The organism is Massilia orientalis (assembly GCF_030411975.2).
Lineage (GTDB): Bacteria > Pseudomonadota > Gammaproteobacteria > Burkholderiales > Burkholderiaceae_D > Telluria > Telluria orientalis.
Genome location: NZ_JASNRB020000015.1, coordinates 114,953 through 172,623, shown reverse-complemented (window position 1 = coordinate 172,623; position 57,671 = coordinate 114,953). Strand labels below are relative to the sequence as shown.

At 67.2% G+C, this 57,671-nt stretch carries 43 protein-coding genes (2 of these 43 running past the window's edge); 12 read left to right on the top strand and 31 right to left on the bottom strand.

Features of this window, described 5'->3' with window-relative positions; all coding sequences use genetic code 11:
• From QPK29_RS23115 to QPK29_RS23075, 9 genes are all read right to left on the bottom strand, one after another.
• On the bottom strand, window positions 1-997 hold the 5' portion of the coding sequence (locus tag QPK29_RS23115; protein ID WP_371771262.1) for a sigma-54-dependent Fis family transcriptional regulator. Its footprint begins 956 nt before the window's first position; 997 of the gene's 1,953 nt are visible here — the first part of the coding sequence; its start codon is at window positions 995-997; its stop codon lies off the left edge, out of view.
• Window positions 998-1,080: 83 nt separating this feature from the next.
• Window positions 1,081-2,094, bottom strand: coding sequence for a lipoyl synthase (gene lipA / locus QPK29_RS23110; protein WP_371771261.1), 1,014 nt, complete (start codon window positions 2,092-2,094; stop codon window positions 1,081-1,083).
• Between the two features lie 8 nt (window positions 2,095-2,102).
• Window positions 2,103-3,680: a GMC family oxidoreductase gene (locus tag QPK29_RS23105; RefSeq protein WP_371771260.1), complete on the bottom strand. Its 1,578-nt coding sequence runs from the start codon at window positions 3,678-3,680 to the stop codon at window positions 2,103-2,105.
• A gap of 34 nt (window positions 3,681-3,714) precedes the next feature.
• Window positions 3,715-4,290, bottom strand: a complete 576-nt coding sequence (locus QPK29_RS23100) for a gluconate 2-dehydrogenase subunit 3 family protein (protein WP_160408995.1) — start codon at window positions 4,288-4,290, stop codon at window positions 3,715-3,717.
• Between the two features lie 11 nt (window positions 4,291-4,301).
• Complete coding sequence (locus QPK29_RS23095; RefSeq protein ID WP_056125899.1) at window positions 4,302-5,075, bottom strand: lipoate--protein ligase family protein; 774 nt, start codon at window positions 5,073-5,075, stop codon at window positions 4,302-4,304.
• Window positions 5,075-5,752, bottom strand: a complete 678-nt coding sequence (locus QPK29_RS23090) for a dihydrolipoamide acetyltransferase family protein (protein ID WP_056125897.1) — start codon at window positions 5,750-5,752, stop codon at window positions 5,075-5,077. Before QPK29_RS23090 ends, QPK29_RS23095 begins: the two co-directional genes overlap by 1 nt.
• A 3-nt stretch (window positions 5,753-5,755) precedes the next feature.
• Complete coding sequence (locus QPK29_RS23085; RefSeq protein ID WP_036239559.1) at window positions 5,756-6,001, bottom strand: acetyl-CoA carboxylase biotin carboxyl carrier protein subunit; 246 nt, start codon at window positions 5,999-6,001, stop codon at window positions 5,756-5,758.
• Window positions 5,998-7,065 carry an alpha-ketoacid dehydrogenase subunit beta gene (locus tag QPK29_RS23080; protein ID WP_371771259.1) on the bottom strand — a complete coding sequence of 356 codons (1,068 nt, stop codon included), beginning with the start codon at window positions 7,063-7,065 and terminating at the stop codon, window positions 5,998-6,000. Before QPK29_RS23080 ends, QPK29_RS23085 begins: the two co-directional genes overlap by 4 nt.
• Before the next feature lie 15 nt (window positions 7,066-7,080).
• Window positions 7,081-8,091, bottom strand: coding sequence for a thiamine pyrophosphate-dependent dehydrogenase E1 component subunit alpha (locus tag QPK29_RS23075; RefSeq protein WP_371771258.1), 1,011 nt, complete (start codon window positions 8,089-8,091; stop codon window positions 7,081-7,083).
• A gap of 264 nt (window positions 8,092-8,355) precedes the next feature.
• On the opposite strand from QPK29_RS23075, the gene QPK29_RS23070 reads away from it, so the two are divergent.
• From QPK29_RS23070 to QPK29_RS23055, 4 genes are all read left to right on the top strand, one after another.
• Window positions 8,356-9,558 (top strand): hypothetical protein, encoded by a 1,203-nt coding sequence (locus tag QPK29_RS23070; protein WP_371771257.1) that lies wholly within the window; start codon window positions 8,356-8,358, stop codon window positions 9,556-9,558.
• Window positions 9,559-9,587: 29 nt separating this feature from the next.
• Complete coding sequence (locus tag QPK29_RS23065; RefSeq protein ID WP_371771256.1) at window positions 9,588-11,252, top strand: pyrroloquinoline quinone-dependent dehydrogenase; 1,665 nt, start codon at window positions 9,588-9,590, stop codon at window positions 11,250-11,252.
• 90 nt (window positions 11,253-11,342) lie between these two features.
• Window positions 11,343-11,702 (top strand): c-type cytochrome, encoded by a 360-nt coding sequence (locus QPK29_RS23060; protein ID WP_371771255.1) that lies wholly within the window; start codon window positions 11,343-11,345, stop codon window positions 11,700-11,702.
• Between the two features lie 9 nt (window positions 11,703-11,711).
• Window positions 11,712-12,491 (top strand): substrate-binding periplasmic protein, encoded by a 780-nt coding sequence (locus QPK29_RS23055; protein WP_371771254.1) that lies wholly within the window; start codon window positions 11,712-11,714, stop codon window positions 12,489-12,491.
• Between the two features lies 1 nt (window position 12,492).
• Here the strand turns inward: QPK29_RS23055 and QPK29_RS23050 are convergent, their stop codons facing one another.
• On the bottom strand, window positions 12,493-13,275 hold the full coding sequence (locus QPK29_RS23050; protein WP_056125879.1) for a hypothetical protein: 783 nt from the start codon (window positions 13,273-13,275) through the stop codon (window positions 12,493-12,495).
• Between the two features lie 199 nt (window positions 13,276-13,474).
• Between QPK29_RS23050 and QPK29_RS23045 the strand changes: the two genes are divergently transcribed.
• The 5 genes from QPK29_RS23045 to tssA are packed head-to-tail and all read left to right on the top strand — an operon-like array spanning window position 13,475 to window position 20,922.
• Window positions 13,475-14,314 carry a M15 family metallopeptidase gene (locus QPK29_RS23045; protein ID WP_371771253.1) on the top strand — a complete coding sequence of 280 codons (840 nt, stop codon included), beginning with the start codon at window positions 13,475-13,477 and terminating at the stop codon, window positions 14,312-14,314.
• 16 nt (window positions 14,315-14,330) lie between these two features.
• Window positions 14,331-18,089, top strand: coding sequence for a type VI secretion system membrane subunit TssM (tssM, locus tag QPK29_RS23040; RefSeq protein ID WP_371771252.1), 3,759 nt, complete (start codon window positions 14,331-14,333; stop codon window positions 18,087-18,089).
• Window positions 18,086-19,072 carry a type VI secretion system-associated protein TagF gene (gene tagF / locus QPK29_RS23035; RefSeq protein ID WP_371771251.1) on the top strand — a complete coding sequence of 329 codons (987 nt, stop codon included), beginning with the start codon at window positions 18,086-18,088 and terminating at the stop codon, window positions 19,070-19,072. Before tssM ends, tagF begins: the two co-directional genes overlap by 4 nt.
• Before the next feature lies 1 nt (window position 19,073).
• A complete protein-coding gene (locus tag QPK29_RS23030; RefSeq protein WP_371771250.1) occupies window positions 19,074-19,868 on the top strand; it encodes an OmpA family protein in 795 nt (264 codons plus the stop codon).
• 19 nt (window positions 19,869-19,887) lie between these two features.
• The gene (gene tssA, locus QPK29_RS23025) at window positions 19,888-20,922 is read left to right on the top strand and encodes a type VI secretion system protein TssA (RefSeq protein ID WP_371771249.1); all 1,035 of its coding nucleotides are present in this window, start codon (window positions 19,888-19,890) and stop codon (window positions 20,920-20,922) included.
• 3 nt (window positions 20,923-20,925) lie between these two features.
• Here tssA and QPK29_RS23020 read toward each other — a convergent pair whose 3' ends face one another.
• From QPK29_RS23020 to QPK29_RS22965, 12 genes are all read right to left on the bottom strand, one after another.
• Entirely contained in the window at window positions 20,926-21,963 is a 1,038-nt protein-coding gene (locus QPK29_RS23020) for a LacI family DNA-binding transcriptional regulator (protein ID WP_400189835.1), read from the bottom strand.
• A complete protein-coding gene (locus QPK29_RS23015; RefSeq protein ID WP_371771248.1) occupies window positions 21,960-23,066 on the bottom strand; it encodes a glycoside hydrolase family 43 protein in 1,107 nt (368 codons plus the stop codon). The genes QPK29_RS23020 and QPK29_RS23015 overlap by 4 nt, the downstream gene beginning before the upstream one ends.
• Before the next feature lie 14 nt (window positions 23,067-23,080).
• Window positions 23,081-25,432 (bottom strand): beta-galactosidase, encoded by a 2,352-nt coding sequence (locus QPK29_RS23010; protein WP_371771247.1) that lies wholly within the window; start codon window positions 25,430-25,432, stop codon window positions 23,081-23,083.
• Between the two features lie 74 nt (window positions 25,433-25,506).
• Window positions 25,507-28,491 (bottom strand): TonB-dependent receptor, encoded by a 2,985-nt coding sequence (locus tag QPK29_RS23005; RefSeq protein ID WP_371771246.1) that lies wholly within the window; start codon window positions 28,489-28,491, stop codon window positions 25,507-25,509.
• Window positions 28,492-28,784: 293 nt separating this feature from the next.
• On the bottom strand, window positions 28,785-31,394 hold the full coding sequence (gene tssH, locus QPK29_RS23000) for a type VI secretion system ATPase TssH (protein WP_371771245.1): 2,610 nt from the start codon (window positions 31,392-31,394) through the stop codon (window positions 28,785-28,787).
• 27 nt (window positions 31,395-31,421) lie between these two features.
• The gene (gene tssG, locus QPK29_RS22995; protein ID WP_371771244.1) at window positions 31,422-32,504 is read right to left on the bottom strand and encodes a type VI secretion system baseplate subunit TssG; all 1,083 of its coding nucleotides are present in this window, start codon (window positions 32,502-32,504) and stop codon (window positions 31,422-31,424) included.
• Window positions 32,468-34,309, bottom strand: a complete 1,842-nt coding sequence (gene tssF / locus QPK29_RS22990) for a type VI secretion system baseplate subunit TssF (RefSeq protein ID WP_371771243.1) — start codon at window positions 34,307-34,309, stop codon at window positions 32,468-32,470. Before tssF ends, tssG begins: the two co-directional genes overlap by 37 nt.
• 1 nt (window position 34,310) lies before the next feature.
• Window positions 34,311-34,805 (bottom strand): type VI secretion system baseplate subunit TssE, encoded by a 495-nt coding sequence (gene tssE / locus QPK29_RS22985; RefSeq protein ID WP_056125849.1) that lies wholly within the window; start codon window positions 34,803-34,805, stop codon window positions 34,311-34,313.
• A gap of 15 nt (window positions 34,806-34,820) precedes the next feature.
• The gene (locus QPK29_RS22980) at window positions 34,821-35,315 is read right to left on the bottom strand and encodes an Hcp family type VI secretion system effector (protein WP_056125847.1); all 495 of its coding nucleotides are present in this window, start codon (window positions 35,313-35,315) and stop codon (window positions 34,821-34,823) included.
• 50 nt (window positions 35,316-35,365) lie between these two features.
• A complete protein-coding gene (tssC, locus tag QPK29_RS22975) occupies window positions 35,366-36,853 on the bottom strand; it encodes a type VI secretion system contractile sheath large subunit (RefSeq protein WP_056125845.1) in 1,488 nt (495 codons plus the stop codon).
• 2 nt (window positions 36,854-36,855) lie between these two features.
• The gene (gene tssB, locus QPK29_RS22970; RefSeq protein WP_056125843.1) at window positions 36,856-37,359 is read right to left on the bottom strand and encodes a type VI secretion system contractile sheath small subunit; all 504 of its coding nucleotides are present in this window, start codon (window positions 37,357-37,359) and stop codon (window positions 36,856-36,858) included.
• A 27-nt stretch (window positions 37,360-37,386) separates the two neighbouring features.
• Entirely contained in the window at window positions 37,387-37,968 is a 582-nt protein-coding gene (locus tag QPK29_RS22965; RefSeq protein ID WP_400189834.1) for an outer membrane protein assembly factor BamD, read from the bottom strand.
• Between the two features lie 348 nt (window positions 37,969-38,316).
• On the opposite strand from QPK29_RS22965, the gene tssK reads away from it, so the two are divergent.
• Together tssK and icmH are read left to right on the top strand one after the other, a co-directional pair.
• A complete protein-coding gene (gene tssK, locus QPK29_RS22960) occupies window positions 38,317-39,666 on the top strand; it encodes a type VI secretion system baseplate subunit TssK (protein WP_371771241.1) in 1,350 nt (449 codons plus the stop codon).
• Window positions 39,667-39,682: 16 nt separating this feature from the next.
• Window positions 39,683-40,447, top strand: coding sequence for a type IVB secretion system protein IcmH/DotU (gene icmH, locus QPK29_RS22955; protein WP_056125835.1), 765 nt, complete (start codon window positions 39,683-39,685; stop codon window positions 40,445-40,447).
• Window positions 40,448-40,484: 37 nt separating this feature from the next.
• Here icmH and QPK29_RS22950 read toward each other — a convergent pair whose 3' ends face one another.
• The 3 genes from QPK29_RS22950 to QPK29_RS22940 form a co-directional block, all read right to left on the bottom strand.
• Window positions 40,485-41,351, bottom strand: a complete 867-nt coding sequence (locus QPK29_RS22950) for an aldose epimerase family protein (RefSeq protein WP_371771240.1) — start codon at window positions 41,349-41,351, stop codon at window positions 40,485-40,487.
• 103 nt (window positions 41,352-41,454) lie between these two features.
• Window positions 41,455-42,645 (bottom strand): XylR family transcriptional regulator, encoded by a 1,191-nt coding sequence (locus QPK29_RS22945; RefSeq protein ID WP_371771239.1) that lies wholly within the window; start codon window positions 42,643-42,645, stop codon window positions 41,455-41,457.
• 387 nt (window positions 42,646-43,032) lie between these two features.
• The gene (locus tag QPK29_RS22940) at window positions 43,033-44,235 is read right to left on the bottom strand and encodes a helix-turn-helix domain-containing protein (protein ID WP_371771238.1); all 1,203 of its coding nucleotides are present in this window, start codon (window positions 44,233-44,235) and stop codon (window positions 43,033-43,035) included.
• A gap of 315 nt (window positions 44,236-44,550) precedes the next feature.
• Between QPK29_RS22940 and QPK29_RS22935 the strand changes: the two genes are divergently transcribed.
• Window positions 44,551-46,665, top strand: a complete 2,115-nt coding sequence (locus QPK29_RS22935) for a beta-galactosidase (RefSeq protein WP_371771237.1) — start codon at window positions 44,551-44,553, stop codon at window positions 46,663-46,665.
• Between the two features lie 122 nt (window positions 46,666-46,787).
• Here the strand turns inward: QPK29_RS22935 and QPK29_RS22930 are convergent, their stop codons facing one another.
• The 6 genes from QPK29_RS22930 to QPK29_RS22905 form a co-directional block, all read right to left on the bottom strand.
• Window positions 46,788-47,711, bottom strand: a complete 924-nt coding sequence (locus tag QPK29_RS22930) for an alpha/beta hydrolase (RefSeq protein ID WP_371771236.1) — start codon at window positions 47,709-47,711, stop codon at window positions 46,788-46,790.
• 19 nt (window positions 47,712-47,730) lie between these two features.
• Entirely contained in the window at window positions 47,731-50,211 is a 2,481-nt protein-coding gene (locus QPK29_RS22925) for a glycoside hydrolase family 31 protein (RefSeq protein WP_371771235.1), read from the bottom strand.
• The gene (locus QPK29_RS22920; RefSeq protein WP_371771234.1) at window positions 50,208-52,202 is read right to left on the bottom strand and encodes a glycoside hydrolase family 97 protein; all 1,995 of its coding nucleotides are present in this window, start codon (window positions 52,200-52,202) and stop codon (window positions 50,208-50,210) included. The genes QPK29_RS22925 and QPK29_RS22920 overlap by 4 nt, the downstream gene beginning before the upstream one ends.
• A gap of 2 nt (window positions 52,203-52,204) precedes the next feature.
• On the bottom strand, window positions 52,205-53,836 hold the full coding sequence (locus QPK29_RS22915; protein WP_371771233.1) for an alpha-L-fucosidase: 1,632 nt from the start codon (window positions 53,834-53,836) through the stop codon (window positions 52,205-52,207).
• Between the two features lie 111 nt (window positions 53,837-53,947).
• Window positions 53,948-55,465 (bottom strand): tryptophan halogenase family protein, encoded by a 1,518-nt coding sequence (locus QPK29_RS22910; protein WP_371771232.1) that lies wholly within the window; start codon window positions 55,463-55,465, stop codon window positions 53,948-53,950.
• 169 nt (window positions 55,466-55,634) lie between these two features.
• Window positions 55,635-57,671, bottom strand: the 3' portion of a protein-coding gene (locus QPK29_RS22905) for a TonB-dependent receptor (protein WP_156403763.1). 1,014 nt of this gene lie beyond the right edge of the window; the window shows 2,037 of its 3,051 coding nt (coding positions 1,015-3,051); its start codon lies beyond the right edge, outside the window — the gene reads right to left on this strand; it ends in the stop codon at window positions 55,635-55,637.

Here is a 57,671-nt window from a genome sequence, read left to right as displayed (position 1 = left end):
GATGGTGGGCGGGCGCGGCGCTGTCCGCCGCCTCGACGACGACGCTGCCGCGCGCGGCCGGACGCGGGCGCGGCGCCTTCACGCTCGCGTAGAACATCTGGTTCGAGCCGCGCGTGACGATCGAGCGCTCGCCCATCGTACCGGCGCGCGCGAGCCGCAGCAGGTCGTCCGGCGCGAGGTCGAACAGCGCCGTGAGCGGCTGCCCGACGACGTCGCCGGCCGCGCGGCCGAACAGCCGGCGCGCGCCCGTGTTGGCGCCGACCACGACGCCGTCGTCGTCATAGGCCAGCATGATCTCGCCGCTCACCTCGACGAGCGCCCACGCCGTGCCGAGGCGCAGGATCCAGCGGTCGTGGAAATGGCGCAGGAAGTTCGCGTCCTCGATCATTTCCGCATACATCATCGTCAGGTGCAGCGCGAGGTGCTGGCTTTCCTTGTACGTCGGCGACGTCAGCGCGGACAGGTCGAGCACCGCGAGGAACTTGCCCTCGGGGTCGAACAGCGGCGCCGCGGAACAGGTCAGCGGGATGTGGGTGGGATCGAAATGGTCGTCCCGGTGGCACGTCAGCGCCGTCTGCTCGGCCACGCAGGTGCCCACGCCGCAGGTGCCGGCCGACCGCTCGCTCCATTCGGCGCCCAGGTACAGGCCCGCTTTCTTGAGGTCCGGCGCGCGCGCGTCGTTGCCGATGTAGTCGACGGTGACGCCCTGCGCATCCGTCAGCAGCAGCACGTAGCCGAGGCCGGACACGCGCTTGTACATCTGCTCCATGCCCACGCGGGCCACCTGCATGAATTCCTCGATCTGCTCCTGGTGCGCGCGCAGCGTGGCGGACGTCACGATGTGCGGCGCCTTCGGGCGCGCCGGATCGAGCCCGTAGTCGTTCACGCAGCGGCGCCACGAGTTGTGGATCAACTCGTTGGCGCCGTTCGCGGCGGTACCGTGCATGGCCACCGACATCACGTTGTCGATGTGCCGGCTTTGTGTCTGGTTCGTCATCGTCGTCTCCTGCAGCGCCGGCAACTCGTCGTTTGCCGGTCGTGTACTTACGGTTTATGGTACTCCATTTATGAACTGAAAAGTCATCCCATGTGTTCGGGTGCGGCGCGGAACGGCTGCAGTTCGTCCAGCGGATCGCTGGCGCCGAACAGCCAGCCGCGGTCCAGGTCCGCCGCCGCATGCTGCACGTCCGCGTGGTAGCTCGACCGCACGAGCGGGCCCACGGCCGCATGCGCGAAGCCCAGCGCCTCCGCCGCGTCGCGCAGGCGCGCGAACGCGTCGGGCGTGACGTAGCGGCGCACGGGCAGGTGCGCGCCGGACGGCGCCAGGTACTGCCCGATCGTCACCATGTCCACGCCGTGCGCGCGCAGGTCGTGCAGCACGTCCTCGACTTCGTCGTCGGTCTCGCCCAGGCCCACCATCAGGCCCGACTTGGTCTTCACGTCCGGATGGCGCTCCTTGAACCGTTCCAGCAACGCCAGCGAATGCGCATAGTCGGCACCGGGCCGCACGGGCCCGTACAGCCGCGGCACCGTCTCGATGTTGTGGTTCAGGACATCAGGCGGCGCCGCCTCCAGCGCTTCCAGCGCGGCGTCCAGGCGTCCGCGGAAGTCCGGCACCAGCACTTCGACGCGGGTCGCCGGCGCCGCGGCGCGCACCGCGCGGATGCAGGCGGCGAAGTGGCCGGCGCCGCCGTCGCGCAGGTCGTCGCGGTCGACGGACGTGATCACGACGTAGCGCAGGCCGAGCGCCGCCACCGTGCGCGCGAGCCGGTCCGGTTCCGCGGCATCGAGCGGATCGGGCCGGCCGTGGCCCACGTCGCAGAACGGGCAGCGGCGCGTGCACTTGTCGCCCATGATCATGAACGTGGCCGTGCCCTTGCCGAAGCATTCGCCGATGTTCGGACAGCTCGCCTCCTCGCACACCGTCGTCAGCGCGTTCGCGCGCAGGATGGCCTTGATCTCGAAAAACCGCGAGGACGGCGCCGGCCCCCGCGTGCGGATCCAGTCCGGTTTCGGCAAGCGCTCGGCCGGCACGATCTTGATGGGAATGCGGCTCGTCTTGGCCGCGCCCAGCTGTTTGGAGGTCGGCTTCATCTCTGCTCCTACACCGCGCCGCGTGCCAGCTCGCCCGCGATGTGCTCGGCCTGGCGGATCGCCAGCGCGACGATGGTCAACGTGGGATTCGCGGCGGAACTCGACGCGAACTGGCTGCCGTCCGAGATGTACAGGTTCTTGACGTCGTGGGTGCGGCCCCATTTGTCGACGACGCCGTCGCGCGCATGCTCGCTCATGCGGTTCGTGCCGAGGTTGTGGCTGGCCGGGTACGCGGGCATGTCGATCACGCGCGTGGCGCCCACCGCTTCGGACAGCTTGCGGAACTGGACCAGGCCGTGCGCCGCGATCGCGTCGTCGTTCTTGTGGTATGTCTTGGACACGATCGGGATCGGCAGGCCGTACTGGTCCTTCTCGGTCGGGTGCAGGGTGATGCCGTTCTGTTCGCGCGCCATGTCTTCGCCGCAGACCCAGATCGCCGTCATGTGGTCGTACATGTCCAGCGCCGACGTCACGTCCCGGCCCCAGCCGCCCGGCTTCATGAAGGCCGCCGTGTACGGCAGGCCCAGGGCGAGGCCTTCGAGATAGTAGCCGCCGTTGAAGCCGCGCTGCGTGTTCAGCGCCACCTCGTCGGCGACGACGGCGCCGATGTCGAAGCCGCGGTTCATGTACACGGGCTTCTTGTGGATCGCCACGGCGGCGGCCGTCGAGTGATTCATGTAGTTGCGGCCCACCTGGCCGGACGAATTCGCGAGGCCGTTCGGGAACATCGACGACGCGGAGTTCAGCAGCAGGCGCGGCGACTCGATGGAATTGCCGGCGACGGCGACGAGGCGCGCCTTCTGCAGCACGTGGCGGCCCTGGCTGTCCGCGTACAGCACGCCGTTCACCTTGCCCGTCTTGTCGTGCTGGATCTGCAGCACCATGCTTTCCGGGCGCAGTTCGACACGGCCCGTGTCCAGCGCCTTCGGCACTTCCGTGTACAGGGTCGACCATTTCGCGCCGACCTTGCAGCCCTGCATGCAGAAGCCGATCTGCTGGCAGCCGGGACGCCCGTCGTAAGGCTGCGAATTCGATGCGACGGGGCGGATGATCTTGTTGTAGCCGATCTTGCGCGCGCCGGCCGCCACCACCTTGGTCTGGTTCGATTCCGGCATCGGCGGCAGGCCGCTCGCGCGCGTGCCGGCCACGCCCATCTTCTTTTCCGCCAGTTCGTAGTACGGCTCCAGCTCCGCCAGCGAGATGGGCCAGTCGAGGATGTTGGCGCCGTCGACCTTGCCGTAGATCGTGCGCGTCCTGAAATCGTGCTCCTGGAAGCGCAGCGCGACGCCCGACCAGTGCACGGTCGACCCGCCCACCGCCTTGACGATCCATGCCGGCAGGTTCGGGTAGGTCTTCGTGTGGTGCCAGCCGCCGGCCGATATCCGCTTGTCGAGCCACGACATCTTGTTGAACATGGCCCACTCGTCGTTCTCGAAATCCGCCTGCGTGAAATGCTTGCCCGCTTCGAGGATCACGATCTTGTCCACGCCCCGCTGGGCCAGTTCGTTGGCCAGCGTCGCGCCGCCCGCGCCCGAGCCGATGATGACGATGGCGTCGTCGTCGCCCAGTTCGATTTTCTTGCTCATTGCCGTCTCCTGTCTTTTGTTATGGTGTGGGCGTTTACAGCCAGTCGATGTCGTTGAAACCGCGGTTGATGTAGCCGCCCTGCTCCCACGACGATCCCTCGTAGCCGAGCAGCGGCCACACGGCCTTGTTGTCGTACAGGCTCGTCACCATCTCGCCGCGCACCTTCTGGAAGAACGGCGACGGCTCGATCGCCTTCAGCAGGCTGACGCGCTCCGGCTCGCGCTTGACGGCCGCATAGGGTTTGCCGAAGCGCTTCATCGCGGCCTTGTCCAGGTCGCGCACGCCGTCGCGGAACAGGGCCGCCTGCTTCGGATCCTTCGCGGCCGCGCGCTCGAACGGCTGGATCGCCTCGACGTAGTAGCGGTCCGCCAGTTTGTCGTGCGGGAAGACGTCGCGCGCCATGCGCAGCAAGGTCTGTGCCGTGGCCGCGCCCAGCGTGGGAAAGTCCTGCGCCAGGTGTTTGTCGCTGGAGGCGGCCAGCGCGGCCGGGCCCGCGGCCGCCGCGCCGATGGCCATGGCGCCGCCGCGCAGGAAGCCGCGGCGCGTGACGGTGACGACCTTCGGCAGCACGCGCATGCCCGTGCATGCGTTCGATGGTTGATCTTTCATGTGAACCTCTTTCAATGAGACAGGGTGGGAAAATGGACCGGTGCGGCGCCGGGCGGCCGTGGGGGAAACGCGTCGGACGCGGCGCCCAGCACGTCGGTGAGCATGTGGTGCAGGCGCTCGGCCAGGACCTCCGCCAGCACGGGGGCGCCGAGCTGCTGGGCGAACGACGTGGTGCAGTCGTCCAGCAGCGCCGCATCGGCGGCTTCCTGCCCGAGCGCGCCGCACAGCAGCGACCAGTCGGGCGGCGCGATCAGCGTCCCCGACGTCATCAGGACGCCCGTGCGGCGCCGCAGCTGGGCCAGGCCGACGATCTTGCGCGTGCCGACGACGACCTCCCACGGCGACAGCCCGCCGTAGCAGGCCCACTTCAGGCGCGCGTCGCCCGGCCGCAGCCGCACTTCCTCGGGCGGGATCGCATAGGCGGGAATGCCGGCGTCGCGCAACAGGCCCGCGTGCAGCGCGCCCAGCCAGCGGTAGCTGGAGAGCGTGCTGCGGCCGAGCAGCGGATGGTCGGGCGGCAGCACGACGGACGCGCTGACCATCCACGGCCCCGTCAGCACGGCGCCGCCGCCCGAGCCGCGCTGCACCACGGAGCCGGCCAGCGCGTGGCCGGCCACGAGCCGCTCGCGCAGCGCCGCCTGCGAGCAGCCCAGCACGACGCCGGGCACCCGGTAGGTCCACAGGCGCACGCGCGGCTCGGTGACGGGTTCGCGCAGCTGGGCCGCGTTCCACGCCTGTTCCTCGTACGACGTCACCGTGTCGATGAAGACCATCCGGGCATCCATTACAGCTCCTTCGCGGCTTCCAGCCGCCGTTTCAGGTCCGTCAGGAACAGCGCGGCCGGGAAGCCGTCGACGGCACGGTGGTCGAACACGAGGTGCAGGCCCATCATCGGCGCGATCGCGACCTCGTTCCCGCGCGCCACCGGCCGGGCCGCGACGCGCGTGACGCCGAGGATGGCCACCTGCGGGCTGTTGATGATCGGCGTGAAGCTGTCGATGGCGGTATTGCCCAGGTTCGTCACGGTGAACGTGCCGCGCTGGTAGCTGCCGGCCGACAGCGTACCGGCACGCGCGCCTTCCGCCAGCGTGCGCGCCTCGCGCCCCAACTCGGCCGCGCTCTTGCGGTCGGCGTTGCGCAAGACCGGCACCATCAGGCCGTCGTCCAGGCTGACGGCCAGGCCCAGGTTCACGTCGCCCAGCAGCTCGATGTCCTTCTCGCGCATGCGGGCATTCAGGCGCGGGTGCTCGCGCAGGCACAGCGCGACGGCGCGCAGCACGTAGGCGGTCAGGCTGACCCGCTCGTCCTCCGGCGCGGCCGCCCGGAGGGCCTGCAGCGCGGTCACGTCCACCTCGACCGACTGCGCGACGCGCGGCACGCGCCAGCCCTGCTCCATGTTGCGTGCGATGGCCCCGCGCATCCCCGTCAGCGGCACCGTCGCGGGTACGGTCACGGCATCCATGGCCTACCCCTCGATCCGCGCCAGCACGGTGTGGCGGCCGAACGTGTCGCCGGCGGCGACCTCGATGGCGGCCAGGCGGCCGGCGGCGGGGGCCGTCACCTCGTGCGTCGTCTTGACCAGTTCCGCGACGACGAGCGTCTGGCCCGCCGTCACCTGCTGGCCCACTTCGACCTGCCAGTCCTGCAGCAGGGCTTCCGTGCCCTCTTCCACATCGTCCCAGACGCCGCCGTCCAGTTTCACGTCGATCATGCTTGTGCTCCTTGTTGAAGTTGATGAATGGGTTGCGCGCGCATCAGGCCGCGCACGGCGTCGGCGATGGCGTCCACCTGCGGGATGACGGCCTGTTCGAGCGGCCGGCTGAACGGGATCGGCACGTCGGGCACCGCGAGGCGTCTTACCGGCGCGCGCAGCTGGATGGTGTCGAGATGCTCGGCGACGAGCGCGGCGATCTCGCCGGACAGGCCGAAACTCAGGTAGTCCTCGTCCGCGATCAGCACGCGGCCCGTCTTGGCGACCGAGGCCAGCACGCCGGCGCGGTCGAGCGGGACGATCGTGCGCAGGTCCAGCACCTCGACGGAGATGCCTTCTTGCGCCAGCTGCCCGGCCGCGATGGCCGCCTTCTGCACCATCTGGCTCAGGGTGACGATGGTGACGTCGCTGCCCTCGCGCACGATGCGCGACTCGCCGAACGGGATCGCATAGGCTTCCTCGGGCACGGCGTTCGTGCTGCCCTCGAAGTAGGACATCCACGACAGGCCCATGATCCCCTTGTGGTAGCAGAACACGACCGGGTTGTCGTCGCGGATCGCCTGGGCCATGAGGCCTTTCGCGTCGTACGCATTGGACGGCACGACCACCTTCAGGCCCGGCATGTGGGCGAAGCTCGCGTACAGGCATTGCGAGTGCTGGGCCGCGTCGTTGTAGCCGCCGCCGATGCCCGTCGTGATCACCACCGGCAGCTTCAGTGCGCCGCCGGACATGTACGAATTCTTCGCCATGTGGTTGTAGATCTGGTCGAAGCAGACGCCGAAGAAGTCGACGAACATCAGTTCCGCGATGGGACGCAGGCCTTCCGCCGCGGCGCCCGCGGCCGCGCCCATGAATGCCGTTTCCGAGATCGGCGTCTCCATGATGCGCTCGGGGCCGAAGCGGTCGAGCAGGCCCGTGGTGGCGGAAAAGATGCCGCCGTACTTGCCGATGTCCTCGCCCATCACGAACACGGACGGATCGCGTTCCATTTCCTGGCCGATGGCTTCGGCGATGGCCTGCGCCATAGTGAGCGTGCGTACGCCGGTTTTAATTGTGCTTTGCATGTGGGTCTCCTTGTCTCATTCGGCGAATACGTGTTTCAGGGCGTCCTGCGGCGCCGGGTACGGGCTGTTGCGGCCGAAGGCAAACGCGGTTTCCACGCGGCCGGCGATGCGCTGGCGCAGCGCCTGGTCCTGCGCGTCGTCGATCAGCCCTTCCGCACGCAGGCGCGCACCGAGCCGCCCGATCGGATCGTCCTGGCGCAGCGCGGCGCTTTCGCCTTTCGGGCGGTAGGTCTCGGGGTCGCCCTGGAAGTGGCCGAAGTAGCGGTCGGTCTTGACTTCGATGAGGGTCGGGCCTTCGCCGCGGCGCGCGCGGGCGATGGCGGCGCCGGCGGCCGCGTACACCTCGACCGCGTCGTTGCGCTCGACCAGCACGCCGGGCATGCCGTAGCCGGCGCCGCGCACGGCGTTCGACGCGACCGACGTCGACACGGATTTCTCCACCGAGATGCCGTACTTGTTGTCTTCGCAGACGAAGACGACGGGCAGCTTCCACACGGCGGCCAGGTTCAGCGCTTCGTGGAATGCGCCCTGGTTGGCGGCGCCTTCGCCGAAGAACGCGATGGCGACCCAGTCCTTGCCCAGCTTGCGCGCGGCGAGCGCGGCACCGCAGGCCTGCGGTGCGCTGGCGCCCACGATGCCGCTGCAGGAAAACTTGGTCGGCACGTGGAACAGGTGCATGTGGCCGCCCTTGCCGCGGCCCAGCCCCGTGTCCTTGCCAAACATCTCGGCCGTCATCGCGTCGAGCGGCACGCCCTTGGCGATGGCGAAATGGTGCGAGCGGTGCGCGCCGACGACGCTGTCGTCATTGCCCAGGTGCGCGCACACGCCGACGGCGACCGGCTCCTGGCCGGCGGCGAGGTGCATCTCGCCCGGCACTGGGCCGGCGCCGATGTCGAACGCGAGGCCCTTCTGGATCTTCGGGGGCAGCTTGCCCTCGAGGTAAACCTTCGCCATCGTTTCTTCGTACTCGCGGATCTCGATCATCTTCTCGTACATCCAGAGCAGGTGTTCCCGTGTCGGCTGCATGTTGCTGTCTCCTTGTCTGTGGGTTGGTGCATGCACCCACCCCTTCAGCAAATTCGATGCCATGCCCGTTTCCCCCGTCGCGACGGGCAAAAACGCCTGTTTCGGCCGCCCGGACGCGCCATCTGTCGCAGGCGTGGGCCGCCCGGCTGCGACATCTGTTTCAGCGCGGACGGCCGCGCGCAGCCCTGCGAGAGTGAGCCGCGTGGTGGCACCGTTTTTGCAGATGCGACCAGCGCAGTACCTACAACAATCAATGGAGACGACATGAAAGAGACACACAAGACGCGCAAGCTGCTTGCGCTGCTGGCCTGCGCGGCCGCGGGTTCAACCCACGCGGCCGTGGAATTCGAGACGCCGGGCGGCTGGAAGCTCGGCACGGACGGCTGGATCATCGTGCAGGCGCACCGCCAGAACGGCGACGACGCGGGTACGACGGGCTTTCGCATGACGTCGGGCACGACGCCGAGCCTGTTCGCGTTCACCGTCACCTCGCCCGCCATCGACGGGATCACGTACAGCAGCCGCGTGGGCCTGTACATCAATTCACAGTCGGGCGAAGGCAACTTCCGCAACGCGGGCAACGTCGGCAACACGGGCAGCAAGTCGCTGGACCCGCGCGAAATGTGGGCGAAGGCGTCCGCGTCCTGGGGCGAGATCGTGATCGGCAAGTCCTACGGCATCTACCAGGCGGAACCCGTACTGGCCGATGCGTCCGTGCTGGCGGGCGGCCTGACGGGCTACGACGTCGTCAACACGACGAATGCGCTGGCCGCGACGTTCAACGCCGGCTACATGTACACCAACTTCAACGCGGGCCTGCGCTACAACTCGCCGAAAACCGTGCCGCTGTCGTTCTCGGTGGCGCTGTACGACCCGAGCCAGATCCGCAACACGTTCACGGGCGCCGGCGCCGACCAGACGAATTCGCCGCGCGTGGAAGGCGGCGTGTACTACAACGACCAGCTGGGTAGCGCGAAGTTCAAGCTGTACGGCGACTTCACATGGCAGACGGCGCGCCACTGCACCGTCGCGGGCGGCGGCGCCTGCGTGCAGGACGACGTGCACACGCGCGGCATCTCGGCCGGCACGACGGTCGACGTGGGCCCGCTGAACTTCCACCTGTCCGGCTTCAAGGCGGACGGCCTCGGGTCCGTGCTGATGCAGGACGTCGACGCGCTGGACGCGGCCGGCCGCGAACGCCGCAGCCGCGGCGGCTTCGCCCAGGTCGTGTGGCATGCGACGGACGCGCTGTCGCTGCGCGCCAGCTACGGCCGCACGCGCATCGACGACACCGCGAGCACGCCGGGCCACCTCGCGCAATCGCGCATCGGCGGCGCCTATTACGCGGTGAACCCGCACGTGACGGTGTATGCCGAACTCGCGCGCTCGACGTTCTCGCTGAACCCCGTCTTCGGCCGGCCGACCAACACCCGCTACGCGACCCTCGGCGGCCGCTTCGTGTGGTAATCCATCCAACGCATTCCGAGGAATCCAACATGCATCCGACCACCCGTTCCAACACGGCGGCCGCCGTCGCCGCCTTCCTGCTCGCCCTCTCCCTCGCGCAGCCCGCGGCCGCCCACGACGACGACGACGCCGCCAACTGGACGCAATACCACCGCACGTCGAACGCCTGGCGCTATTCGCCGCTGGACCAGATCACGACGCGCAACGTCAAGCAGCTGAAACCCGTGTGGATCCACCAGCCGGGCGACATCACGTCCGGCCTCGTCTCCACGCCGCTCGTCAAGGACGGCGTGCTGTACTACGTGGGCCCCAACAACAACGTGTTCGCGCTCGACGGCGCCACCGGCAAGCCGCTGTGGCATTACCAGCCGAAACTGGCCGCCGTCGCGTCCGAGAGTTTCTATGCGTCGCTGGGCCGCAGCCTGACGATGGGCCACGGCCGCATCTACCTCGGCACGCTGGACGGCCGCTTCGTCGCCATCGACGACAAGACCGGCAAGGAAGTGTGGTCCACGCAGCTGACGGACCTGAAGAAATGCTTCGGCTGCCTGTTCTCGTCCTCGCCGGTGCTGGCGGGCGACGTCCTGATCGGCGGCACGACGGGCGGCGACCAGGCGCAGCGCGGCAAGATCTACGCCGTGAACGCCCTCACGGGCGCGAAGATGTGGACCTTCGACACGATCCGCGACGATCCGGCCAGCTGGCCCGGCGACACGGGCGAAGTCGCGGGCGGCGGCGCCTGGATGCCGGGCACGTACGACGCCGCGTCGGACACGTTCTTCATCGGCACCAGCAACGCGGCGCCGGACTTCTACGGCGACGGCCGCAAGGGCGACAACCTGTACACGGCGAGCCTGCTGGCGCTCGACCCGAAGACGGGCAAGCTGAAATGGCATCGCCAGGAGATCCCGCACGACACATTCGACTACGACTCCACGTACGAGGCCCTGCTGCTCAAGAAGGACGGCAAGGACGTCGTCGTCCACCTGAACAAGAGCGGCTTCGTGTTCGTGATGGACAAGGCGGACGGCAAGCTGGAAAACGTGTGGCCCCTGAGCCAGACCTACAACTTCGTCAAGACGATCGATCCGAAGACCGGGGAACTGATCGGCCGGCGCGAGATGCCGGTCGGGAAGGAGACCCTGCTGTGCCCCTACCTGCTCGGCACGCGCAGCTACAACGCGGGCGCGTACAACCCGAAGACGAAGCTCTGGTACACGAACGCGATGGAAGTCTGCCAGAACGTCATCCCGGCGAAGCAGGAGACGTCCGGCATGGGCATCGCGAGCCTGTACCTCGGCGTCGACAAGCTCGAAGCCGTGCCGCCGCCGGACCGTCCCGCCGAAGGCCGCCTCGATGCGCGCGATCCGCTCACGGGCAAGCTGAAATGGAGCGTCAAGTACCCGGTCCCCGGCCTGGGCAGCGTGCTGACGACGGGCGGTGGCCTCGTGTTCAACGGGGATCCGCAAGGCTTCGTGCATGCGTATGACGCCGACACGGGCGCGGAGCTGTGGAAGTTCCAGACCGGCTCCGGCATCCGCGGCGGCATCGTCAGCTATGCGGTGAACGGCAAGCAGTACATCGCCGTGCCGAGCGGCTGGGGCTCGCTGGCGCCCGGCTTCATGGCCTCCGCGTTCCCGGCCGTGAAGCAGCTGACGGGCGGCGCGGCGATGGTCGTATTCGCGCTCGAGTGACGTTCAGCGCGCACGGCGCGCTCGTTTTCGCTTCAACGCGGGCGCCGCGCGCGCCCGCTTTCACCCCCAACGACAATCAAGGAGACACTCATGTTCAAACCCATCGCCCGCGCCCTCGCGGTCCAGCTGCTGTGCGCATCCGCCGCCATGGCCGTCGCGCCGACCATTTCCGGCCCCGCCAGGCCCGACCAGGCCATGATCGAGGCGGGCGCGAAGCGCTTCAACCAGAGCTGCGTCTACTGCCACGGCAATGCCGGGTCGGGCGGCAAGGCGGCCCCGCTGCAGGGCCGCGACGACCTGACCAAGGAATACGTCATGGAGACGATCGCGAACGGCAAGCAGCGCGGCGCCTTCAACATGCCGGCGTGGAAAGGCGCGTTCAACGAGCAGCAGATCCAGGAGCTCACCGCGTACATCCTGTCGCTGAAGAACGCCGGCGCGGCGAAATAGGAGGCCGCCATGGCGCGTCTTCGGAAGCATGGCCTGGTCGCCCTGGCCTGCGTGGCGGCCACCGCACAGGCGCGTACGCTGCCCGAGATGGCGGCGTCGAACGAGTTCGTGATCTGCGCGGCGCCGGACGACATGCCGTTCTCGCGGCGCGACGGCACGCCCGCCGGGCTGTACGTCGACCTGGGCCGGCTCGTCGCGTCCGACCTCGGTCTTGCGCTCGGCATACGCTGGATCCCGCGCCGCGAGCTCGCCCGCCGCGTGGGCTGCGATGCGATCATGGGCGCGGCCGTCGTCAGGGCGGAGGACCGCCCGACGTCGTGGCGCAACGTGCTGACGGTGCCGTGGATGCGGGCCGGCGCGGTCGTAGTGGACACGGGGCGCGGTCCCGCCGCCACGCTGGCCACGCTGCGCGCGGGCCACGTCGCCGTGCCGAGCGGCTCGTGGGCGCACCGCTGGCTCGATGCGCACGGCGTGCCCGTGTGGGTGCGGTTCCGGACCGATCCCGAGATCATCGGCGCCGTGGTGCGGGGCGACGCGGACGCCGGCGTCGTGTCGGACGTGGCGGCCGGCTGGTATCGGCAGCAAGCCGGCGCGGCCAACCTGCGCGTGCTGGACACGCTGCTCGATCCGGCCGAATTCGCCTTCGACGTGGCGATCGACCTGCTCGACACGGACGCCGCCACGCTGGCCCGCGTGAACGGCATCGTGCGCGCGCGCCTGGCCGACGGCGCCATCGCGGCGATCGGCCTGCGCTACGGCGCCTACCGGCCGCCGGCCGGGCAGCGCTAGGTCACGACTCGGCGTCCGCGCGCGCGGCCTGCACGCGCTTGCACGCGGGCTCCTTGGGGCCCGCCGCGGCGCACACCCGTGCGCGGCACTGCTCTTCGCCGGCCGCGTTGTAGCGGCGGCACGACGCCAGCTGTTCCGCCGGCGTCGCCTTGCCCCGCTTCGGTTCCATATGGCCGATCAGGGCCGCCAGCAGCACGACGTCGCTGTCCTGCTCGCGCACCGCGCCCGGCTTCGCCTTCGTCTTCTTGTCCTTCGCGGCCTCGCGCGCCCGCTCCTGGGCTTTCGCATGCGCAGCCTTCGCATGCGCTTCCTTGCGTTCGGCCTTCTCCGCCTTCGCGGACTTCTCCGGCTTGGCCGCACGTTCCTTGTGCGGCGCGGCCGGCGCCATGTCGGCCAGCGGATTGGTCATGGGCTCGACCGGCGCCGCCGGCTCGTCGTGCAGCACGGCGGCCGCCGGTGCCGGTGCGGGCGCCGGCAGCGCGACCGGTGTGACGGGCGGCGTGGCCGGTGCGGCCGCGACCTGGACCGGCGCCGCGGCAGGCACGGACCGTTCGTCGCCCCCGCCGAACAGGAACAACGCGCCGCACACGGCGACCACGCCAGCGGCCACGCCGCCCCAGGCCAGCGCACGCGAACGGGGCCGCGGCCCGGGTGCCGCCGCTGCCTGCCCGGGCATGCCGTCCAGCGAACTGAGGATGCCCTGCCGCTCCTGAACCGGCTGCTCTTCGGGCGAGAGCAGGCTGGGCCGGCCGCCACGGACCGGGCGATCGCCTTGATGTTGCAAATCAGCTCCTTAAAAAAGTTTGCATTACTTTACAAGAATCAAGACAATTGTGCCTCTATTTTGCTTTTAATCGTGCGCGATTAACACAATTGGTGAGTTTTTGCGTTTTTTCAATCGTGCGCGGGGTTGTCGCTTACCGGATTTATACTTTCGGGAAATATTTCTTCGACAACAATGTGAACAGCTTCCGGAGAGAGCGGTGTGGGTGTTGGCAGTTACGGCGTATTTCGTGTTGGCGTGCGCGATCAGCTGGATGGTGCTGTTTCCGGCCGGCCGCGAGTTCGTGCTGAACGCGCTGGCGGGGGCCGGGCTGCGGCTCGGCCGGCGTGCGGGCGCGCTCGCGCAGCAGCGCCTGCGCGACGCGGATGCGCTGGCCGCGAACGGCCGCGCTGCGGCGGACAGCCTGGCCGGCTTCGTGCGGCGCCACTGGCTCGCCTGCGCGTGCGGCGCTGCGCTCGTCTGCCTGCCGCCGCTGGCTGCCCTGCTGCTCGCGGAACGGCCCGTGCTGAACGGCTACGAGTCGCTGGAGCGCCCCATGAACACGCAGGTGGCCGACCTGCTGCAGGGCGAGCAGCTCGTGCCCCCGCCCCCGCTGCCGCCGCTCGCGTTCACGACGGCCGAAGTGGCGCAGGAACGGCCGCTGCTCGCTTCTGCGAGCCGCGACTGGGCCATGCTGAACGCCGACTACACGCAGCGCCTGCTGACCGTCTTCCGGATCATGAAGGAGCGCCATGGCTACGAGATGGCGATCCTGGAAGGCTACCGCAGTCCCGCGCGCCAGGACGCGCTGGCCGCGCTGGGACCGGGCGTCACGAACGCACGCTCGTGGCAAAGCTGGCACCAGTACGGCCTCGCCGCCGATTGCGCGTTCGTCCGCGACGGCAAGCTCGTGATCTCGGAAAAGGATCCATGGGCGATGCGCGGCTACCAGTTGTACGGCCAGGTGGCCGAATCGGTCGGCCTCACGTGGGGCGGACGCTGGAAAATGATGGACTTCGGGCACACGGAACTGCGCCTGCCCGGGGTCATGAAGCATTAATCACACTCTCGTAATCATGCAAAAAATCTGGGATTTCCTGACCACCCGCACCAGCCTGGCCGTCATCGGCTGGGTGGCCTTCGCCGCGCTGCTGTTCGTGGCCGCGCGGCTGCTGCAATGGCCTGCCTCGCTGCCGTGGATCGTGCTCGGCATCGCGCTCGCCGTCGGCGCCGCCATCTGGCTGTTCCGCCGCTGGCGCCATGCCCGCAAGGCCAAACAGATCGGCGACATGCTCGAGCAGCAAGCCGACAAGCCTGTCCCGGACGCCACCCAGCGCCAGGAAACGGAAGTGATCCGCAAGCGCCTGCTGGACGCCATCGCGACGATCAAGGGCTCCAAGCTGGGCCAGTTGTCCGGCAGCGCCGCGCTGTACGAACTGCCGTGGTACATGATCATCGGGAACCCGGCGGCCGGCAAGAGCACCGCGATCGCCAGCTCGGGCCTGCAGTTCCCCTTCGCCGACAGCAAGGTCGTGCAGGGCGTGGGCGGCACGCGCAACTGCGACTGGTTCTTCACGACCGAAGGCATCCTGCTCGACACGGCCGGGCGCTACTCCGTCGTCGACCAGGACCGCGCCGAGTGGTTCGGCTTCCTCGACCTGCTCAAGAAGCACCGCCGCAAGGCGCCGATCAACGGTGTGATCATCGCCGTCAGCATCGCGGAGCTCACGCGCAACCGCCCCGAGTTCGCGATCAACCTGGCCAAGAACCTGCGCCAGCGCGTGCAGGAACTGACGGAGCGCCTGGAGGTGCACGCGCCCGCCTACGTCGTCTTCACGAAGGCCGACCTGATCGACGGCTTCAACGAATTCTTCCAGGACAGCGAGCGCGCCGAGCGCGAAAAAGTGTGGGGCGCCACCCTGCCCTACGACCAGAACGTGACGAGCGAACGCCTGCTCGACCAGTTCGACGCCCGCTTCGACGAGTTGTACGACGGCCTCAAGGAACTGAGCCTCGCCAACATGGCGCTGCAGCGGCGCGAGAGCATGCCGTCCGGCGTGTTCACGTTCCCGCTCGAATTCGCGTCGATCAAGCCCGCGCTGCACGCGTTCGTCGCCACGCTGTTCGAGGACAACCCGTTCCAGTTCAAGCCCGTGTTCCGCGGCTTCTACTTCACGAGCGCGCTGCAGGAAGGCGAGACGGTGTCGACGTCGTCGGCCCGCGTCGCGCAGCGCTTCGACCTGCGCCTCGCACCGCCGTCGCACGAAGACCAGCACCAGCAGCAGGGTTACTTCCTGTTGAACCTGTTCCGCAAGGTGATCTTCGCCGACAAGGACCTCGTGGCGCAGTACGCCAGCCCCGCCAAGACGCGCCTGCGCTATGCCGCGTTCTTCGCCGCGACGGCCATCGTCGGCCTCGCGCTCGGGGGCTGGAGCTGGTCGTACATGAACAACCGCCAGCTCGTCGCCAACGTCCAGGCCGACCTGGACCAGGCGATCCGCGTGCAGGGCAAGAGCCTCGACCTGCAGTCGCGCTTCCAGGCGCTGGAGATCCTGCAGGACCGCATCGAACAGCTCGACCGCTATGCCGAACACCGCCCGCTGAGCCTCAGTCTCGGCCTGTACCAGGGCAACCTGCTGAACCGGAAACTGAAGGAAGAGTACTTCGCCGGCGTGCGCGAACTGATGCTCAAGCCCGTCGGGCAATCGCTGGAATCGTACCTCGCCGACGTGAACGGCAATGCGGGCCAGCTGCAGCCGCTGAACAAGCCGGCGGGCACCGCCCCGGCGGCCGACGCGCCGCAGCAGTTCAAGGATGCGTCGCCCGCGGACACCGAAGACGCGTACAACGCGCTGAAGACGTACCTGATGCTGGGCGATAAATCGCGCGCCGAGAGCGCCCACCTGAACGACCAGTTGACGCGCTTCTGGCGCAACTGGCTGGAATCGAACCGCGGCGCGATGCCGCGCGAGCAGATGATCCGCAGCGCCGAGCGCATGATCTCGTTCTACCTCGCGCAGGTGAACGACCCGTCGTGGCCCGTCATCGACACGCGTCTCGCGCTCGTCGACCAGACTCGCGACAGCCTGCGCAAGGTCGTGCGCGGCATGCCGGCGAGGGAACGCGTGTACGCCGACGTGAAGGCGCGCGCCGCGACGCGCTACCCGTCGATCACCGTGGCGCGCATCGTCGGCGACCAGGACAAGGACCTCGTCCTCGGCAGCTACGCCATCTCCGGCGCCTTCACGCGCCAGGCCTGGGAAGGCTTCGTGCAGCAGGCGTTCCGCGACGCCGCCAACCGGGAGCTGCAGAGCGCCGACTGGGTGCTGAAGACCGCCGCGCGCGACGACCTCACGCTGGAAGGCAGCCCGGAACAGATCCAGAAATCGCTCGTCGACCTGTACAAGACGGAGTACGCGCGCGAATGGCAGAAGTTCATGCAGGGCGTGACGGTGAAGGACCTGGAAGGCTTCGACGGCGCCGCCGCCGCGATGAACCGCCTGGGCGATCCGCAGAATTCGCCGATCAACAAGCTCGTGTCGACCGTGTACGAACAAACGTCGTGGGACAACCCGAGGCTGGCCGGCGCCACCTTGCAGCGCGCGCAGAGCGGCCTGACGGGCTGGTTCCGCGAAACGATCCTGCGCCAGAAGCCGGCCATCGTGAACGCCAGCCTGCCGGCGCAAGGCACGCAAGCCGCGTCCACCCCGGCGCTGGGCCCCGTCGGCCGCGAATTCGCCGGTGTCGCCCGCCTCGTGATCGCGCGCGACAAGGATGCCTCGCTGATGCGCGGCTACGTCGACAACCTGTCGAAGCTGCGCGCCCGCTTCAACCAGATCAAGAACCAGGGCGACCCCGGCCCCGGCGCCAAGCAGCTGATGCAGCAGACGCTGGACGGCAGCGGCTCCGAGTTGGCCGACGCGCTGAAATACGTGGACGAGCAGATGCTGGTGGGGATGACGGACGTCCAGCGCCAGGCGCTGCGCCCCGTGCTCGTGCGCCCGCTGATGCAGACGTTCGCCGTGATCGTGCAGCCGGCGGAGGCCGAGATCAACAAGGTGTGGGCGGCGCAGGTCGTCCAGCCGTTCAACCGCGACCTGGCGACGAAGTATCCGTTCTCGACGGAGTCCAAGGCCGAGGCGAGCAATGCGGAGATCGGCCAGGTCTTCGGCCCGGATGGCGCCATCGCGAAATTCTTCAACACGACGGTGGGTCCGCTGGTCGTGCGCCGCGGCGATTCGCTCAGCCCGCGCACGTGGGCGGACATGGGCGTGAACCTGGCGCCGAACGTCGTCGCGAGCTTCCCGGGCTGGGTCGCGCCGCTGGCGGCCGGCGGCGTCGCCAATGCTGCGGCCAGCAGCGGCGGCGAGGCGCAGACGCGCTTCGACCTGCAGGCGCTGGGTACGCAGGGCGCCACCGAATTCACGCTGGAGATCGACGGCCAGTCGCTGCGCTGGCGCGGCCAGCCGCAACCGTGGGTGCACATGGTGTGGCCGAATCCGCAGGGCGTGCCGGGCGCGAAGATCACGGCGCTCACGCCGGAAGGCCGCAACGTCGTCGTGCTGGACGAGCCGGGCCACTTCGGCCTCAAGAAGATGATCGACGCGGCCCAGCGCAAGCGCAAGCCCGACGGCGCGTTCGAGCTGTCGTGGCAGGCCGGCGGCGTCACGGTGACGGCGAACCTGAAGGTCTTGCCGGCCGCGCCCGCGCCCGCACCGGCACCGGTGCAGGCGTCCACGTCGGGGCAGGGCTTCAAGCGCCTGCGCCTGCCGGAAACGATCACGGCGCCGCGCACCGCCCCGGTGCAGACGGCGCTGGCGGGAGGTGAGCAATGAGCCGCCTCACGACCCCCGTCAGCGTCGGCTATTTCGGCAAGCTGCCCAGCCGCGGCGACTTCGTGCGCGGCAGCGCCAGCCCGGCCCTCCTCAAGGTGCTGGACGACTGGCTGTCGGAAGCGATGGACCTGATGAGCACCAACGCGCGCTGGAAGCTCGCGTACGACGCCGCCGCGCCGCTGCACTTCGCGTTCGTCGGTCCGCGCCGGCGCCACGCGATCGGCGGCCACATCGTCGCCAGCAGCGACGAATCGAGCCGGCGCTATCCGTTCCTGATGGCCGGCGCGATGGAAATCGCGGAACCCGCCACGTTCCTGCCCACGACGCCGCTCGTGTTCACGCGCCTGTGGAGCCGCCTCGAGACGCTGACGGCGGGCGTGCGCAACGCGGGCGATCCGGCCGCGCCGCTGGCCGCCGCAAGCAGCCAGCCGATCGACCTGGACCTGCGCGCGGCCGCGTACGACCCCGCGTTCGACGACTTCCTCGACGTGCAGACGATCGCCGCGCTGGACGCGCTGCTGGCGGGCGCCGGCTTCGCCGTCTCCACCCGCCAGGTGCTGCTGGCGCTGGGCATGCTGCTGCAGCCCGTGCTGGCCAGCGGGTCCGGAAGACTGGAAAAAAGCCTCGTGCTGCCGCTGCCGGAAGACCCGATCCACCGCAACCTCGTGGCTGCGTTCTGGATGCACGTGATCGCGCCCTTCCTCGCGCGCGCCGACTTCGAACTGGCGCTGTTCGTCACCCGGCTGGACGGCCGGCCGGCGCTCGTCGTCGGCTTTTCCGGCGCGTCGGCGCAGACGCTGCGCACCCTCATCGACCCGCAGGCGGGCCTCGACCACCTCATCGGCTTCGCCGACCTCGAATGGGTCGAGGACCAGGTCGACGGCGACTACGCCGTGCGCAAGCTCTCCGCCTGGCTGGCGCAGGGCAGCCTGTCCCTCAAGTCCGCGCTCGATTCCGTCGCCGCGGCATTCATCGGAACCTGATATGCGATTCTATACCCAGCGCGCCCTCCTCGCGCTCTTCGTCACGTGCCACGCCGGCATCGCCGCCGCGCAGAACACCGCGCCCGCCCCCGCCGCCGCCCAACCGGGCCAGGTCACGGCCAGCGGCACCGTGCCGGACGAGGCGACCAAGGCCGCCGTGCTCGCGAAGCTGCGCGAGGTCTACGGCGCCGACCGCGTCGTCGACCAGATCGCCGTCGGCCCCGTCGCCATGCCCGCGAACTGGAACGGCTATGTGCAGAAGCTGATCACGCCGGACCTGCGCCAGATCAGCCGCGGCCAGCTCAAGATCGACGGCAGCAACGTCAGCCTGCGCGGCGAAGTCGCGAACGAGGCGCTGCGCCAACGCATCGCGAGCAACGTCGCCACCAACCTGAATCCGACCTACACGGTCAACAACGGCCTGCGCGTCTCGGCCGCCGAACAGGCCCTGCTCGACAACACGCTGGCCAACCGCACCGTGGAATTCGAGTTCGGCAAAGCGACCCTGACGCCGACCGGGCGCGCGATCCTCGACGAGATGGTCGCGGCGATGCAGAAGCTCAAGGGCCGCCGCATCGAGATCATCGGCCACACGGACAGCGCCGGCCTGCGCGCCAGCAACGTGAGCCTGAGCCAGGCGCGCGCCGCCACGGTGAAGGCCTACCTGGCCGCGCACGGCATCGCGGAAGAGAACCTGTCCGCCAGCGGCCAGGGCCCGGACCGCCCCATCGCCAGCAACGACACCGCCGAGGGGCGCGCGCGCAACCGCCGCATCGAATTCCGCCTCGCGCAATGATTTTCCATTGAAAGACACCATGTTCACCGCCGCTGCCCTGCTCGCCCCGATCTCCGACGCCGCCCCGTGCGGCGCCGACCTCGCCTTCTCCCCCGAACTGGACGCCATCGCCCGCGCACGCCAGTTCGACGACCCGTCGCTCGCGCAGGGCGAATGGGTCACGGACCTGAAGGAGGCCGACTGGGGCTTCGTCGTCGACCGCTGCGCGCGCCTGCTCGCCGAACAGACGAAGGACCTGCGCCTCGCCGTCTGGCTCACGGAAGCGGCGGCCAAGCGCCACCACCTGCGCGGCCTGGGCGAAGGGTTCCGCGTGCTGGCCGGCCTGTGCGAGCGTTATTGGGACCTGGGCCTGTATCCAGAGGCGGACGGCGGCGACCAGGAACAGCGCATCGGCAACCTCGCGTGGATCCTGTCGCGCACGCGCGCCCTCGTGCGCGAGATGCCGCTGACGGAAGGCCGCGGCACCGCGTATTCCACCGTCGATTTCGAAGCCGCCCGCCGCCGCGCCGCGGCCGGCGGCGACGCCGACACGCCGCCGCGCCTGGCGGACATGGAAGCGGCAAAACGCGGCAACTCAAGCGCCTTCGTCGAGGGCATGCGCGCGGACGCGGAACACTGCCTGGACGCGCTCGCGCAACTGGAACGCGCGGCCGACGCCCGCCTGGGCCAGGACAGCCCCGGCTTTTCGCAGGCGCGCGAAGCCGTGCAGGCGCTGCTGCACACGCTGCCGGCGCCGGCTGCCGCACCACAGGCGGTCGTACCCGCCGAAGCGCCCGCTGAACCAGCCGCTGGCGCGCAAGCCGTCGTGGCGGCGCCGCAACCGCAGGCAGTCGTCGCCGGCGCGATCCGCTCGCGCGCGGACGCGATCGCGCAGCTGCGTCTGATCGCGAAATTTTTCCGCGAGACGGAACCGCACAGCCCCGTCTCGTACTTCGTCGAGAAGGCCGCGGCAGCGGGCGAGCAGGATCTGCACACGTGGCTGCGCTCCGTGGTCAAGGACCAGGGAGCGCTCGCCCATCTGGAGGAAATGCTGGGCGTGCCGCCGGCGCAGTAACGGTCAGTCGGTCCCCGACGTCGATTCGCGCACCACCAGCGTGTACGGCATCAGCTGGTGCCGCCGGTCGTAGGCGTGGCCAGAGCGTTGCGAGCGGATATGCTCGATCAGCAGGGCGACGGCGCCGCGGGCCATTTCCGTGATCGGCTGGTGAATCGTCGTCAGTTCCGGCCAGACAGTCGTCGCCACGGGCGTGTCGTCGAAGCCGCAGACGGTCAAGTCGTCCGGCACCTGCAGGTGCATCCCGTGCGCCACCGCGATGACGGCCGCCGCCATGTCGTCGTTGCTGGCGAAGATCGCCGTCGGCCGCGTCGATTGCCCCAGCAGTTCGCGTGCCGCCAGCAGGCCGGAACGGTAGGTGAACATGCCCTGCGCGACCCGCTCCGCGGGCACGTCGAGACCGGCCCCGCGCATGGCGTCGATGAACGCCTGGTAGCGCAGCTGGGTCGGCGTGTGCTCGGGGTCGCCCTTGATGAAGCCGATGTCCGTGTGGCCCAGCGCGAGCAGGTGCCGCATCATCGTCAATGCGCCTTCGTAGTCGTCGATGCGCACGGCCGACATCTGCGGCGACGGCCGCGCGGTGGCCACGGCGACGGAGGGGATGCCCAGTTCCGCCAGCATCTTGAGGGCGGACTTCGAATCGCACAGCGGCGGCGGCACGAGGATGCCGTCGGCGCCGTCGTCGATCAGGCGGTCGATCGCCTTGCGCTGGCTTTTCAGGTTGTCGCAGTGCTCCAGGATCAGGTGCGCGCCGCTCTGGCCGCATTCCGTGAGCGCGCCCACGAGGAACGCGCTGAGGAAGGCTTCGCTGGGATTGCTGTACAACAGGCCGACCCGCAGCGTGCCGACGCGCGCCGCGCGCGCCGCCACGTTGACCTCGTAATTGAGTTCGCCGATCGCCCGCATGACCTTTTCCCGGTTCTTGACGCTGACGCTGGTATTGCCGTTGATGACGCGCGAGACCGTCATGGCCGAGACTCCGGCCCGGCTGGCGACATCCCACACTGTCGCGCCGCCCGCTTCACGGTGCGCCGTCTTCACTTGGCCCCCTTCGAGCCGGGTCCGTCGCAGGGCAGCTTGTCCAGGTCGGCCAGCGTCCACTGGTCGCGCCAGCGCACAATGGGCCTGTCGCCTTCCCATTCGACCGGCAGCCACACGTAGCGCCCGTCGATGGCATCCATCTTGCGCCACACGTCGAGCATCAGGACATGCCGCGTGCAGCCGTTGCGCTGCAGGGTGAGCGCGTAGGTCGACTGGCCGCCGAACGTGATCTTCTGCTGTTCCGGCGTGCCGCGCACCGGGTTGCCGAGCGCCGTCCATGGACCCAGCATGTTGTCCGCCACGTACGACTTGGCCGCGTTCGGCGCCCAGCCCGTCAGGCCCGACGTCACGAGGTAGTATTTGCCGCCGTGCTTGAAGATGGCCGGGGCTTCGTCGTCGCCGTTCGGCTTCACCCGGCCATACTGCCCGGCCGAGCGCAGGTAGTCGTCCGTCAGGCGCGACACGTGCATCGTGTGGTTTTCCTCGGACGCATACAGCTGGTAGGCCTTGCCGTCGTCGTCCACGAACAGGGTCATGTCGCGCGACATCTGGCCGCCCGCGTGGTCGCGCGCGAGGAAGGACGTGGCCGGGTCCTTGTCCGCCGCCGTCACGTCGACAGGCCACGCGCCCGCGTCGGGACGGAACGAACCCTGGTAGACGTACGGTCCCGTCACTTTGTCCGCGACCGCCACGCCGGCGCGCGCCGCGTCATAGCGCTTGCCCTTGAGCTCCAGGTGGAACCACATGACGAACTTTCCGGTCTTGGCATTGCGGATGACCTTGGGCCGCTCGATGATCGCGTCGCGCACGATGTCGCTCGCGGGGTCGTCGGTGACGGCGAGCGCGATGCCTTCGTCCTTCCAGTCGGTGAGGTTGCGCGAGCTGTACACGTGCACGCCTACCTGCGCGCGGTTGCCCGCCGTGCCGGCGACCTTGTGCTCGCCGAACCAGTAATACACGCCGTCCTGTTCCAGGATGCCGCCGCCGTGCGCGTTGATGTGCACGCCCTTGTCGTCGGGCCAGATCGCGCCGGGCCGGAACACCCCTTCCGCATGCGCATGTGCCGCCATGGCCAGCACCGCCGCTGCCAGGAATACTTTCATGTCCATCTCCTTGATTATTCCACCACCAGCCTGTCGCCCACGTACGCACGGAAGCGGCGGATGCGTCCCGCGGTGCCGTCCGGTCCCTGGCGCGGCACGTAGCGCAGGCCGGCAACGTCCATGCCGCGGCCCAGGTCGATCACGAGGCAATGCGGGTACGGAGCCTTCTCGGCCGTGATCCAGTAATCGCTGTTCTGGCCATTGATGGCGTTCAGCGCGCCGCCGTCTTCCTTCGTCGATTCCTCGCTGTCGACCCAGGCGATGGTCCAGTTGGACTGGTCCAGCGTCTTGCCGTCCTTGTCCAGCAGCGCCAGTTCCGCGACGGCGGCATATGGCTTGCCGTCGAAGGCATCGAGTCCCTCCAGGCAGAACTGGCGGCCGGACTTCGGTGCGGCGAAGCGCACGTCCTGCGTCTGCGAGCCCGGCGCGAATTCGCCTTCGTGCGCCGGCTTCACGCCGTCCAGCTGCAGGCGGACGGTGCTCGGTGGACGCGGCAGGTCGCGCTCGCGGTGCAGCTGGTCGAGGATCGGCGTAGCAAGGCCGGCGATGGTGGGCGTGCCCTGCCCGCGCGGCCCGGTCAGGTCCAGCACGACGACTTCGTTGCGGCCCTTGCGGATCCACGGTCCCGGCAGATACATCGTCTGCGTGGGGCCGATGCTCCAGAAACGCCCCAGGCAGCGGCCGTTGACCCAGACGACGCCCTGGCCCCACGCGGACATGTCGAGGAAGGTATCTTCCGTGCGCGTGGCTTCGAAGCCGCCGCGGTAGAACGCCGCGCCCTTGCCCCGTCCCTTCCTGAACGCCAGCGCAGGAAGAACGCCATCCGCATCGAAATCGATGGCGCGGATTTCCCAGTTTTCCAGCGGCTGCGCGGTGGCGCCCTTCGCGGTGAACGTGACGGGACCATGGATGCCCTTGCGGTCATGGATCTCGACGCCGAAGTTTACGCGCGCGATCGTGTACAGCAGGATCTCCAGCACGGCCGGCTTGCTGCGCGCCGGCACGTCGACCTTGTAGCGGCGGTAGCGCGTGTCGAAGGTGCCGATCTGCTTGCCGTCGAGCGTGATCCATGCGAGGTCGCGCGCCCGTGCGACTTCCACGACGCCCGCCGGACCGGCCGGCAACGTCACGCGATACGACACGAGGCCGCGGCTGATGTCGTACTGCTCGATGGGCCGCGGCGACTGATCCTTGATCACACGGGCCGGCAGCGCCGCTGTGACGGGCACGGAATCCGCCAGCGCGAACGGAGACACCGTCATGACGGGCATGCGCGGCGGCGGCTCGGGCAGCTTTTCGCCCGGCGCCAGGAACGGCGTGATCGCGGCGCGGTAGGCATCGAATTTCGCGCCGATCCAGCCCGCTTCGCCGATCGGCGCGTCGTAGTCGTAGCTCGTCGTATCGGGCCGGAACGGGCGGTCGCAACCGCCCCACAGGCCGAACGTCGTGCCGCCGTGCGCCATGTACAGGCTGAACGAACCGTTCGCCTTCAGCATCGCGGCGATGTCCTGCGTCGCGCCCTCTACGCCGCCGCTGTGGTGCGGCGAACCCCAGGTATCGAACCAGCCGGAGTAATACTCGCCGCACATGCGCGGGCCCTTCTGCACGGCGTCCAGCGCCTTGAAGCCGGCCGCCGGGTCGCTGCCGAAGTTCGCCACCGTGAACAGTTCCGGGATGTGCGTGCGGGCGACGGCATTCGTCGGATTGCACTGGAACAGCGGCACGTCGAAGCCAGCGTCCAGCAAGGCCTGGCGCAGCACGCGCAGATAGCCCACGTCGTCGCCGTAGAAGCCGTATTCGTTCTCGACCTGGACCATCAGGATCGGACCGCCGCGCGTGACCTGCTGCGGACCGAGCACGCGTCCGACCTCCTTCAGCCAGCGCCGCGCCGGGGCGAGATAGGCCTCGTCGCGCGTGCGCAGGAACGCGTCGCCGTCGTGCTTGAGCAGCCACCACGGCATGCCGCCCATCTCCCACTCCGCGCATGCATACGGGCCGGGGCGCAGGATCACCCACAGGCCTTCCTGCTGCGCGAGCCGGCAGAACTCCGCGGCGTCGCGCTGGGCGGCCCAGTCGTAGCGGCCTTCGCGCCATTCGTGATAGTTCCAGAACAGGTAGGCGCAGACGGCGTTCAGGCCCATCGCCTTGATGGTCTTGAGGCGGTGCGACCAGTACTCGCGCGGCACGCGCGCGAAGTGCATTTCGCCGCAGCGGATCTGAATCGGCTTCCCGTCCAGCAGGAAGTCGTGGTCGCCGATCGCGAAGCGGTGCGAGGCGGCCGCGTGGAGGGTGCCCGTAAACGGCAAGAGTGCGGCAGATGCGGCCGCGCCCCGCAACAGCCGGCGGCGTTGGAAACTGATGGTCATGTGGTCGGTATTCAATGAAAAAAACCGGCACGGCCGGCCGCGGGTGCGGACGGTCGTGCCGGTGCTTGCCGGGATCAGAACTTGTAACGCAGGCCGAGGCTGAACGAGCGGCCGTTGTCCATGTGCGAGTACTCGCGGCCCGTTTCCATGGTTTGCACTTCGCCAGCGTAGCGGTTGGGCGCCGTGTTCGTGATGTTCGACGCATTGAAGGACAGGGTCAGGTGCTCGTCGATCGCGTAGTTGATCGATCCGTCGAGCAGACCGTAGGACCCGATGTAGGTGCTGAACAACGGAATGAGTCCGTTGTAACCCCGGTTCTGGGACGAACGCCAGGTGTACACGAGGCGGGCCGACAGCTTGTTGTCCTCGTACATGCCGGTGAGGCTGTAGCTGTTCTTGGATACGAAGTTCTGCTGCGCATCGATGAAGATGGGCGCCGAGTTCGTGCCGATATTCAGCGGAGCGGACGTATCGACATACGTATAGGAGCCTGCGACACCGAAGTTCTTCAGCCAGCTATCCTTGTCGTTGAAGAACCATTGCCCGGACAATTCCACGCCGCGCGCGTAGCCGTCCGCGGCATTGACGTTCTTCGAGATCGACCACTGGCCGTTCGGGCAGCCGTTGCTGGGCCCCGTGTAGGCCACCGCATTCTGCGGCATCCCGCAGCTCGAGAGTTGGCTGAAGAAGCCGCTGATGTCCTTGTTGAACAGGCCGAGCGCCACATAGTTCGTCGGGCTGAAATAGCGTTCGAGCGAGAGGTCGACACTGTCGGCTTTCTGCGGGCTCAGGTCCGGATTGCCCACGTTGGCGGTGCCGTTGCCGAAGTTGTACGAGTAGTTCGGATTCAGCAGGTCCAGATTGGGACGGGTCAAGCCACGGCCGTAGCCGAAGCGGGCCAGGAAATCCTTCGCGATGTCGTAGGTGAAGTTCAACGCCGGCAGGACATTCGTGTAGGTCGTCGTCTTGGTGTTGTCGATCAGCGGGGACGTCGCCTGGGCCGGGTCGGAGAGGACGCGTGCGGTCGCCTGGGACTTGGTGCGGACGACGCGTACGCCGACGTTACCCTTGAAGCGATCGTCGAACGCCGCGAAGTCGGTGGAGACGTAGCCGGCCAGCGTATTCTCGTTGAGGTAACGGCGGCCCAGCTCATATTCGGGGTAGCTGCCCTCGGGGACGATATTCGCTTGCGGGAATTGTGCGGCAACCTGGTTGCCCAGCAGCGCGTCCGGGTTGTACACGACAAAGCCCCCGGTATAGCCGTTCTGGTTGCCCAGCATGTTCGTCGGCGCCTGTCCCAGGACGCCCGGCTTGGACGCCGCGGAAATCGCGTTCGAGTAATCGGCGGCGAGCGGCTTGCCGTCCGTCGTCAACCACTTGCCCCCGTTGTAGGGATTCTTGTCGAAGAACCGGTTGGTCTGATGCGCAAAGCGCGTGCCGAACTTCAACCTGCTGAAGAAGCCGTCTTCGAAGGTATAGACGCCGCTGAGCGCGGTCGCGGCGCCGTTGTCGTGGAATTCCTGGTAGCCGTCGCCGCTGTATCGCTGGAACACGAATTTGGCTGGATCGGACCAATTGTTGCCGTGAATGTCGGTGTAGTGGCCGTCGTTCCAGTTCTGGTTGACGCGGGTAATGTCGAAGTACTGGCCGGGTGCGTTGACCATCTCGACACGGCGGTTGTCCTTGATGCGGTCCGCCCGGATGTAGTTGATATCGCCCTTGAGCGACAGTGCGGGGGTCGGGCTCCACTCGACGCCCGTGGCCACGTTCCAGGTCGTGTACAGGCTGTGCTCATCGCCGCCCCACGTACCGATCGGCTGGTTCAGGAAGGTACCGCCGAGCGCACGCTGGCTGGTCACGACGTCGTTGCTGCCGCCGTTGGCGTTGCGGTTGACCATGTACTCATTGATGCTGAACGGCGTGAGCGTCAGATTCTGGACGTTACCCCCATAGTTGTTGAAAATGCGGGTGAAAAGATAATTCTGGTTGTACAGGTAAGAGGTGTAGGCGCCTTCGGTGTAGAAGCGCAAGGTATTGTTGACGCGATAATCGGCCGCGAGGTTCAGGGCTTTGCGCGTGCGCGCGATGCTTTCCACACTGGGCCAGGGACCGAGGGTGTTGGTGGAGATGATGTTGGCGGCCTGTTCGGGCGTCAGCTTGGACGTGTCCGGTATTACGTTGGGAACACTGGTGCCCGTGGCCGGCCTCAGATCCACGGGCGCCAGGTAAGTGATGTCGCCGCGGCCGACATATTTCGACATGGGTTGGGCCACGTTATTGCCCGTGTTCGCGGCCGCCAGGTTCGCGTACTCGGCGCTGTCGCCACGGACCATGCGCCGGAAATCCATACCGCCCGAGCTGCCGGCAGAGTCGTTACGGCTGGTGGTCTTCTGGAAGGCGAAGGCGGCCATCACGCCGATGCGCGAACCGCCACCGAGATCGAAGCGGTTGGCGAGCAGTCCGCTTACTTCAGGTTCTTTCTTCCGGACGAGATCGTTGTAGCGCATATTGCCGTTCAGCACGGCAGTGAATTCCTTGAAATCGCTCGGATTGCGGGTGCGCAGGTTGATCAGGCCGCCGATGGCGCCTTCGACGTGTTCGGCGGACGGGTTCTTGTAGACGTCGATGCCCGCGACCATGGCCGGCACCGCGTCTTCGATGTTGAATTCGCGCGAGCCGGCGGTGAAATAGGCGCGTCCGTTGATTTGCGACGCCGTCTGGTTCGACAGGCCGCGGATGGTCATGCCGGAACCGTTGCCGCCCGGCGAGGCGCCTTCGCCGCCGTAGCGGTAACCCTGCACGCCCGGCAGGCGTGTGAGCGTTTCCGCGACGTTAGGATCGGGCAGCTTGCCGATGTCGTCGGCAGTGATGGAGTCGACGACTTCCATCGCGTTCTTCTTGATCGACAGGGACGATTCCGCGCTGGCGCGGATGCCCTTGACGATGACGGTGTTGGCTTCGACCGGCGCCACCTGTGCCATCGCCTGGGACGCGAAGGCCTGGGACAGGGCCAGTGCGACGAGGGTCATGCGCGGGACGGTGTAGTATTTCTGGTGCATCTTCTTCTCCTCCAAGTAATCCGAATGGACTTGTCGTCTTATTGTTTCGCTGGTTTTACGGCTTGCCATGCAGCCGGTTACCGTTTTAGATATCGATAACAATGCGAATGGATTATAGGAGTTCGCCGAGTAATAAAAGCAACCATTCGGCGTTATGATTTTTACCAGCGATGCGAGGAAGATACGGTGGAGACGGGCGTTATCGCTAACACAGCCTTAAAACCATGCGGCGCGGATCGGCGTGCTCCGGCGCCGGCCACGCCCTGTTTGTTATCGATATCTACTTAGCTGGCCTACACGATCGCGTACGTGAAATCGCCGCTTTCGTCCGCCCCGACCTCGATCCGCTCGATCGCGGCCCCCTCCGCCATGCGCGCCAGCACGGCCTCGGCGATCTCCGGCAGCAAGGTGCCGTTGAGGATGTTGTCGACGTTGCGTGCGCCGGAATCGACTTCCGTGCAGCGGGCCAGCACGGCGTCCACGAGCGACTCGTCGTACGCGAACGTCGCCTTGTGGTTGGCGGCCACGCGCTGGCCGATACGTCCGAGCTTGAGTTCGATGATCCCGACCAGCACGTCGTCCGGAATCGGATAGAACGGCACGACCTTCAGGCGGCCCAGGAACGCGGGCTTGAACTGCTTGACGAGCGCGGGACGGATCAGCGCCTCCAGTTCCTCGGCCGACGGCACCTCTTGCGGGTCCTTGTTCAGGCAGGCCTGCATCAGTGTGCTCGACGCGACGTTCGACGTGAGGATGATGAGCGTGTTGCGGAAATCGACTTCGCGGCCTTCCGCATCGTCCAGCACACCCTTGTCGAACACCTGGAAGAACAGCTCCAGCACGTCCGGGTGGGCCTTTTCCACTTCGTCGAGCAGCACGACGCTGTACGGGTTGCGGCGCACGGCCTCCGTCAGCACGCCGCCCTCGCCATAGCCCACGTAGCCCGGCGGCGAGCCTTTCAGGCCCGAGACGCTGTGCGCTTCCTGGTACTCGCTCATGTTGATGGTGACGAGTTTGCGTTCGCCGCCGTACAGCACGTCGGCCAGCGCCAGCGCCGTTTCCGTCTTGCCGACGCCGGATGGGCCCACGAACAGGAACACGCCCTGCGGCTTGTTCGGATCGTCGAGATTCGCGCGCGCCGTGCGCACGCGCTGCGCGACCGCGTCGATCGCATGCGACTGGCCCAGCACGCGCTGCTCCAGCAGGTCTTGCAAATTCAGTACGGTGCGGATCTCGTCCTTGACCATCTTGCCGAGCGGGATACCGGTCCAGCCGGCGACGATGCCGGCCACCACGTGGCCGTCCACCTGCAGCGGCACGAGCGGCGCCTCGCCCTGCACGGCCTTCAGTTCGTCGCGCAGGCCGCGCGCGTCGGCGGCTTCGCGGATACGCTGCACGAGATCGCGCTCGCGTTCCCAGCGCGCACGCAACGTGGCCAGTTCGTCTTCGGCGGCACCGCGCGCCGCGGACAACTCGCCCAGCCGCGTGTCGTGCGCGCCCTCGCCCGCCACCTGCTCGCGCTCCAGCGCCGCGCGTTCGGCATCGAGGCGCTCCAGCTGGCGCGTGAGGTCTTCGATGCGGGCCGGCGCCGCGTCGCGGCCCAGCGCCACTTTCGCGCACGCCGTGTCCAGCACGCCGATGGCCTTGTCCGGCAGCTGGCGGCCGCTGATGTAGCGGTGCGACAGGCGCACGGCGTCAAGGATGGCCTCGTCGTGGATGCGGACATTGAAATGCTTCTCCATCAGCGGTGCCATCCCGCGCAGCATCGCGCACGCCAGTTCCTCGCTCGGCTCCTCGACCTTCACGACCTGGAACCGGCGCGCCAGCGCGGGATCCTTCTCGAAATATTTCTTGTACTCGCTCCACGTGGTGGCCGCGATGGTGCGCAGTTCGCCCCGTGCCAGCGCGGGCTTCAGCAAATTCGCCGCATCGTTCTGGCCCGCCTGGCCGCCCGCGCCGATCATCGTGTGCGCCTCGTCGATGAACAGGATGATCGGGTGCGGGCTCTTTTTCACTTCGTCGATGGTGTTCTTCAGGCGGTTCTCGAACTCGCCTTTCACGCTGGCGCCGGCCTGCAGCAGGCCCAGGTCCAGCACGTGGATTTCCACGCCGCGCAACACCTCCGGCACGTCGCCCGTCGCGACGCGCAGTGCGAGACCTTCCACCACGGCCGTCTTGCCGACGCCCGCCTCGCCCGTCAGGATCGGGTTGTTCTGGCGGCGGCGCATGAGGATGTCGACGAGCTGGCGGATTTCCGCGTCGCGGCCGATCACCGGGTCGACCTTGCCGTCGCGCGCGCGCTGCGTGAGGTTCGTCGTGAACTGGTCCAGCGCGGGCGTCTTCGACGGTCCCTGGCGCCGCAGCTCGCCCACCGGGTCGCCGCCCTCGCCCTGCACGGGCGCCGCGGCGACGGCCGGTGCTTCGTCGGAGCCGGCCGTCACGTCGTCGAAATGGTGTTTTATCCGGTCCAGGTCGAATTGCGCGAACTGCGGCGACACGCGGTGGGCCAGCTGCGACAGCTCGGGAGAACTCAGGAGCGCCTGCAGCAGGTGGCCGCTGCGGATGCCGGCCTGCTGGCCCGCGCGCAGGTCGAGCGATGCGATGAGCCACGCGTGTTCGAACAGCTTCGGCAGGCGCTCCGAGAACACGGGCGTGCGCGTGTTGCCGCTCCTGAAGCCGGCCACTTCCGCCTGCAGGTCCGCTTCCAGCCGCTCGATCGACACGCCGCACCGCCGCGCGATGACGGCCACGTCGCAGGCCGGCTGTTCCAGCAGCGCGAGGAGCAGGTGCTCGATGTCGACCTCGTACTGTCCCAGCGACACGCACAGGCCCGCCGCCCGCGTGGCGGCCGCGCGGCAGGTGTCGTCCAGTTTGCCGATCAGGGTTTTCAGGTTGATGCTCATCGCGTGTCCTCTTTCAGTTGGCATGTCTTAGTTTGCGTGAATCTCATAGCGCACGTCGGCGCGGTCTTGTATTTGGGGGCCGTCGACGAGGAAGCCGTCCCAGCCAAGGCGTGCGCCGGCCGTCCGTGTGCCAGCCAGCGTGCTGCCCCGCACGTCGGCCGCACGCAGCACGAGCTGCACCTCGTATTCGAGCGACAGCCCCGTGAACATGGTCACCATGTTGCCCAGCGCGCGCGCCGCGCGGCCGCCCGGCAGGAAGGCTTCGTAGGTCGGCAGGTCCAGCGGGCCGATGACGAGGCGCAGGCGCAGGTCGCGCTGCCACACGCGCGTGCCGGCCATGGCGCCGCCGCCCAGCGTGGCGTTGCCGAGGCCCAGCGCGGTCTGCTGCGTGGCCGGCACGTCGTACCAGCGGCCGATGAACTGTTCGGCGCGCACGTTTTGTCCGAAATATTCGGACAGTACGCGCGCGATCTGAGAGCTGGACGCGGGCCGCTGGCGCATCGCGGTGGCGAAGTAGGCGACGGTTTCATCCAGCACGCCGTCGCCATGGTCGGACAGGCGCCGCCGCAGCGTCGTGTGGCCCATGCCGGCCAGCGACAACAGCAGCGGCAGGAAGCCGTCCTTGCGGCCGCCATATTTCAGCTCCAGCCGGTACTTGCGCCACGCCTCGTAGAACAGGGCCAGCGTGCGGGTCGAGAACGTGTCGAGGAAGGCGCGCGGGCCGTCGTCCCGTTCGGCGATCTGCTGCGCGGCCACGCGTTCCGTGTAATGGGCGGGCAAGGCGCCGCTCGAACCCAGCAAGCCCATGAACGTGGGCGTCAGGCGCACGTACTTCAGCTCCTGCGACTGCAAAGCGGCGGCCAGCGCGGCGCTGTTCGGCGCGACCGTGCGCGGTTCCGCGTGCAGCGCCTCGATCTCGCTGGCCGGGAAGGCGAGCGAGGTCGAATTGGTAAACCGCAGGAAGTTCGCCAATGCGCCCTCTTCCGCCATGCCGCGCTTGCGCAGCCACAGCTCGATCATGCGCACGGCCTGGAAATACTGGAAGCGGTACGGCTGCGCGAACAGCCGCTCGATTACAGCAGGCTCAAATCGCCGCTTCGGGGCGTGCATCGCAGCAGCTCTCCTCCGGTCTTGTTGGAAATGATCACGAGCTGCGTGAAGCTGTTGGCGTGCACGTACAGGCCGAGGAAGCGTTCGACGATGTGGGCGAACGCGTCGACGCCGCTGCCGACGAACGCTTCCTCGTCGATCGTCAGCCGCACCTCGATGCCGCGCACCATGCAGGCGAACGGATTCCCCGGCAGCCATGCCGTCGCGGGCCGGTGCTCGACGGCGAGGATGCCGCCGATCTGGCGCTGCGTCGACGGTGAGCGCGGCAGGTCGTACAGGGTGAGCATCTCGCGGAACGCGGCGATGCCGCCGCCCGACAGCGACAGGTGATTCAGCGACAGGTGCGAGATCAGGCGCCAGTGCGCGCCGCGTCCGCGCTCGAAGCGGTACGACGGCGTGGGCTTGCGCAGGAAGCTGATCGACTGCACCGTCGATCCGCCCTCGATGAACAGGTCGCCGCCGCGCACGCCGTACGACAGCAGCGCGGGCAGGTCGCGGTTGGTGCACGTGAGCTCGATGCTCAGCGTGTCCGTCTCCACCTCGGCCGGGTCGAAATCGATGTCGACGAGGGAGATCTGGGTTTCGTAGCCGGGGCTGCGTTCGGCCAGCAGCGGGTCGCGCCGCATGATCCAGTAATGGCCGCTCTTGTCGGGCATCTGGCCGTGGCGCAGCGAATAGAACGGCCGGAATTCCACGATGGATTCGCCCTGCGGCGTCTGGCGCACGAGCCGCACGCTGTCGATCGCTTGCACCTCGAACGCGAAGGCGCGGCGCGCGTCCGCCAGCACCGGATAGCTGGCCGTCGTGTGCGTCAGGCGGATCGGTTCCCCGCGCTGGCGGAACAGATTCACCACCGGCGTGCAGCCCAGCAGCAGGTTCGTGGCGGACAGGGTGCCGAGCATGCGCGCCGCGTTCGAATCGGCGCGCAGGCCGCTCAAGGCCAGGTGCAACGTGATGGTGCGCGTCCCCGCCGGCAGCGCGGCCGTCAATGCGGCCAGGTCGATGTCGAAGAAGTTGAACTTCTCGGGAAAGCAGAAATATTCGGTGAGCAGGCGGTACGCCGTGTGCGATCGGGCCGGAAAATCGATCAGCGACTCGTCGTCGCCGAAGCCGGCCGGCTGCAGCGGAATCTTGGCCAGCGGGACCCAGCGCCCGTTGCCGTCGGCCTCCGCGTACGCGCACACGCCGCGCATGAACAGCGCGTCGCGCAGTGCGGCGCAGAACGACGGTTCGCCGTCGATGAACACGCGCAGGCTCGCCAGCTTCAGGCCCGCGATCGGATTCGCGCCCGTGGCGCCCAAGGTGATCGACAGCTTCGACGTCGCCTGCGGCGGCGGGCGCACGGCGTCGGGCGCGTCGAGGATGGCGTCGAAGCGGGCGCGCGCCAGGTCCAGCGGCGCCACCGTCACGGGGTAGGCGGTGCGGAACGTGCACGGCGCGCCGCGCACGGGGCGCGTCGCGAGCTGCGTGCCGCGCGGGATCTCGCCGGCGGCGCCGGGCTGCGCGGCGGCGCCGCCGAAATCCATGCGCGCGATCGAGCAGGACGGGAACGGGCGCAGGTAGTGCGGGTACAGGACGTCGAGCAGCGCTTCGGTGAATTCGGGGTAGTCGTCGTCGAGGCGCTTGGCGATGCGGGAATTCAGCAGCGCGAACGATTCGATCATGCGTTCGATGTGCGGGTCTTCGCACACTTCGCCGCCGATGAGCAGCTTGCCGGCGATCCTGGGGTAGCGCTCGGAGAATTCGCGCGAATGGCGGCGCAGGAAACCGAGCTCCTGCTCGTAATACGGTAATAACTGGTCCAACTCAGGCTCCCGGCGCCGCCGCACGGCGGGCCTTGCTGATGGTGTAATGCTGGCTGGAGGGCTGCAGCACGGCGTCGAAGTTGACCGGCTCGTGCGCCGCGCTCACGACCATCAGCGCGGTGATCGAAAAATTCAGGCGGTTGACGGCATCGTCGCGCAGTTCGAGCCTGGCCTGCACGTTGCGCAGGCGCGGTTCGTGGCGCGCGATCGCCGCTTCCAGGCTGCGGCAGATGAAGGCGCGGTCGTCGGTGCTCGACAGCGACAGGCCCGCGAAATCGTGCAGGCCGTACGCGACGATGGAACGCGCGCATTCGGGAAAGCGCCGGAATGCATCTTCCGGCATCACGGCGCGGGTATTCAGCAGCGCCTCCAGGTCGCGCGCCACCGAATCCTTCATTTCCTCGAGCGAGACGCGCGGCACGGTGCCCGTCTGGGCCTGGCCAGGACGGTCGATCAGGCGATCGAACAGGCCCGGCATGAATCCTTTGGCGGACATCGTGCCGGCGCGCTATCAGGCCGCGATCTTGTTGGCCGACAGGTCCCAGCCGCCCGACGTGTTACCGCCCGTGCCGCCGTTGACCTTCTGCTGGGTGTACTTCCATTTCACCTTGGAGTACTTGATCGACACGTCTTCGGTCAGGATGTTGCCCTGCTCGACGGACGGCGACACGCTGGAGATCAGGACGTTCTCCAGTTCGATCTCGAAGTACTTGACGCGCTCGCCCTGGCCGTCGGCGCGCAGGAACTCGAACTTCGCTTTCGGGATGGTCTTGCCCGACGAGCAGGTCTGCAGCAGGATCGGGGTGGCCAGGTCGGCCAGCTTCGAGACGACGATGTCCTTGTGCTCGGTGCGCTCGGCGGTGTGGCCGCCGCCGGTCGACGCGGTGGCCGATTTCGGTTGCAGGACTTCCCACTGGACGCTCTTGACTTCGATCCAGTCCTTGTGTGCAGTGTCGGCGGACTCGCCTTTGATGCCGTCGATTTGCAGGTAGACGTCGATTGCCATGTTGTGTTTTTCCTTTCAGTTCAGTTGATACGGGGGGACTACAAAGTTGATCAGGTGGCCGATGCCGGCAGTTCCGCGACGAGGCGCAGCGACACGGACAGTTCGTCGAGCTGGAAGTGCGGACGCAGGAACGAGACGGCACGGTAGACACCCGGACGGCCCGGCACTTCCTGCACCTGCACGCTCGCTTCGCGCAGCGGGAACTGCGCCTTCTGCTCCTGGCTCGCGTTGTCGTCCAGCAGGACGTACTGCGTGAGCCAGCGGTTCAGGAAGTCCTCGACGTTAGCCGCGGCGGCGAAGCTGCCGATCTTGTCGCGCATCATGGCCTTCATGTAGTGGGCGATGCGCGAGACGGCGAAGATGTATTGCAGCTGGGCCGACAGCACGGCGTTCGCGTTGGCGGCGTCGCTCGCGTACTTGCGCGCCTTCTGCGCCGACTGCGCGCCGAAGAAGGCCGCGTAGTCCGTGTTCTTGCAGTGCACGAGCGAGATGAAGCCGAGGTCCGACAGCTCTTTTTCGCGGCGGTCGGTGATGGCGATCTCGGTCGGGCATTTCAGCGCGATCTCGCCTTCGTCCGTCTTGAACGTGTGCGTCGGCAGGTTTTCCACGAGGCCGCCGCCTTCCACGCCGCGGATCGCCGCGCACCAGCCGTAGTCCTCGAACGCGCCCGTCAGCTTGGTGCCGAACGCGTAGGCCGCGTTGCACCACAGGTATTTGTGGTGGTCGGTGCCGTCCACGTCCTCGACGTAGTTGAAGCCTTCCGTGGTGGCGCCGTCGGCCGGGTTGTACGGCAGGCGGCCGAGGAAGCGCGGCAAGGTGAGACCCACGTAGCGTGCGTCTTCCGATTCGCGGAACGCCTTCCACTTCGCGTATTCGACGGTGTCGAAGATCTTCGACAGGTCGCGCGGCTTGCCGAGGTCGGAATAGCTTTCGAGGCCGAACAGCTCGGGCGACGCGGCCGAGATGAACGGCGCGTGCGCGGCGGCCGCCACGTGCGACATCTGCTCGATGAAGTACATGTCTTCCGGCTGGCGCGTGATCTCGAAGTCGCCCAGCAGCGCCCCGAACGGCGCGCCGCCGAAGGTGCCGAATTCTTCTTCGTAGACCTTGCGGAACATGGTGCTCTGGTCGAACTCGATGGCGCTCTGGAAGTCCTTCACCAGCTCGCGCTTGGTCGCGTTGAGCATCTTGACCTTCAGGTTCGGACCCGTCGCCGTGTTGGTGACGAGGTAGTTCAGGCCCGTCCAGCTGGACTCCAGCTTCTGGAATTCCGGCGCGTGCATCACGGCCGACAGCTGCGCGGAGATCAGGCGGTCCAGCTCCGCCACGCGGGCGTCGATGGTGGCGGCCAGGTTGTCGGACACGACGACCGTGCCGTCCATGACCTGGTTGACCAGTTCCGCGATCAGGTCGCGGGCGCGCGCATGCTCGGCGCTGGATTTCGCCACCTTGCTCTGCTCGACGATCTGGTCGAGCAGGTCGGCCTCGGGTGCGAGGGAAGTGTCGGCCGCGAGGGCCGCGTTCTGGAGTGCGGACATGATCACTCTTTCGTCGTCGGCTGGCCCAGCTTGGCCAGGGTTTCGGTGCTGTTCAACACGTCGTTGAGCAGGTCTTCGAGCTTGTCGTTGCCGGCCAGCTTGTTGCGCAGGTCGGCCAGCTTCGTGCGGGCCTCGAGCAGCTTCTTCAGCGGCTCGACCTGGTTCACGACCGACTCGGGACGGAAGTCGTCCATCGAGCGGAACGTGAGGTCGACGGCGAACTGGCCGCCCTCGCCCGTGAGTTCGTTGTTCACGCGGTAGGTGGCGCGGGGTTCGACGCCCTTCATGACTTCGTCGAAGTTGTCGCGGTCGATGCCGACGAAGCTGCGCTCCTTCAGGCGCTTTTGCGGGACTTCGGAGTTGCCGCCGAAATCGCCGACGACGCCGACGACCAGCGGCAGCTCCTTGTTCTCGATCGCATCGCCGATCTCGACGTCGTACGTCATTTGCACGCGCGGCGGGCGGATTTTCTGCAGTTTTTTCTGCACGCTGGAATTTCTGGACATGGGATTCCCCTGTGGTTGTTTCGGACGTTATTTCAGTGCGCCGAACGGATCGGCGCCGGACGCGCCGGCGGCGACCGCCTGTTTCGCCCTCGACCTGGCGCGGCCCTTCGCGACGGCTTTTGCCGGCGGCGTGGCCGGCACCGGCGCCGGCACGAGGATCTGCTCGCCCAGGCTCTCGCGCAGCAGCTTGGCCAGGTCCTGCGACTCGGTCTTGATCGAGCCGGACAGGTTGTTCTGGCGGCTCAGGTCGGCCAGGGCACGCGTCGACAGGCGCAGGCCGCTGATGGCGATGATGCTGTTGGCCAGGCGGTCGTTCGGATCGCGCACCAGCACTTCCTGGGCACTGACGATCGCTTCGCCGTACTGGCCGGCGTCGTAGCGGGTCTGGGCGATGCTGGACCACGGCGCCTTGTCGGCCGGGTAGGCGGCGGCCGCTTCCCTCCACAGCGTGACCGCGTCTTCCTTGCGGCCGGCCGTGCTGGCCTCGGTGGCCTTGGCGAGCAGCTCGTCCATCGTGGGCGCGGGCGGCTTCTCGGCCAGCTCCGGCTTCGTCGTCGCGCAAGCGGAAAGAAGGATGGCGCAGGCGGCGGCGCCAACGAAACGGCTCAAGCGGCCAACGGGAAATGCAGGGGTCATGCGGGTCCTCGCAAAGGGTGAACTAAGTGATGCCTTGGTATTAACTTTGTAAAACTTTTTTTATAGTATCAGAATTGTTTTATTGATCAACCTCAATTTTATTTACAATCGTACGCGGGTCTCTGACGAGTGAAATGCTCACCAATTTCCACTATTTCCCAATGATTTTCCTTGTAACCTGACGGCATCTCACGTTATGCCAAAGAAATATCACGAATTATCACAAAGAAAATTTGTGTCATAATCGTGCGCTACGTTTCCGTAAGAAATGTTACTGTTCTGCCATTTTCATTTTCAGCAGCGCCAGGGGATAACCAACGCATGAGCGGCAAAATCTTATGGGGCGAAGGATTGTTCCTCCGCCCCCAGCATTTCCAGCAACAGGACCAGTACCATGAGGATCGGCTGCACCGCACGGCGGGCCTGCTGCATCCGTATGCCTGGGGCGTCGTCGCGGTCCAGGTCGACCGCGACGCGCTGGCTAACGACGCGCTGCGCCTGCTCGAACTGTCGGTGCGTTTTCCCGACGGCGAGCTGTATTCCGCGCCGGGCGGCGACGACCTGCCGGACGCCGTCGACCTGAGCCAGCTGCCGCAATCCGTGCAGACCGTGACGTGGCACGCCGCCCTGCCCAGCTTCAAGCCGTACGGCGCGAACTTCAGCGGCCACCGGACCGACGGCGACGGCGCGCACACCGCACGCTTCGCGCAGCTGGACCGCGACACGCCGGACCTGTACACGCAGGCCGCGAGCGCGCAGCTGACGTATCTGCGCAAGACGGTGCGCCTCGTGTCGGACGGCGAGCCGCTGGACGCCTACGTGCACGTGCCCGTGCTGCGCCTGCGCCGCGCGGCCACCGGCGGGTTCGAGCCCGATGGCTCGTTCGTGCCGCCCAGCCTGACGATCAGGAGCGCGCCTCTGCTGTTCCTGCAGCTGCGCCGGCTGGTGGATGCGCTGCAGGCGAAGGTCAGTGCACTGTACGGCCACCACCGCGAACCGAGCCGGCACGTGATCGAGTTCCGCTCGGGCGACATGTCGTCGTTCTGGCTGCTGCACACGGCCAGCACGGCGTGCGCGAGCCTGTCGCACTACTTCCACAATCCGGCGCTGCATCCGGAGCGGCTGTACGAACAACTGCTGTCGCTGGCGGGCAGCCTGATGACGTTCTCGAAGAGCTGGACCCTGGCCGACCTGCCGCCGTACCAGCACGCCGACCCCGGCCCCGCGTTCGCGACGCTGCACCAGATCATCCGCGAACTGCTCGACACCGTGATCTCGTCGCGCTACTTCGCCATCGCGCTGCGCGAAGTGAAACCGTCGTACTGGCACGGCATGCTGGACTCGGAAAAAATCGACGACAAGACCACGTTCTACCTGGCCGTGTCCGGCGACCTGCCGGCCAGCGAACTGGTGGACGTGGTGCCGCTGCGGCTGAAGATCGGCGCGCCGGACGACGTGGAAAAATTCGTGCTGTCCGCGATGCCCGGCGTGCGGCTCGTGCACGCGCCGCAGGTGCCGGCCGCCGTGCCGGTGCGGCCGGACGCCGTCTACTTCGCCATCGAGGCGAAAGGCCAGATGTACGAGCGCATGCTGCAGGCGCAGTCGATCTCGATCTACGTCCCCGGCAGCATGGCGGACGTGAAGCCCGACCTCGTCGCCGTGACCTCCTGAACCCGAGAGACCTTCCATGACCACCGCAACCGCACCTTCCCTCATGGCCGCCGGCACCCCGGCGACCGCGCCGGCGGCGCCGCAGACGCTGCTGGACCTGATGTACGACGGCTTCTACGCCCTGTTCATGCTCAAGAACGGCAACGGCCCGCAGGACGACGCCGCGTTCGCGCGCAAGATGACGCAATTCCTCGACGACTTCGGCCGCAACGCGCGCAAGCACAACGCGTCGCCGGACGACGTCGACGCCGCGAAATACGCGTTCTGCGCCGCGGTCGACGAGATCATCCTGCGCTCGCACTTCACGATCCGCGACGCGTGGGAACGCCGCCCGCTGCAGCTGCAGCTGTTCGGCGACCAGCTCGCGGGCGAACACTTCTTCGAGCGCCTGGAACAGCTGCGCGCGCGCGGCAGCGCCCACGTGGAAGCGCTCGAAGTCTTCCACATGTGCCTCCTGCTCGGCTTCCAGGGCCGCTACATCCTGGAGGGGACGGAAAAGCTGAACTACCTGACGTCGCGCCTGGGCGACGAGATCGCGCACATGAAGGGAAAGCGCGGCGGCTTCGCGCCGCACGCGGAACGTCCCGACCAGATCCGCCACAAGCTGCGCAGCGACCTGCCGCTGTGGGTGCTGTACTCGGTGTTCGGCCTGATCTGCGTGCTGGGCTACGTGGGACTGCGCACGTCGCTCGGGCACACGAGCGAGGCGCGCATGAATGCGTACAGCGACGTCGTCAAGATGGCGCCGCGGGCGGCGAATCTCACGATCACGCTGCCGTGACGTTCGCGCCGGCCCGGGGTGCCCGCCCTACGCAACATCATGCCTGCAACGACAACCGGTAGACCGTCGTCTGCCGGTACACCTGCCCCGGATGCAGCATCACGCGCGGCCACGCTGCGCTCATGAGGCCGGGCCGCGCCTGGGCTTCGACGCGGAACGCGTCCAGGCGCGGCTGGCCGGCGACGCCTGCGCCGCTGCTGAACCGCACGGCCGCCTCGGTCGTGTGGAGCTGCAGGCGGCGCCCGGAGGCCGGGTCGAACACGCGGGCCACTTCGCGCAGCTGCCCCTGGCCGCCGGCGAAGTGGTTGCGGACGCAGAAGCAGTGATCGAAGCCGCCGGCCCGCTGCAGCTGGGTGTCGGTCCAGTGCAGGCGCGGGCCGATGGCGGCGGCCTGGCGGAAGTCGAAGGCCGTCCCGCCCACTGCGGCCACGCCGGCGGGCGTGCCGGCGGACCCCGTTTCCTCGAAATAGTCGGCGTCGATCTGCACCATGTGGTCGCCCACGTCGGCCAGGCTGCCGGAGAGATTGAAGGAAGGATGCGCCAGCGACGCGAGCGGGATCGGCACGCCGGCCACGGCCTGGTACTCGATCGACAGGGCGCCCTCGTCGTCCAGGCGGTAATGCACGAGCATCCCCGCCCCGTCGCCGCCCGCGATGAGCGCCAGCGACACGACGCCGTTCGCCTGCCGCCCCTCCCAGCGCGCGGCGCGGCCGCCGGACGGGATGCCCTCGACGTCCGGCTGCACGACATCGGCCATGCGGCCGTAACGGTCCGGCGCGACCCAGGCACGCAATTGCGCGCCCCGTTCGGCGATCGTCACGGTCATGCCGGCCGCGTTCTCGAGCATGAACGAGCGTTCGCCGGCCGCTACGGCCGGGGCGCCCGGTATGAGGTGGATCGTCATTGCAGTCTGGCTTCCCGATTTCCGATATGAAGCCATTCTCCCGGCCCGCGCACGGTGTTTCAATTGCGAAATTCACCAACGGGCCGAACGATTCTCGCCGATGCTACGCCGCGGTGCGTTCCCCCAGTGCCCGGTCGCGCCACGCGCGCGGCGTGCAGCCGAGTTCGCGCTTGAACACGAGGTGCATGTACTGCGTAGACGTGAACCCGCAGCCCAGCGCCACGTCCGCGATGCTGCGTTCGCCGCTTTCCAGCCCAGCCTTGGCCGCTTCCAGCTTCGACTTGAGGATCATGTCGTGCACGCTGCAACCCAGCTCCTGGCGGAAATAGACTTCCAGCGAGGAGCGCGACACGCCGACGTACTCCGCCACCTGGTGCGTCTTGATGCCCTGGCACGCGTACTGGCGGATATAGTGGCAGGCCCGCATCACGTGCGGATGCTTGACGGCCTGGTAGCGGCTCGACGCGAGGACGTTGATGCCGGCCGGCGGCACGAGGATGCGCGTGTTCGACAGGCGCACGCCGTGCAGCATCTGCTCCAGCAGGTGCGCCGCCGTGCGGCCCATCTCGTGCGCGCCCTGGATCACGGAACTGAGCGGGATGCGGGTCAGCATGCGCACGAGGGGGTCGTTGTCGATACCGATCAGCGCCACCTGCTCCGGCACCGAGATGCCGGCGATCGCGCAGGCCTGCAGCAGCTGGCGCGCGCGCGCGTCCGTGACCGCGATGACGCCCACCGGCTTGGGCAGGCTGCGCAGCCAGTCGATCTGGCCCTGCACCGCCGCGTCCCACGACGCCGCGCTGGTCTCGCAGCCGCGGAAGATCTCCGCTTCCATCCGGTCGTCGGCCATCAGGGTGCGGAACGCGCACTCGCGCTCCTGCGCCCAGCGGCTTTCCTGCGTCTCGGGCAGGCTGAACATGGCAAAGCGCTGCAGGCCGACGTCGATCAGGTGGTCGCGCGCCAGCTTGACCAGCTTGAAATTATCGGTCGCGACATAGGGCACGCCGGGCGGATACGCGTCCTCGTTCCCATAGGAACCGCCGACGCCGACCACCGGCACCGTGCAGCCGGATAATGCCCGGACGACGGCCGGGTCGTCGAAATCGGCGATGACGCCATCGCCCTGCCAGCGATCCATTCCATTCAGGCGCAGGCGGAAATCTTCTTCCAGAAATAAATCCCAGGCCACGCGCGTACCGCCCAAATGGCCGGCAATTCCGGCAATCACTTCGCGATCGAAGGTTTTGTTTCCGTTGAATAGCAGCGCTATCCGATAGGCTTTCGTCGTTTTCACTGTTGTCGTCTCCCTGTGAAACTATTTTTATTTTGTTTCCGGGCCGAACGGGCCCGGTATGGCATGTTTAGTAAACAGCTCGGTAAACAGATAACGCAGCAACAAGGAGATCAGGCAGGACCATGCCCGGCGCATCGGGTCAAACAATGGATGATGTGTTCCAGGCGCCGGGACAATGCGCTCGTTGCGAGCGCGCGGCTGGAATGGGTTGGGCACGGGACATGCGCAGTCATGGGATGGTTCCTCGTAGCTTGGCCGGGGTGCCGGTGGCGGCGCCCCTTCAGCTCAAGAATAGGACCCCACCCCGGGGCGCCTATAACGTCAGCAAGTGGATTTCTTTCACCGTGCAAAAAGTACGATCAGTTCTGCAGGGAGTGGAAGGCTGGATCAGCCGTTTCCCACCTTTTTTGGACGCGGCTCGGCGTCGATGGACGGCTGGTCGGGTGCCAGCGTCCTGAATGCCTTCGGCGTGCAACCGTACTCTTCCTTGAACAAACGGTTGAAATACGACACGTTGGCATAGCCGACCGAATAAGCGATTTCCGCCACGGTCGCGGTGCTTTTTTCCGTGAGCAGGCGCGCCGCTTCGGTCAGCCGCAATTTATTCACATAACCGGTGAATGTCATGCCGAGTTCCGTTTTCAGCAGGTCATTCACTTTATTCCGGTTGGCACCGGTGCCGGCCACCACGCTTTCCAGGTCCAGTTCGGGATTCGTGTAATTCGTCGCAATGAATTTAAGGACCGTCGCCATTTCCTCGTCCCGATAGGGTTGCAGGGTTAATTGGCGATAAGCGACCAGCGGTAAATCCTTTTTCAATCTGGAACTCAGGCTGGCCGCCAGGGTGCGCGTATGGGTCCGGAAAAACCAGATGCCGAACATAATCCAGCCCGTCCCGAGAATCACGGCGAGCGCGACGATATACCGGTAATCCTGCCTGTGCAATTTGATATTGCTGATGTCGACGTGCGCATCGCGGTCGAATGGCGTTCGCGAACTCGAACCGAAGGAAAACTGCGCCACCTTGTCGAGCTGGTAATCCTTGGACGCCAGCGGCAGCTTCATCATCGACAGCCACCAGTCGGGGACGGTCAGCCGCCGGATGTCGATGGACACGGGCACCCCCTGCTCGTTACAAGGAAAGAACGTACCGGGCGACCGGTAGGTGATGTACTGGCCCGGGACCGAGACCTTGTCGTCGAACACGGTCATGCCCAGCAACATCGGATAGGCGGGCGAGCAGCGCGCGGTGAACGTGATGGTCTCGTATCCCCGCAGGTCGACCGTGGCCAGGTTGCCCTTCGCGTCCTTGGCCATGAACCGGGTGCCGGCAAACGGAAACTTGCCGTCGTGCGTCAGGCGGTAGTCGAAGGATACCGCGCCGGGTCCCGCACTGCGCAGACTGACTGCCGACGTGCCGCCCAACTCCTTGTCGGACACGGCGACGGGGTCCCAGCGGATGCCGTCCCGGAGCGCCGGCGACAGCGTATAGGTCGGCTGGCTCAGGAAAATGAACAAGGCCGCGAGCAGCGCATCCACGACCAGCAGCGCGATCAGAAAGAGCAGCGACTTCTTGTAAAACTCTTGCATGGTCGTACGGCCGTTGAGTGATCTTCGATCGCTCCGATCATAACAGCCCGGTCAATACGAAGGCAAAAAAAGGGGCGGCCCAGAGCCGCCCCATAAAACCTACCATGCCAGGCGGTAGGAGACTACCCAGCTATTGTGGAAGCCATGACGCGCCGCCGCAATTGTGAAAAATGCCAGCACCCCATACGAAATTGCCCAGCCTCGACACCTGTGACAAATCGTATGGCAGGAAGCGAATTTCGTAATTGCCCGACCCTGCCCCGACACGTCAGAATGCATGACTATCCAGACCTGTATCCATAAGAAAGGCTACGAATGTTCCCTCGGAGACTCCTCCCACTCGCGCTGGCGTGCGCACTCGCAGGCGGCGCGTGCGCCCCCGCGGCGGCGGCCCAGCCGGACCTCCCGACCGTCCTGTACGGCGCGGCGTACTATCACGAATACATGCCCTACGAGCGGCTGGACAAGGACGTCCAGATGATCAAGGCGGCCGGCTTCAACGTCGTGCGCCTGGGCGAATCGACATGGAGCCTGTGGGAGCCGGAGGACGGCCGCTTCGAGACGGCGTGGATGGACCGCGTCGTCGACGCGATGGGCAAGGCCGGCATCAAGGTCATCATGGGCACGCCCACCTATTCGATCCCCGCGTGGATGGCGCGCCAGCATCCGGAAATCCTGGCGACCAAGTTCAACGGCGCGAAGAACACGTACGGCATGCGCCAGAACATGAACACGGACGCCCCCGCCTACCGCTTCTACGCGGAGCGCCTGATCCGCCGCATCGCCGCGCACTACAAGGACAACCCGAACGTCATCGGCTGGCAGGTCGACAACGAGACGGGCAGCTACGGCGCCGCCAACGACGACGTCTTCATCCGCTTCCAGCACTACCTGGAAAAGAAATTCGGCACGCCGGAAAACCTCAGCCGCGCCTGGTTCCTGAACTACTGGGGCCAGGACCTGCATTCGTGGACCGACCTGCCCCGGCCGGACGGCGCCCAGAGCACGGGCTACAAGCTGGAATGGTCGCGCTGGAGCCAGATGCGCGTGACGGACTTCCTGCACTGGCAGGCGCAGCTCGTGCGCGAATGCGCGGGCCCGCGCCAGTTCGTCACGCACGATTTCGCCGGCGCGCTGCACGGCGACGTCAATGAAAGCGCCGTCGCGCAGAAGCTCGACGTCGCCGGCGTGAACATCTACCACTGGGGCACGCAGGACCAGTACAACGGCGCCGCCCAGAAGCTCGACGGCGACTTCACGCGCTCGCTCAAGCGCGGCAACTTCCTCGTCACGGAAACGAACGCGCAGACGACCGACTGGAGCTCCTCGTTCCAGTACCCGCCGTACGACGGCCAGTTCCGCCAGGACGTCTACACGCATCTGTCCAACGGCGCCAACATGGTCGAATACTGGCACTGGGCGTCGATCCACGCGAACCAGGAGACGTACTGGAAAGGCGTCCTCTCGCACGACCTGGAGCCGAACCGCGCCTACGCGGAAATGAGCCGCACCGGCAAGGAACTGCAGAAGATCGGCCAGCGCCTCGTCGACCTGCGCATCCGCAACGACGTCGCGATCCTGTGGAGCCGCGATTCGCTCAATGCGATCAACGACATGCCGTTCGCGAAGCAGTCGCAATGGGGCTCGGCTGCTAGCCACGCCGACTACGGCTCGGAAGTGCGCCAGATCCACCGCGCGCTGTACGACCTGAACGTCGGCACCGACTTCGTGTTCCCGGACACGGCCGACCTGTCCGCGTACAAGGTCCTGGTGGTGCCGTCGCTGTACATCGCGGACGACGCGCTGCTGCAGCGGATCGCCGAGTTCGTACGCAAGGGCGGCCACGTCGTGATGGGCTTCAAGAGCGGCTTCGCGAACGAGAACGCCGCGGTGCGCTGGACGATGGCCCCGGGCCCGCTGCGCCAGGTGCTCGGCTTCCACTACCAGGAATTCTCGAACCTCGCGCAGCCGCTCGCGCTGAAGGGCGACCCGTTCCAGGCCGGCGACGACAACAAGGTGCGCCACTGGGCCGAATTCCTGCAGCTGGATACGGCGAAGGCGCTCGCCTGGTACGACCACCCGTTCTTCGGGCGCTGGCCGGCCATCACCGCGAACCAGTTCGGCGCGGGCAAGGCCGTCTACGAGGGCACGTATTTGTCGGACAAGCTGCAGAAGGCCGTGCTGCAATCCGTGCTGCAGGAGAAAGGCCTGATCGGACCGGACCAGCAACTGCCGTCGCACATCCAGGCGCGCACGGGCGTGAACCGGTTCGGCAAGACGATCCGGTATTACTTCAACTACTCGGGCAATCCCGCGACGTTCACGTACCGCCACAAGACCGGCACGGACCTGCTGACGTCCCGCGCCGTCAAAGGCGACGAGACCGTCACGCTGGCGCCGTGGGATCTCGCGATCGTCGAAGAGAACTGAAAAGGAGACTCGGAAAACCGTCGCGAGCGGCAGCAATGTTGTCCGAGAAGCGCAGCTGTACGAGTAGTACAGCGAGCATCGCAGGGCAACAGTGCAACGCGCAGCAGGTTCTACGACGCTCCTTAACGGAAGAGCAGCTGGGCGTAGTGATACAGGTTTTCCGCCCAGCTGTCCCGGTCATGCCCATACCCGTCCACGTTCCACACGTGGGCGACGCCCTGCTCGCGCAGCTGGCGGTGCACGCCCTGCGCGACGTTGATCAGGCCATCGCGGTTGCCGCACGACAGATACACCAGTTTCAGCTTGCCCTTCGCCTGTGCCGCCTCGCCCGCCAGCTTCGCGGGCGCTTCCGTGTTCGGCGCCGGCGAGAAGCCCGCCACCCAGTTGAACGCTTCCGGATGCCCCAGGCCGAAATTCAGCGCCTGCCCGCCGCCCATCGACAGGCCGCCGATCGCCCGGTGCGCGCTGTCCTTCAAGGTCGGATACGCGGCGTCGACGGCGGGAATCAGCGAATCCAGCAGGTCGCGCTCGAAGCGCGCGAAGCCGGCCGCGTTTTCCGGCGTGAACACCTTGTTCTCCGGCGGCGAGCGGTCGTCCGCCAGCGCACGGCCGTTCGGCATCACGACGATCATCGGCACGATCTTGCCGGCGGCCGTGAGGTTGTCGAGGACGTCCTGCGCGCGCACATAGCCGCGCCACTCGTCCTGGTTGCCGCCGATGCCGTGCAACAGGTACAGCACCGGGTAGCGGTGCGACTTGTCGTAACCGGGCGGCAGCCAGACGTTCGCCGTGCGGCGCTTGTTGGTGACGCTGGACGCGTACGTGAACGTCTCCACCTTCCCTTGCGCGCGGCCCGGCTGCGCATCCGCGAATCCGGCGGGCGGCGGCGCGAACGCGCGCACGTCGTCCGCTGCAAGGACGATCGTGCGCGCGAAGTTGGCGCGCGCCGTTTCTGCGTTGACCTTGGCGTTGACGTCGGTGTCCTGCGCCTGGGCGGCGGTGCACAGCAGGGCGACCGCCAGGGCGGCGGCAAACTGAATCTTCATGTCTCGGTTCCTGAATGGATTATTGTTGGATTGTCACGGCCCGGCCATCGTACACGAGATCGGCCGCCTTGCCCTGCTGGCCGACGATGACGACCTTGAACCGGCGCCGCGCCTTCATGCCGGGGAACCCGCCGCGGCGCTGCGTGATCGTCAGATTGCGTGCCGCGTCGTCCCAGTGCATGCCGGTGAGCGCGTATTCGCCGCGCTCATAGCCCCACCCCTCGCCCGCGTCCTCGTAATACGTGTAGTCGCCGTCGGCCCCCGGGTAGATCCGCAATTCGATCGGCGCATCGAGCCGTTCCGACGCATATTGCACGACAGGCCCCAGCGGGACGATGCTGCCCGCCCGGACGTGCACCGGCATGCGGTCGATCGGCGCGGCCGCCGCGACCGTACGGCCGCCGGCCAGCCGCTCGCCGGTCCAGAAATCGAACCACGTGCCCGCCGGCAGATACACGTCGCGGGTGCGCGCCGCGCCGTCGATCGGCCTGGAGCCGGGCGCGAAATACATCGGCGTCGTCACGGGGCTCACCATGATGCCGTCGCCGAACAACATCTGCGACTTGAGGTCGTGCGTGCGCTGGTCTTGAGGGAACGCGAACGCCACCGGGCGGATGAACGATGCGCCGCGCAGGTGCACGAGGCCGGCCTGCGAATAAATCGCCGGCAGCAGGCGGTAGCGCAGCCGGATGGCATCCACGATGGCGTCGTGGAACGGCGTGCCCGACGCGCCGAAGTGCCACGGCTCGCGCGGCGTGTCGGTGCCGTGGCTGCGGAACATGGGGAGGAACGCGCCGAGCTGCAGCCAGCGCGTGTACAGCTCGCGGTAGCCCAGGTCGGCGGCGCCCTGGTCGAAGTCGCCGGCCATGAACCAGGGCCGGCCGCGGGCGACGAAGAACCCACCGACGTCGAACGTGACGTACGGGTTGCCCGACGCGCTGTAACTCTGGACCGCCGCGGCCTGTTGCGCGAACACGGACCACGTGGCCGAGATGTCGCCGGTCCATGCGACGGCCCCCGCGGCCTGGCTGCCGGGATAGGCGGACCGCGTCAGGTTCACGAGGCGCTTGCCGGGCGCCTGCCTGCGCCAGTTGCGCATGAAATGCTGGGCGTCGACGAGCGCGTAGGCGTTCAGGTATTGCGGATCCATGACGCGCGCCAGGCCGTCGACGTTGACGTCGTCCGCGCGCCCCGAACGCTTCGCATCCCACGTCCAGTCGGCGACTTCCGGCTCGGTCGAGTCGCACCACCAAGCGTCGATGCCGTGCCGACCCAGGTATTGCCACACGTTGCGGAAATAAACGTCGGCCGCTTCCGGCCGGAAGAAATCGACGTACGGCGTGCCGCCGCTCAGGTAGCCGCCCTCCTTCAGTTCCTTGCCGGGCCCATCGAGCGGGCTCGGATTCGGCCAGATCGAGATCATCACGTGCGCGTTCTCGGCGTGCACGGCCTTCGTCATCGCGGCGATATCGGGATAGCGCGCCGCTTCCGGCACCGGGCTGCCCCAGTGGTCCGGCGCCCAGTAATTCCAGTCCTGCACGATGAGGTCGAGCGGGATGCGGCGCTGGCGGAATGCCTTCACCGTCTCGACGACTTCGTCCTGCGTCTTGTAGCGTTCCTTCGACTGCACGTAGCCGTACGCCCAGCGCGGCAGCATCGTCGCGGCGCCCGTCAGCTCGCGGTAGCCTTCCACCGCGCCATCCATCGACGGCCCGAGGATGAAGTAGTAATCGAGATCGTCCACCACGTCGCTCGTCATGGACATGCCCGTCTTCCCGTCCGCGAACGTCATGGCGCTGTACGTGTCGAACAGCACGCCGTAGCCGCGCGTCGACACGACGAACGGGATGGCGATGCGCAGGTTGTGCTGGTACAGGCGCTTCGTCTTGCCGCGCAGGTTCAGGTCCGCCGTCTCGTCGAAACCCAGGCCGTACAGCGCCTCGTCGTCGCCCAGGCGAAACCCCGCCGTCGCCTTCCAGGCGTCGCGGTCCTTCGATTGCACGTATTTGGTGGCCACCTGCCGGTCCCCGTCGACCGTCTTGACGGTGGACACCGTGGCGGGATCGGGCGTCGACTTGAACACGGCCACCCGCTCGAACGCACGGGGCGCCGCGTCGTCCTCGCGCAGCAGTACCGCGCCGGCCGCGTTGCGGAACGCGAGCGCGCCCGTCGTCCGGTCCACGGCGACGCCCACCTGCGCCGAACGCAGGATGCGGGCCCCGCCCTCGTCGCTGGCCGCGATCGCCCCCGGCCTGCCGGCGACCGGCGCCCGCATGAGGTGGGCGGATGTCGACCAGTCTCCGTTGCGCGTCGCCGTGACGTGCACGATGCGGTCGGTGACGAAATCGACCTTCACGCGGGTGTCGTCTACCCGGTATTCGATGCCGCTGCCGGACTCGCGCACGTCCCGGATCGCCGCGAACGCGGCGTCCCGGCACAGCAACAGCACGGATGCCGCCAGCGCGGCCCGCAGCGGCCGCCGCATCGTTGCGCGGCTCATTGTGACGCTTGTGTCAACGTGACGACGGCACCGCCGGAACCGGCCAGCTTGAGCTTGAGGCGGCTCTTGCCCGTCACGCGTGCGTTACGCGCAGCCAGGTGATTGCGGTCCTTGCCGTCTTCCAGGATCGCGGCCGAATAATTCGCGCCCGGCGCCAGGAAGTCCAGCGGCAGGTCGACCGTGCGTGCAGATTCGTTCGTCATCGCGCCAATGTACCACGTGTTGCCCTTGCGGCGGGCGGTCACGATGTACTGGCCGATGTCGCCGTCCAGCACGCGCGTCTCGTCCCACGTGGTCGGCACGGCGCCGATGAACGTCGCGCCGTCGGCCCAGGTGCCGTCCGCGTTGCGGTAGGCGTCCGGGCTGTCGGCCACCATGCCGAACGGCGAATCGTACACGACGTACATCGCGACGGCCTGGCCGCGCGTCGTCTGCACGAACGGCTTGACGTTGCGGCGCTGGCCCATGAAGTCCTTCGCCGCGATCGAGCGGAAGCCGCCCGGCGTGTAGTCGATCGGACCGAGGATCATGCGCGTGAACGGCAGGGTCACGTTGTGGGTCGCCGTGACGCGCGCGCTCCACTTGTTGTACTCGGCGCCCATCACGCCTTCCTGCGTCATGTAGTTCGGATAGGTGCGCGTGAGGCCGTCCGGCGGATACGCGCCGTGCAGGTCCACCATCAGGTGGTGCTTCGCGGCCTTCGACAGGATCTTGTGGTAGAAGTCCACCATGTCCTGGTCGGTGCGGTCCATGAAGTCGACCTTGACGCCCTTGATGCCCCACGATTCGTACAGCGCGAACGCGTCGTCCATCTGGCGGTCGAGCTGCTTCCACTGCAGCCAGACCCACACGCCGATGTTCTTCTGCTTCGCGTACTTGATGATGGCCTGCATGTCCATCGCGGGGATGGGCTTCAAAGGATTGGACGGCAGCGGCTTCTCGGAGCTGCCCTCGTACCAGCCTTCGTCGATCAGGATGTAGTCGAGGCCCAGGCTGGCCGCGAAGTCGGTATAGGCTTTATAGGTCGCGGTGTTGACGCCCGCGCCCGGCATGTCGACGGCCCAGCCGTTCCACCAGTCCCACGATGCCTTGCCCGGTTTGATCCAGCTGGTGTCCGCGATCGTCGACGGGCTGCCCAGCGTCGCGATCAGGCTGGATTGCGTCAGGCCGCCCGGCGTGTCGGCCACCATCACCACGCGCCACGGCGTGGCGAGCGGCGCGTCGGCCAGCGTCGCGCGCACGGCCGGGCCTTGCACCTGCACGTCGCCGTCGTAACGCGGCGCCAGCACGACCGCGACGCCCAGGCCACCGTCGCCGCGGCCGGAATAATACGCGCCGGCATAGCCGCGCTTGTCCGCTTCGGCGATGGCGAACGTGGTCTTCTTGTTGCCCGTCTTGCACACGAGCGGTGCGTCGAACGTGTGGTGCGGCCGGATCGTCGATGCCGGCACGGGATCGAACTCGCCCTCGTGCGAGCTGTCGAAGCGGCCCGGATTGAAACCCCAGCAGCGGTAGTCGGCCGGAAAGTCGAAGCGCGTGGCCTCGCCGTTGATGCCCAGGTCGGCCACCTGCTGACGCGGCAGCACGTAGCGGAACGCGACGCCGTCGTCGTAGGCGCGGGCGACGAGGTTGACCTTGACCGGCTTGTCCTTGCCGGCCAGTTGCAGCTCGACCTGGCTGTAGCGGTCCGCGACGCTGGATGCCTTGCCGGCGACCGGGCGCCACGTCTCGTCGACGGTCTTGTTCTCGACGCCGGTGACGCGCAGGGTGGTGCCGTCCAGCGCGCCCTCGGTCGTGCCCAGGCCGAGGGGCGATTGTGCGATCACCGTGACGCCGTCGCGGATGACCGTGTACTCCAGCTTGCCGTCGGCGGCGGTGAGTTCGATGCGGGTGCGGTGGTCGGGCGAGACGACCGTGTACGGCGCGGCGGCGTGCGCCGGCAGGGCGGCGGCAACGGCGACGAGCGCCGGGATCAGGTGTACGTGTTTCATGTTCAGGCGACTTTCAGCGTGATGGCATATGGCAGTGCGGCGCGTTCGCGCGGCAGCGTGACCTGCAGGCCCTCGGCCGTCTGGCGGAACGCGAGCGCGCCGCCGCCCACGAGTTCGACGCGGGACACGGCCTTCTTGAGGTGCTCGCCGCCCGCGCGCATCGACTTGATGGTCACGGTGCCGTTGTCCGGCCAGCCCATCACGAACGCGTACACGGCGTCCTTGCCGGCCGTGAAGCGGATGTCGGCGCCGGAGAACGGCTTGCCCTTGCCTTCGTTGAAGCCGGGGCCGGACATCGGCGCCGCGGCCGCCTCCGCCACCGGTCCTTCGCCGTACAGCGCCCACGGACGCGAATCGTAGATGCCTTCGCCGTTGACGGCCATCCAGCGCCCGATTTCCTCGACGATGGCGCGTTCCTGCTCGTCGATCGTGCCGTCGCCGCGCACGGGCACGGACAGCAGCAGGTTGCCGTTCTTGCTGACGATGTCGATCAGCGTGTGCACGACCGTCTGTGCGCTCTTGTACGCCTTGTTGTCGTAGATGCGGCGGTCATAGTGCCAGCTGCCGATGCAGGTGCAGGTCTGCCACGGCAGCGGTTCGATGCGCGGGCTCTGGCCGCGCTCGATGTCCCACACCATCGACTTGCGCTGCACCTCGTCGAGGATCTTGCCGTTGACGACGGCTTGAACCTTGCCGTGCTTCGCGGCGCTGCGGTTGTACATGTGCGCGGCCAGGCGCATGCCGATGTCGCTGACCGGATACAGGGGCAGCACGGTGTCGTCGTAATACACGAGATCCGGGTCGTAGTTGTCGAGCAGGTCGACGGTGCGGTTGTACAGCTTGTCCGCATACGCCTTGTCCGGCGGGAGCACGCCGCCGCCCCATGCCCAGCGCTGGTCGGTGCTGCCGCCGTCCTTGCTGAGCGGGTGGTTCTGCGCGTACAGCGCCTGCGGATCCAGCCCGTTCCACCACTGGCCCTTGCCGTCGGCCTTCTTCAGGCGGCCGTCGTACGGCACGCCGGCCAGCGGGCCAGTCTTGTCGGCGCCCTGCGCCGTCTCGTACCAGTTCCATGCGTGGGCCGCGTGCACGGACACGCCGAAGCGCAGGCCGTGCTTGCGTGCCGCGTCGCGCCAGCCGCCGACCAGGTCCTTGCCCGGGCCCAGCTTCGTCGAATTCCACTCCGGCTGGTAGCGGCTCTTGTACAGGTCGAAGTTGTCGTGGTGGTTCGCCAGTGCGACGAAGTACCTGGCGCCCGCCTTCTTGTACAGGCCCACGAGTTCGTCCGGATTCCAGCGCTGCGCCTTCCACCGATGGATCACGTCCTTGAAGCCGAACTTCGACGGGTGACCGTATTTCGCGACGTGGTATTTATAGTGGTCGCTGCCCTCCTCGTACATGCCGCGCGCGTACCAGTCGCCGTGTTCCGGCTCGCATTGCGGGCCCCAGTGCGCCCAGATGCCGAACTTCGCGTTGCGGAACCAGTCCGGGGTTTCGTATTTCGACAGCGAGGGCCAGGTCGGTTCGAACGGACCGGTGGCCATCGGCACGCGGGCGCCGGCGGCGCCGGCATACGGGGACACGGCGAGCGCCGGGATGGCGGCCGCCATATGCTGCAGGAGTTCACGTCGTTTCATCGGTTTCTTTCCAAGGTGGGTGACGGCCGCTCGAGGGGCGGCTCTTCGACTATCCACGGGATGGTGCCCGTGGCCCCGGACGCCCGCAATTATCAAATCTGCCAGAAGCCATTACGATTTTCGTATGGGTTCGCCCGTGATTTGCGCCACGAGCGCGGCGTGGCCCGGCATCGCGCCGACCACCTGCCGGATCGTCGCGTGCACCTTGCGGAAGTGATCCAGCAGGCGCGCCTGGTCCATGCGGTCGATCAGGGGGTCGGTCCGCTCGGGGCGGATGCCGTGGCCCAGCAGGATAGCCGCGTACGAATCGGCCTGGAAGCCTTCGCGGTCGTAGATGGTGATGCGGCCCGCGCTGCGGAACAGGTCGATCTGGTGCTGCAGCGTGTCCGGGATCGGCATATCGGCGCAATAGCGCCAGAATTCGGAATCGGTGCGGTTCGTCAGCTTGTAGTGCAGGACGATGAAGTCGCGCACGAATTCGTAGCGCTGCGCGACGAGGCGGTTGAATTCGTCCGCCAGTTCCTGGTTGCAGTCGCGGTCCGGGAAATACTGGATCAGCCAGCCGACCGCCAGTTCGATGATGTTGATGCTGGTCGATTCGAGCGGCTCCAGGAAGCCGCTCGACAGGCCCACCGCCACGCAGTTCTTGACCCACGACTTGCGCCGCCGGCCTGTCGTGAAGCGCAGCTGGCGCGGCGTATCCAGCGCCTCGGTGTCCAGGCCGTCCAGCAGCACGCGTCCCGCCTCGTCGTCCGACATGAACGCGTTGCAGTACACGTGGCCGTTGCCGTTGCGGTGCTGCAGCGGGATGCGCCACTGCCACCCGGCCGGCTTCGCCGTCGCGCGCGTGTACGGCGTGAGCTGGTCGGCCAGCGCGCTGGGCACGGCCTGGGCGCTGTTACAGGGCAGCATGGCGCTCCAGTCCTCGTAGCCCGACTTGTACACGCCCTCGATCAGCAGGCCGCGGAACCCCGTGCAGTCGACGAACAGGTCGCCGTCGATGCGGCGGCCGTCCTTCAGTTGCAGCGCCGCGATGAAGCCCGTCTCCGGGTGCTGCTCGACGTGGCCGACCGTGCCCTCGACGCGCTGCACGCCCCGCGCCATCGCGTACTCGCGCAGGTACAGGGCATACAGGCCCGCGTCGAACTGGAAGCCGTACGAATACGCATTGGTGGGGCCGGGCTGGTCGCCATGCGGCGGCACGAACTTGTTCTCGTGGGCCATCGCCGTCGAGATCGACCATTCCTCGTACGACGGCATGTCCGGGTTGTCGCGCGCGAGGCGCAGCCAGTACATGAAAGCCGGGCGGTTCTCGATCGTCGGGCCGAAATCGCTGAAGCCGTGGAAGAACCGGTTGCCGAGATGACCCCAGTCGCAAAAATCGATGCCCAGCTTGAACGTGGCCTTCGTGCGCCGCACGAAGTCGGTGCCGTCGATACCGAGCGCATGGTTGAAGTAGCGGATCGTCGGCAGCGTCGATTCGCCGACGCCGACGGTGCCGATCTCCGGCGACTCGACGAGGACGATCTCGCACGACGCGCCCAGCTTGAGCGCCAGCGGCGCGGCGGTCATCCAGCCGGCGGTGCCGCCGCCCACGATGACGATTTTACGGATGGCCTTGTCGGACATGGTGTTCTCCAGTACAGAAACGCAAATACCTCCGGCGCACGGTCGGAAAGTGTACCTCATCCGCACCGGGCCGCCGGCAAAAAAAAGCCGCCAAGAAGGCGGCTGGCTTGCGGCGACGCCTCCCGCGGTCGCGACTGCGAACCGCAGGAGGCAAGCGCCTCACGACGTCTTAGAACGCGTAGCGCGCCGACACCGTGAAACGACGTCCGGTGTAGTTCACGCCGTATAGTTTCATGCCGATGCCCTGCTGGTTGTACGACTTGTAGAGCGCGTCGGTGAGGTTCGACGCGTCGAAGTTCACGGTCAGGTTATCGGTGGCCTTGAACTGGATGCCCATGTCAAGCTGTCCGTAGGCGCCGGCCCACGCCGGCAGCACGTAGTTCGCCGAATAGCCCTGGTTGAATTTCGGGTCGTCCGGATTCATCGAGATGCCGCTGGTGTCGTACGTACCCCACGTGTGAATCGCCGTCATCGCGGCCGAGCGCCAGCTGTACGCCAGGCGCGCCGACACCGGTCCCTTGTCGTACAGCAGCGCCAGGTTGTACGCGTTCTTCGACAGGCCCATCACAGGCAGGTCGCCGCTCAGGTAGCGGCCGTCGGTGTCGCACCCGCCCAGCGCGCCGATGATCGTCGTCTCGGGCGTGGTCGGCGTGCACCATGTACGGTTCCCCGGCAAGCCCACGTCGAGTTTGCTGTTGATGTAGGTGTAGTTGGCCGATACCCCGAAGCCGGACAACAGGCCGGGCAGCATGTCGAAATACTGCTGGTAACCGAGCTCCAGACCGCTGACGCGACCGCGTGCCCCGTTGACCGGCGAAGTGAGGAGGAAGTCGTGCGACTGGCCGGTCACGTCCTTGATCGGAACAAGCGTCGTCCTGTCGATGACGATGTCCTTGAGCTTCTTGTTGAACAGCGCCAGCGTGAGCGAGTTGCCCTTGCCGAAGTAGTATTCCGCCGTCAGGTCGAGATTGTTCGACCTGGTCGGTTTGAGCTGCGTGTTGCCGTTGGCGCTGCCGGTGTAGTCGATCGTGCGGAGGATCTGTTTGTTCGGGTCCGTCGGATCCGGGTCGCGCTTGGGCGACACGCTCAGCGTCGTATAGGCCTGCATCTTGTAGAAATCGGGCCGCGACATGCCTTGCGACGCCGCGAAGCGGAACTGCAGCTCGTCGCTGGCCTTCATCCTCAGGTTCAGCGTCGGCAAGGTATTCGTATAGGTGTTGTCGAAATTCTGCTTGTTCGACATCGCTGCGAACATGGGCACACCGGACGCGGCATCCTCCGGCTTGGTCGCGTCGAGCAGCGTGTAGCCTTCCGCCATTTCCTTCGTGCGCACGACGCGCACGCCCACGTTGCCGTCCACCGGGAAGCGCAGGTTATCGAAGCCGAAACGAAGCTGGCCATAGATGGACTGCGTGCGCTCGCCCTGCTTGTTGCGGGCGATGGGGTCGCCGAACGGAGCGGGCTTCCAGTTGCAGATATCGTCGCTCAAGTGGTCGGGTTTGCAGACCGCCTGAACGAATTCGTGCAGCGTGAAGAAGCCGGGCGGCGGCGAGCCGCTACCGGTCAACCCCTGCGTCGGCACCACGAGCGCCGGCACCGACGTCTTGCCGTTGAAGAAGCCACGGAACGGCTGCGTGGTGTTGAATTTGTTGAAGCGCGGATCGCCCAGGGAGATCATCGAGCTCAGCGGCTGCCACGTTGCGGGCCCGACCGCCCACGAGGCGCCGAGCCCGGTCCATTGGCTGTTGGGCGTATTCGCCTGCGTGAGCGAATTACGCTCGGTCTGGCGGAAGCCGAAACGCAGGTCCTGGAGAATCGGATGATCGAACGTGTACTTGCCGTCCAGTTTCAGCGCGTTCTGCGTGGCGAAGGCCACGTCCCGGTGCTGCTGCGTGGAGTCCCAGTTGTAGTTGGCGACGTCCGACAGGAAAGCCCGGTCCGAGGCGTCGAAGGTGACCTGCGGGATGTCTCCCCTGAGGTCCACGACCTGCTTCGCCATGTAGGCGTTCAGCGCCACCAGGTTGTCCCAGCCTTCCGTGGTCGACCGGGTGTGCTGCAGATCCAGGTCGAAGGACAACTGCTCCGACGCCTTCCATTTCGTGTTCCATGCAATGTCGGTCGTCGCGGATTCGCGGCCCACGCTGCGCGCATTGGAGCCGATCAACAGGCCCTTGTCCTGGGGATCGGTCAGCGTGCCGGTCAACAG

What these genes read in the sequence shown, in the direction of transcription:
- lipA (WP_371771261.1), bottom strand. Translation starts at nt 2,094, where the DNA reads ATGAAGCCGACCTCCAAACAGCTGGGCGCGGCCAAGACGAGCCGCATT.
- QPK29_RS23105 (WP_371771260.1), bottom strand. Translation starts at nt 3,680, where the DNA reads ATGAGCAAGAAAATCGAACTGGGCGACGACGACGCCATCGTCATCATC.
- QPK29_RS23100 (WP_160408995.1), bottom strand. Translation starts at nt 4,290, where the DNA reads ATGAAAGATCAACCATCGAACGCATGCACGGGCATGCGCGTGCTGCCG.
- QPK29_RS23095 (WP_056125899.1), bottom strand. Translation starts at nt 5,075, where the DNA reads ATGGATGCCCGGATGGTCTTCATCGACACGGTGACGTCGTACGAGGAA.
- QPK29_RS23090 (WP_056125897.1), bottom strand. Translation starts at nt 5,752, where the DNA reads ATGGATGCCGTGACCGTACCCGCGACGGTGCCGCTGACGGGGATGCGC.
- QPK29_RS23085 (WP_036239559.1), bottom strand. Translation starts at nt 6,001, where the DNA reads ATGATCGACGTGAAACTGGACGGCGGCGTCTGGGACGATGTGGAAGAG.
- QPK29_RS23080 (WP_371771259.1), bottom strand. Translation starts at nt 7,065, where the DNA reads ATGCAAAGCACAATTAAAACCGGCGTACGCACGCTCACTATGGCGCAG.
- QPK29_RS23075 (WP_371771258.1), bottom strand. Translation starts at nt 8,091, where the DNA reads ATGCAGCCGACACGGGAACACCTGCTCTGGATGTACGAGAAGATGATC.
- QPK29_RS23070 (WP_371771257.1), top strand. Translation starts at nt 8,356, where the DNA reads ATGAAAGAGACACACAAGACGCGCAAGCTGCTTGCGCTGCTGGCCTGC.
- QPK29_RS23065 (WP_371771256.1), top strand. Translation starts at nt 9,588, where the DNA reads ATGCATCCGACCACCCGTTCCAACACGGCGGCCGCCGTCGCCGCCTTC.
- QPK29_RS23060 (WP_371771255.1), top strand. Translation starts at nt 11,343, where the DNA reads ATGTTCAAACCCATCGCCCGCGCCCTCGCGGTCCAGCTGCTGTGCGCA.
- QPK29_RS23055 (WP_371771254.1), top strand. Translation starts at nt 11,712, where the DNA reads ATGGCGCGTCTTCGGAAGCATGGCCTGGTCGCCCTGGCCTGCGTGGCG.
- tssM (WP_371771252.1), top strand. Translation starts at nt 14,331, where the DNA reads ATGCAAAAAATCTGGGATTTCCTGACCACCCGCACCAGCCTGGCCGTC.
- tagF (WP_371771251.1), top strand. Translation starts at nt 18,086, where the DNA reads ATGAGCCGCCTCACGACCCCCGTCAGCGTCGGCTATTTCGGCAAGCTG.
- QPK29_RS23030 (WP_371771250.1), top strand. Translation starts at nt 19,074, where the DNA reads ATGCGATTCTATACCCAGCGCGCCCTCCTCGCGCTCTTCGTCACGTGC.
- tssA (WP_371771249.1), top strand. Translation starts at nt 19,888, where the DNA reads ATGTTCACCGCCGCTGCCCTGCTCGCCCCGATCTCCGACGCCGCCCCG.
- QPK29_RS23015 (WP_371771248.1), bottom strand. Translation starts at nt 23,066, where the DNA reads ATGAAAGTATTCCTGGCAGCGGCGGTGCTGGCCATGGCGGCACATGCG.
- QPK29_RS23010 (WP_371771247.1), bottom strand. Translation starts at nt 25,432, where the DNA reads ATGACCATCAGTTTCCAACGCCGCCGGCTGTTGCGGGGCGCGGCCGCA.
- QPK29_RS23005 (WP_371771246.1), bottom strand. Translation starts at nt 28,491, where the DNA reads ATGCACCAGAAATACTACACCGTCCCGCGCATGACCCTCGTCGCACTG.
- tssH (WP_371771245.1), bottom strand. Translation starts at nt 31,394, where the DNA reads ATGAGCATCAACCTGAAAACCCTGATCGGCAAACTGGACGACACCTGC.
- tssG (WP_371771244.1), bottom strand. Translation starts at nt 32,504, where the DNA reads ATGCACGCCCCGAAGCGGCGATTTGAGCCTGCTGTAATCGAGCGGCTG.
- tssE (WP_056125849.1), bottom strand. Translation starts at nt 34,805, where the DNA reads ATGTCCGCCAAAGGATTCATGCCGGGCCTGTTCGATCGCCTGATCGAC.
- QPK29_RS22980 (WP_056125847.1), bottom strand. Translation starts at nt 35,315, where the DNA reads ATGGCAATCGACGTCTACCTGCAAATCGACGGCATCAAAGGCGAGTCC.
- tssC (WP_056125845.1), bottom strand. Translation starts at nt 36,853, where the DNA reads ATGTCCGCACTCCAGAACGCGGCCCTCGCGGCCGACACTTCCCTCGCA.
- tssB (WP_056125843.1), bottom strand. Translation starts at nt 37,359, where the DNA reads ATGTCCAGAAATTCCAGCGTGCAGAAAAAACTGCAGAAAATCCGCCCG.
- tssK (WP_371771241.1), top strand. Translation starts at nt 38,317, where the DNA reads ATGAGCGGCAAAATCTTATGGGGCGAAGGATTGTTCCTCCGCCCCCAG.
- icmH (WP_056125835.1), top strand. Translation starts at nt 39,683, where the DNA reads ATGACCACCGCAACCGCACCTTCCCTCATGGCCGCCGGCACCCCGGCG.
- QPK29_RS22950 (WP_371771240.1), bottom strand. Translation starts at nt 41,351, where the DNA reads ATGACGATCCACCTCATACCGGGCGCCCCGGCCGTAGCGGCCGGCGAA.
- QPK29_RS22940 (WP_371771238.1), bottom strand. Translation starts at nt 44,235, where the DNA reads ATGCAAGAGTTTTACAAGAAGTCGCTGCTCTTTCTGATCGCGCTGCTG.
- QPK29_RS22935 (WP_371771237.1), top strand. Translation starts at nt 44,551, where the DNA reads ATGTTCCCTCGGAGACTCCTCCCACTCGCGCTGGCGTGCGCACTCGCA.
- QPK29_RS22930 (WP_371771236.1), bottom strand. Translation starts at nt 47,711, where the DNA reads ATGAAGATTCAGTTTGCCGCCGCCCTGGCGGTCGCCCTGCTGTGCACC.
- QPK29_RS22925 (WP_371771235.1), bottom strand. Translation starts at nt 50,211, where the DNA reads ATGAGCCGCGCAACGATGCGGCGGCCGCTGCGGGCCGCGCTGGCGGCA.
- QPK29_RS22920 (WP_371771234.1), bottom strand. Translation starts at nt 52,202, where the DNA reads ATGAAACACGTACACCTGATCCCGGCGCTCGTCGCCGTTGCCGCCGCC.
- QPK29_RS22915 (WP_371771233.1), bottom strand. Translation starts at nt 53,836, where the DNA reads ATGAAACGACGTGAACTCCTGCAGCATATGGCGGCCGCCATCCCGGCG.
- QPK29_RS22910 (WP_371771232.1), bottom strand. Translation starts at nt 55,465, where the DNA reads ATGTCCGACAAGGCCATCCGTAAAATCGTCATCGTGGGCGGCGGCACC.